This is a genomic window from Helicobacter mustelae, from assembly GCF_900476215.1.
GTDB classification, from domain to species: domain Bacteria; phylum Campylobacterota; class Campylobacteria; order Campylobacterales; family Helicobacteraceae; genus Helicobacter_H; species Helicobacter_H mustelae.
On sequence record NZ_LS483446.1, the window covers coordinates 288,358 to 346,028 of the forward strand.

General features: G+C 42.1%; 51 protein-coding genes, 2 tRNA genes and 2 pseudogenes (1 of these 55 running past the window's edge). 44 read left to right on the plus strand and 11 right to left on the minus strand.

The features are described from left to right. The 22 genes from DQN48_RS01340 to DQN48_RS01455 form a co-directional block, all read left to right on the plus strand. Window positions 1-70 (plus strand) — tRNA-Met (locus tag DQN48_RS01340); it begins 7 nt to the left of the window's first position. A gap of 317 nt (window positions 71-387) precedes the next feature. Next, a complete protein-coding gene (gene fliP, locus DQN48_RS01350) occupies window positions 388-1,116 on the plus strand; it encodes a flagellar type III secretion system pore protein FliP (RefSeq protein WP_231843997.1) in 729 nt (242 codons plus the stop codon). Then, entirely contained in the window at window positions 1,113-3,137 is a 2,025-nt protein-coding gene (ppk1, locus tag DQN48_RS01355) for a polyphosphate kinase 1 (protein WP_041913048.1), read from the plus strand. The genes fliP and ppk1 overlap by 4 nt, the downstream gene beginning before the upstream one ends. Before the next feature lie 10 nt (window positions 3,138-3,147). Continuing rightward, complete coding sequence (glmU, locus tag DQN48_RS01360) at window positions 3,148-4,461, plus strand: bifunctional UDP-N-acetylglucosamine diphosphorylase/glucosamine-1-phosphate N-acetyltransferase GlmU (protein WP_013022599.1); 1,314 nt, start codon at window positions 3,148-3,150, stop codon at window positions 4,459-4,461. A gap of 53 nt (window positions 4,462-4,514) precedes the next feature. After that, the gene (locus tag DQN48_RS01365) at window positions 4,515-4,751 is read left to right on the plus strand and encodes an HP0268 family nuclease (protein ID WP_013022600.1); all 237 of its coding nucleotides are present in this window, start codon (window positions 4,515-4,517) and stop codon (window positions 4,749-4,751) included. Between the two features lie 12 nt (window positions 4,752-4,763). Further along, window positions 4,764-6,074 carry a tRNA (N6-isopentenyl adenosine(37)-C2)-methylthiotransferase MiaB gene (miaB, locus tag DQN48_RS01370; RefSeq protein WP_049762172.1) on the plus strand — a complete coding sequence of 437 codons (1,311 nt, stop codon included), beginning with the start codon at window positions 4,764-4,766 and terminating at the stop codon, window positions 6,072-6,074. Then, window positions 6,055-6,693: a lysophospholipid acyltransferase family protein gene (locus DQN48_RS01375; RefSeq protein ID WP_013022602.1), complete on the plus strand. Its 639-nt coding sequence runs from the start codon at window positions 6,055-6,057 to the stop codon at window positions 6,691-6,693. Before miaB ends, DQN48_RS01375 begins: the two co-directional genes overlap by 20 nt. Window positions 6,694-6,733: 40 nt before the next feature. Next, window positions 6,734-7,693 (plus strand): hypothetical protein, encoded by a 960-nt coding sequence (locus DQN48_RS01380; protein WP_013022603.1) that lies wholly within the window; start codon window positions 6,734-6,736, stop codon window positions 7,691-7,693. A gap of 4 nt (window positions 7,694-7,697) precedes the next feature. Beyond that, complete coding sequence (locus DQN48_RS01385) at window positions 7,698-8,213, plus strand: membrane protein (RefSeq protein ID WP_013022604.1); 516 nt, start codon at window positions 7,698-7,700, stop codon at window positions 8,211-8,213. Window positions 8,214-8,242: 29 nt separating this feature from the next. Then, window positions 8,243-8,797 carry a hypothetical protein gene (locus tag DQN48_RS01390; protein WP_013022605.1) on the plus strand — a complete coding sequence of 185 codons (555 nt, stop codon included), beginning with the start codon at window positions 8,243-8,245 and terminating at the stop codon, window positions 8,795-8,797. A 279-nt stretch (window positions 8,798-9,076) separates the two neighbouring features. Next, window positions 9,077-10,486 carry an OprD family porin gene (locus DQN48_RS01395; protein ID WP_013022606.1) on the plus strand — a complete coding sequence of 470 codons (1,410 nt, stop codon included), beginning with the start codon at window positions 9,077-9,079 and terminating at the stop codon, window positions 10,484-10,486. Window positions 10,487-10,501: 15 nt separating this feature from the next. Beyond that, window positions 10,502-10,882, plus strand: coding sequence for a YkgJ family cysteine cluster protein (locus DQN48_RS01400; RefSeq protein ID WP_173051813.1), 381 nt, complete (start codon window positions 10,502-10,504; stop codon window positions 10,880-10,882). 25 nt (window positions 10,883-10,907) lie between these two features. After that, the gene (locus DQN48_RS01405) at window positions 10,908-12,125 is read left to right on the plus strand and encodes a tetratricopeptide repeat protein (RefSeq protein ID WP_145980424.1); all 1,218 of its coding nucleotides are present in this window, start codon (window positions 10,908-10,910) and stop codon (window positions 12,123-12,125) included. 75 nt (window positions 12,126-12,200) lie between these two features. Next, window positions 12,201-12,452, plus strand: a complete 252-nt coding sequence (locus tag DQN48_RS01410) for a YfhL family 4Fe-4S dicluster ferredoxin (protein WP_013022609.1) — start codon at window positions 12,201-12,203, stop codon at window positions 12,450-12,452. A gap of 8 nt (window positions 12,453-12,460) precedes the next feature. Next, window positions 12,461-13,915, plus strand: a complete 1,455-nt coding sequence (locus DQN48_RS01415; protein ID WP_013022610.1) for a Ppx/GppA phosphatase family protein — start codon at window positions 12,461-12,463, stop codon at window positions 13,913-13,915. Next, a complete protein-coding gene (waaC, locus tag DQN48_RS01420; protein WP_013022611.1) occupies window positions 13,915-14,925 on the plus strand; it encodes a lipopolysaccharide heptosyltransferase I in 1,011 nt (336 codons plus the stop codon). Before DQN48_RS01415 ends, waaC begins: the two co-directional genes overlap by 1 nt. Next, window positions 14,916-15,857, plus strand: coding sequence for a lipid A biosynthesis lauroyl acyltransferase (locus DQN48_RS01425; protein WP_013022612.1), 942 nt, complete (start codon window positions 14,916-14,918; stop codon window positions 15,855-15,857). The genes waaC and DQN48_RS01425 overlap by 10 nt, the downstream gene beginning before the upstream one ends. Window positions 15,858-16,232: 375 nt before the next feature. Beyond that, window positions 16,233-17,576, plus strand: coding sequence for a potassium transporter TrkG (locus DQN48_RS01435; RefSeq protein ID WP_013022614.1), 1,344 nt, complete (start codon window positions 16,233-16,235; stop codon window positions 17,574-17,576). A gap of 11 nt (window positions 17,577-17,587) precedes the next feature. Then, window positions 17,588-18,271, plus strand: coding sequence for a potassium channel family protein (locus DQN48_RS01440; RefSeq protein ID WP_013022615.1), 684 nt, complete (start codon window positions 17,588-17,590; stop codon window positions 18,269-18,271). 297 nt (window positions 18,272-18,568) lie between these two features. Further along, window positions 18,569-19,234: a response regulator transcription factor gene (locus DQN48_RS01445; protein ID WP_013022616.1), complete on the plus strand. Its 666-nt coding sequence runs from the start codon at window positions 18,569-18,571 to the stop codon at window positions 19,232-19,234. 71 nt (window positions 19,235-19,305) lie between these two features. Then, a complete protein-coding gene (locus tag DQN48_RS01450) occupies window positions 19,306-20,478 on the plus strand; it encodes a HAMP domain-containing sensor histidine kinase (protein ID WP_013022617.1) in 1,173 nt (390 codons plus the stop codon). Next, window positions 20,465-23,251 (plus strand): HD domain-containing phosphohydrolase, encoded by a 2,787-nt coding sequence (locus tag DQN48_RS01455; protein ID WP_170118050.1) that lies wholly within the window; start codon window positions 20,465-20,467, stop codon window positions 23,249-23,251. The genes DQN48_RS01450 and DQN48_RS01455 overlap by 14 nt, the downstream gene beginning before the upstream one ends. A 405-nt stretch (window positions 23,252-23,656) precedes the next feature. Here the strand turns inward: DQN48_RS01455 and DQN48_RS07895 are convergent. From DQN48_RS07895 to prfB, 4 genes and pseudogenes are all read right to left on the minus strand, one after another. Continuing rightward, a pseudogene (locus DQN48_RS07895) lies at window positions 23,657-24,115 on the minus strand (glycosyltransferase family 2 protein); the annotation flags it as partial. Further along, the gene (locus tag DQN48_RS01465) at window positions 24,108-25,433 is read right to left on the minus strand and encodes a peptidase U32 family protein (protein ID WP_013022620.1); all 1,326 of its coding nucleotides are present in this window, start codon (window positions 25,431-25,433) and stop codon (window positions 24,108-24,110) included. The pseudogene DQN48_RS07895 and the gene DQN48_RS01465, both read right to left, overlap by 8 nt. Further along, window positions 25,430-26,275, minus strand: coding sequence for a hypothetical protein (locus DQN48_RS01470; RefSeq protein ID WP_013022621.1), 846 nt, complete (start codon window positions 26,273-26,275; stop codon window positions 25,430-25,432). Before DQN48_RS01470 ends, DQN48_RS01465 begins: the two co-directional genes overlap by 4 nt. After that, on the minus strand, window positions 26,272-27,369 hold the full coding sequence (gene prfB / locus DQN48_RS01475; RefSeq protein WP_013022622.1) for a peptide chain release factor 2: 1,098 nt from the start codon (window positions 27,367-27,369) through the stop codon (window positions 26,272-26,274). Before prfB ends, DQN48_RS01470 begins: the two co-directional genes overlap by 4 nt. A gap of 97 nt (window positions 27,370-27,466) precedes the next feature. Here prfB and msrP point away from each other — a divergent pair, with 97 nt between their 5' ends. The 4 genes and pseudogenes from msrP to DQN48_RS07925 form a co-directional block, all read left to right on the plus strand. Then, window positions 27,467-28,456, plus strand: a complete 990-nt coding sequence (gene msrP / locus DQN48_RS01480; protein ID WP_013022623.1) for a protein-methionine-sulfoxide reductase catalytic subunit MsrP — start codon at window positions 27,467-27,469, stop codon at window positions 28,454-28,456. A 294-nt stretch (window positions 28,457-28,750) separates the two neighbouring features. Continuing rightward, the gene (locus DQN48_RS01490) at window positions 28,751-29,983 is read left to right on the plus strand and encodes an aromatic amino acid transport family protein (protein ID WP_013022624.1); all 1,233 of its coding nucleotides are present in this window, start codon (window positions 28,751-28,753) and stop codon (window positions 29,981-29,983) included. Window positions 29,984-29,993: 10 nt separating this feature from the next. Further along, window positions 29,994-31,361 (plus strand): L-serine ammonia-lyase, encoded by a 1,368-nt coding sequence (locus DQN48_RS01495; protein ID WP_013022625.1) that lies wholly within the window; start codon window positions 29,994-29,996, stop codon window positions 31,359-31,361. Window positions 31,362-31,595: 234 nt separating this feature from the next. After that, a pseudogene (locus DQN48_RS07925) lies at window positions 31,596-31,886 on the plus strand (serine--tRNA ligase); the annotation flags it as partial. A 33-nt stretch (window positions 31,887-31,919) separates the two neighbouring features. Here the strand turns inward: DQN48_RS07925 and DQN48_RS01505 are convergent. Both DQN48_RS01505 and glyQ read right to left on the minus strand, forming a co-directional pair. Then, window positions 31,920-32,552 carry a tetratricopeptide repeat protein gene (locus tag DQN48_RS01505; RefSeq protein ID WP_013022626.1) on the minus strand — a complete coding sequence of 211 codons (633 nt, stop codon included), beginning with the start codon at window positions 32,550-32,552 and terminating at the stop codon, window positions 31,920-31,922. Next, the gene (glyQ, locus tag DQN48_RS01510; RefSeq protein WP_013022627.1) at window positions 32,549-33,442 is read right to left on the minus strand and encodes a glycine--tRNA ligase subunit alpha; all 894 of its coding nucleotides are present in this window, start codon (window positions 33,440-33,442) and stop codon (window positions 32,549-32,551) included. Before glyQ ends, DQN48_RS01505 begins: the two co-directional genes overlap by 4 nt. Window positions 33,443-33,559: 117 nt before the next feature. Here glyQ and serS point away from each other — a divergent pair, with 117 nt between their 5' ends. The 13 genes from serS to DQN48_RS01575 are packed head-to-tail and all read left to right on the plus strand — an operon-like array spanning window position 33,560 to window position 47,297. Then, entirely contained in the window at window positions 33,560-34,858 is a 1,299-nt protein-coding gene (gene serS, locus DQN48_RS01515) for a serine--tRNA ligase (protein WP_013022628.1), read from the plus strand. Between the two features lie 7 nt (window positions 34,859-34,865). Further along, on the plus strand, window positions 34,866-37,286 hold the full coding sequence (locus DQN48_RS01520) for a tetratricopeptide repeat protein (protein ID WP_013022629.1): 2,421 nt from the start codon (window positions 34,866-34,868) through the stop codon (window positions 37,284-37,286). Continuing rightward, window positions 37,283-39,421, plus strand: coding sequence for an ATP-dependent helicase (locus DQN48_RS01525; protein WP_013022630.1), 2,139 nt, complete (start codon window positions 37,283-37,285; stop codon window positions 39,419-39,421). Before DQN48_RS01520 ends, DQN48_RS01525 begins: the two co-directional genes overlap by 4 nt. Beyond that, the gene (gene flgA / locus DQN48_RS01530) at window positions 39,418-40,083 is read left to right on the plus strand and encodes a flagellar basal body P-ring formation chaperone FlgA (RefSeq protein WP_013022631.1); all 666 of its coding nucleotides are present in this window, start codon (window positions 39,418-39,420) and stop codon (window positions 40,081-40,083) included. The genes DQN48_RS01525 and flgA overlap by 4 nt, the downstream gene beginning before the upstream one ends. A gap of 7 nt (window positions 40,084-40,090) precedes the next feature. Further along, complete coding sequence (locus DQN48_RS01535) at window positions 40,091-40,633, plus strand: UbiX family flavin prenyltransferase (RefSeq protein ID WP_041913257.1); 543 nt, start codon at window positions 40,091-40,093, stop codon at window positions 40,631-40,633. After that, window positions 40,630-41,118 carry a pantetheine-phosphate adenylyltransferase gene (gene coaD, locus DQN48_RS01540; protein WP_013022633.1) on the plus strand — a complete coding sequence of 163 codons (489 nt, stop codon included), beginning with the start codon at window positions 40,630-40,632 and terminating at the stop codon, window positions 41,116-41,118. The genes DQN48_RS01535 and coaD overlap by 4 nt, the downstream gene beginning before the upstream one ends. Then, window positions 41,109-41,690, plus strand: coding sequence for a dTMP kinase (gene tmk / locus DQN48_RS01545; protein WP_013022634.1), 582 nt, complete (start codon window positions 41,109-41,111; stop codon window positions 41,688-41,690). The genes coaD and tmk overlap by 10 nt, the downstream gene beginning before the upstream one ends. Next, window positions 41,678-42,250: a purine/pyrimidine phosphoribosyltransferase gene (locus DQN48_RS01550; protein WP_013022635.1), complete on the plus strand. Its 573-nt coding sequence runs from the start codon at window positions 41,678-41,680 to the stop codon at window positions 42,248-42,250. Before tmk ends, DQN48_RS01550 begins: the two co-directional genes overlap by 13 nt. Before the next feature lie 41 nt (window positions 42,251-42,291). Next, complete coding sequence (locus tag DQN48_RS01555; protein WP_111713496.1) at window positions 42,292-43,446, plus strand: peptidoglycan DD-metalloendopeptidase family protein; 1,155 nt, start codon at window positions 42,292-42,294, stop codon at window positions 43,444-43,446. Next, the gene (locus tag DQN48_RS01560) at window positions 43,443-44,051 is read left to right on the plus strand and encodes an NUDIX domain-containing protein (protein WP_013022636.1); all 609 of its coding nucleotides are present in this window, start codon (window positions 43,443-43,445) and stop codon (window positions 44,049-44,051) included. Before DQN48_RS01555 ends, DQN48_RS01560 begins: the two co-directional genes overlap by 4 nt. After that, complete coding sequence (locus DQN48_RS01565; protein ID WP_013022637.1) at window positions 44,048-44,995, plus strand: plasminogen-binding N-terminal domain-containing protein; 948 nt, start codon at window positions 44,048-44,050, stop codon at window positions 44,993-44,995. Before DQN48_RS01560 ends, DQN48_RS01565 begins: the two co-directional genes overlap by 4 nt. Next, entirely contained in the window at window positions 44,982-46,358 is a 1,377-nt protein-coding gene (locus DQN48_RS01570; protein WP_013022638.1) for an FAD-linked oxidase C-terminal domain-containing protein, read from the plus strand. Before DQN48_RS01565 ends, DQN48_RS01570 begins: the two co-directional genes overlap by 14 nt. Then, a complete protein-coding gene (locus DQN48_RS01575; RefSeq protein ID WP_013022639.1) occupies window positions 46,359-47,297 on the plus strand; it encodes an A/G-specific adenine glycosylase in 939 nt (312 codons plus the stop codon). A gap of 81 nt (window positions 47,298-47,378) precedes the next feature. Here DQN48_RS01575 and DQN48_RS01580 read toward each other — a convergent pair whose 3' ends face one another. After that, the gene (locus DQN48_RS01580) at window positions 47,379-47,804 is read right to left on the minus strand and encodes a hypothetical protein (RefSeq protein ID WP_013022640.1); all 426 of its coding nucleotides are present in this window, start codon (window positions 47,802-47,804) and stop codon (window positions 47,379-47,381) included. A gap of 305 nt (window positions 47,805-48,109) precedes the next feature. On the opposite strand from DQN48_RS01580, the gene DQN48_RS01585 reads away from it, so the two are divergent. Further along, window positions 48,110-48,185, plus strand: a tRNA-Val gene (locus tag DQN48_RS01585). 238 nt (window positions 48,186-48,423) lie between these two features. Here the strand turns inward: DQN48_RS01585 and DQN48_RS01590 are convergent. Next, entirely contained in the window at window positions 48,424-49,251 is an 828-nt protein-coding gene (locus tag DQN48_RS01590) for a prephenate dehydrogenase (RefSeq protein ID WP_013022641.1), read from the minus strand. Between the two features lie 215 nt (window positions 49,252-49,466). Here DQN48_RS01590 and bamA point away from each other — a divergent pair, with 215 nt between their 5' ends. The 4 genes from bamA to gatB are packed head-to-tail and all read left to right on the plus strand — an operon-like array spanning window position 49,467 to window position 55,642. Then, on the plus strand, window positions 49,467-51,848 hold the full coding sequence (gene bamA, locus DQN48_RS01595) for an outer membrane protein assembly factor BamA (protein WP_013022642.1): 2,382 nt from the start codon (window positions 49,467-49,469) through the stop codon (window positions 51,846-51,848). A gap of 10 nt (window positions 51,849-51,858) precedes the next feature. After that, window positions 51,859-52,905, plus strand: a complete 1,047-nt coding sequence (locus DQN48_RS01600; RefSeq protein ID WP_013022643.1) for a dehypoxanthine futalosine cyclase — start codon at window positions 51,859-51,861, stop codon at window positions 52,903-52,905. Continuing rightward, window positions 52,905-54,218: a M16 family metallopeptidase gene (locus DQN48_RS01605; protein WP_013022644.1), complete on the plus strand. Its 1,314-nt coding sequence runs from the start codon at window positions 52,905-52,907 to the stop codon at window positions 54,216-54,218. Before DQN48_RS01600 ends, DQN48_RS01605 begins: the two co-directional genes overlap by 1 nt. Then, window positions 54,215-55,642 carry an Asp-tRNA(Asn)/Glu-tRNA(Gln) amidotransferase subunit GatB gene (gene gatB, locus DQN48_RS01610; RefSeq protein ID WP_013022645.1) on the plus strand — a complete coding sequence of 476 codons (1,428 nt, stop codon included), beginning with the start codon at window positions 54,215-54,217 and terminating at the stop codon, window positions 55,640-55,642. The genes DQN48_RS01605 and gatB overlap by 4 nt, the downstream gene beginning before the upstream one ends. 410 nt (window positions 55,643-56,052) lie before the next feature. Here the strand turns inward: gatB and DQN48_RS01615 are convergent, their stop codons facing one another. The 3 genes from DQN48_RS01615 to exbB are packed head-to-tail and all read right to left on the minus strand — an operon-like array spanning window position 56,053 to window position 57,557. Then, on the minus strand, window positions 56,053-56,706 hold the full coding sequence (locus DQN48_RS01615) for an energy transducer TonB (RefSeq protein ID WP_148213326.1): 654 nt from the start codon (window positions 56,704-56,706) through the stop codon (window positions 56,053-56,055). 52 nt (window positions 56,707-56,758) lie between these two features. Then, window positions 56,759-57,139 carry a TonB system transport protein ExbD gene (exbD, locus tag DQN48_RS01620; protein ID WP_013022647.1) on the minus strand — a complete coding sequence of 127 codons (381 nt, stop codon included), beginning with the start codon at window positions 57,137-57,139 and terminating at the stop codon, window positions 56,759-56,761. Further along, window positions 57,129-57,557, minus strand: coding sequence for a TonB-system energizer ExbB (gene exbB, locus DQN48_RS01625; RefSeq protein WP_013022648.1), 429 nt, complete (start codon window positions 57,555-57,557; stop codon window positions 57,129-57,131). The genes exbD and exbB overlap by 11 nt, the downstream gene beginning before the upstream one ends. Between the last annotated feature and the right edge of the window lie 114 nt (window positions 57,558-57,671).

Consider the following 57,671-nt stretch of genomic DNA (forward strand, 5'->3'; position numbering starts at 1 on the left):
TAGCTCAGCTGGTTAGAGCGCTGGTCTCATAAGCCGGAGGTCGAGAGTTCAAGTCTCTCTCTTGACACCATTTCTTTTCTTCAAAAAACTCCATCGCCCTATGCCAAAGCCGCACGAAAATCAAATATTCGCGCCATCTTGCACAGAATCCCAAAACCCCAATCCCCATTCAAAAAATCTTAGCATCAAGTATCTTGCTCTAGAAAATTCCTCAAAAAATCGTGTTGCTGCGCATCAAAAAAGCAAAAAAATCCCAATTTCAAAGCCCTTCAAAGAGTCAAAAAGTGTTTGAAAAAAATCTAAAATTCCCCTGCTTTATGAAAATTTAACACAAAAAATTTTATACTTAACAAAAAATAAAAAGGAGTATTTTTGAAGTTAAGCAGGGTGATTGGGCTATTTTTTTGCATAGGTTTTGCGTATTCCATCGCTGCAGCGCCAACCATCCCCACGGTCAATCTATCCCTCACCGCCCCTGATACTCCCAAGCAGCTTGTCACCACGCTCAATGTCATCATCGTATTGACACTCTTAGTGCTTGCTCCCTCTCTGGTGCTTGTTATGACAAGTTTTACGCGGCTGGTTATTGTATTTTCTTTTTTGCGCACGGCCCTAGGCACGCAGCAATCCCCTCCTACTCAGATTTTGGTGTCTTTGGCTATGGTGTTGACTTTTTTTATTATGGAGCCTGTGGTGAGGGAATCTTATCAAAAAGCCATTGTGCCCTATTTGGATGCGAAAATCTCCTATGAAACTGCGTTTGATAGGGGTGTGCAGCCCTTTAAGGATTTCATGCTCAAAAACACAAGAGAGAAGGATTTAGCACTTTTTTATCGGATTCGCAAACTTGAAAATCCCAAAACCTCAGCAGATGTATCTCTCACCACGCTCATCCCTGCTTTTATGATTAGTGAGCTAAAGACAGCATTTCAGATTGGCTTTTTGCTCTACTTACCATTTTTGGTCATTGATATGGTCGTAAGCTCTATCTTAATGGCGATGGGGATGATGATGCTACCCCCAGTGATGATTTCTCTGCCCTTTAAGATCTTGATTTTTGTGCTTGTGGATGGATTTAATCTTTTAATTGGAAATTTAGTGGAGAGTTTTAAATGATAACTTTTTTCAATCGCGAATTATCCTGGCTGGAATTCAATACCCGAGTGCTTGATCAGGCAAAGGATCGTAGTTTGCCTCTTTTGGAGCGTTTAAAATTTTTGGCAATTTATGGGACGAATTTGGATGAGTTTTATATGATTCGCATTGCAGGCCTCAAGCATCTCTATACTGATGGGGTATTTAGGGTGGGGGATGATGGATTGAGTGTCAAGGAGCAGCTCCATACTATTAATCAATATTTGCGCGCTCAAAAAAAAGAGCTCGAAGAGCTTTATGAAGAGATTATTTTTGCACTCAGGGAAAAGGGTCTGCATATCTATAGCTTCCATGAGCTCTCTGATGATTTGCAAAAGACTGCAAGAGAGTATTTTCACAAATACCTCTATCCCATCGTGACTCCCATCGTGATGGATGCCAAAAATCCCCTGCCAAGCATCCATGGACTTAATGTCAATATCGCAGTGGAGCTCATCGACCAGAGGGATGATCAGACGGTATTTGGCATTGTGCGCATCCCGCAATCCTCAAAGCGTTTTATTTCTTTGGGAAAAGATATTTTTGTGAATATCGAAAGCATTATTGCTGCCTGTGCGCAGGAGCTTTTCAAGGGGTTCAAGGTGCAAAAAACACATTTTTTTCGCATCACTAGAAATGCAGACATAGAGATCCAAGAACAAGAGGCTGATGATTTTATCGCATTGATGAATGAGGGGTTAAAAGAGCGCAAGAAGGGCAAGGTAGTGCGGCTGGAGCTGGGGGGAGATCAAGAAGATCTCTTACTAAAGACCTTTATACAAAATCAGGTGGATTTGCAAGAAAGTGATACATTTTCCTACAAGATTTTGCTAAATGTCGGCGCTCTCTGGGAGATTGTGAATAAAAAAGAATTTGCCCATTTGCTGCTGCCCTCTTTTGCTCCAAAAGTTCTTGCTCCGCTTCATGCTAAGGAATGTATGTTCAAGCTCATCAATAAGCAGGATGTCATTCTCTTTCATCCTTATGAGAGCTTTGATCCTGTGGCTAATTTTATTCATCAAGCAAGCATTGATCCCAGTGTAGTTTCCATTCGCATGACGCTGTATCGTGTGGGCAAGGATTCTCCCATCGTGGAGGCCTTGATCCATGCTGCAGAAAGCAAGCAGGTGACGGTTTTGGTGGAATTAAAAGCAAGATTTGATGAGGAGAATAATTTGCACTGGGCTAGGGCATTGGAAAAAGCAGGGGCGCATGTGATGTATGGAGTCCCTCATCTCAAAGTGCATGCCAAGCTTGCTCTAGTCATTCGTCAGGAAGGAAATAAATTGAGGGGCTATGTGCATTTAAGCAGTGGGAATTACAACCCCATCACTGCAAAGATTTATTCAGACATCAGCTATTTTAGTGCCAACCCAAAGATCACAGAAGATGCAATAGCACTATTTCATTCCCTCTCTACTGGCACTGCACACAAAACTAGTCTAGAATATCTCAAAATCGCCCCCACCCAGATCAAAAATCAAATTCTTGCTTTGATCGAAAAAGAAATGAGCTACAAAAAAGAGGGAAAGATTATCCTAAAAGCCAATGCATTGGTGGATAGCGAGGTGATTGCTAAGCTTTATGAGGCTTCTAATGCTGGGGTGCAGATCTTTTTAATCATTCGGGGGATTTGCTGCCTGGTGCCCCATGTTCCCGGTATGAGTGAGAATATCAAGGTGATTTCTCTTGTGGGAAAATATCTAGAGCATGCAAGAATTTATTATTTTGCCCACGAGGAGCCTATTTATTTTTCTAGTGCGGATTTGATGCCGCGCAATCTGGAGCGTCGCATCGAGATCCTAGTCCCGATCTTTCAAAAATCTTTGTATCAAAAGATCCTAGATATCTTGCTCATTCAATTGCGTGATGATGTGAATACATATGAACTGCAGAGTTCTGGACATTATTTCTCCAGGGCCAAAAGCGAGGGAATTGATAGCCAGCTGCTTTATGAGGAATATGTCCAGAAATTGTTTTTGGATTATCACAATGCTTACTAAGGAGAGAGATATGAAGACATCCATCATTATTATGGCAGCAGGCAAGGGCACGCGCATGCACTCAGTCCTACCAAAGGTGTTGCACAAGATTTGTGGTAAGCCTATGATTTCTTATATCATCCAAGAGGCCCTGGCCTATAGCGATGATGTGCATGTAATTTTGGGACATGAGGCCCAGAGTATTCACGCATTTTTAAGAGAGCATTTTCCTTCAGTCAAAGAGCATCTCCAAGATCTTATACATTGCGCTGGGACTGGGGGAGCATTGATGCAGGGGGTAAGCAAAAAAGCCATTGCTGTGTGCTATGATCGTGTGTTGATTTTGAATGGGGATATGCCCTTAATTCATGGGGGGATGATAGAAAAGATTTTGGGGCAGAGGGAGGATGTGGTCATTGGTGCCATGGAGTTGGAAAATCCTAGTGGCTATGGCAGGATTGTCTTGAAGGATGATTGTGTGCAATCAATCATCGAAGAGAAAGACTGCAGCCAAGAAGAGAGAAAAATCAAAACTGTAAATGCTGGGATTTATGCGGTAAATCGGTTGTTGTTAGAGGAGTTCATCCCAAGACTCAATCAACAAAATGCACAAAAAGAATATTATCTCACAGACATTGTGCAAATGGCAGTGGAGCAGGGCGTGCGCATCGGGGTGGCCATGGGGGATGCAGAGAGCCTTATGGGTGTGAATAATAAGATTGAGCAGAGTAGGGCAGAGGAGATTTTGCTAGATCGTTTGCGCAAAAAAGCCATGCTAAATGGTGTGATCATGCATCTGCCTCATACAATTTATCTTGAAGAAGATGTAGAATTTGTCGGAGAATGCGAGATCTATGAGAGCGTGCGTCTTTGTGGCAAAACAAAGATTATTAATTCTGTCATATTCTCTCACAGCGTGATTGAATCTAGCGTGATTGAATCTAGTGATGTGGGGCCCTTGGCACACATCCGTCCAAAAAGCCAGATTAAAAACACACATATTGGGAATTTTGTGGAAGTCAAGGCTAGCAGCTTGGATGGGGTGAAGGCGGGGCATCTGAGCTATCTGGGAGATTGTGAGATCCATGAGGGAAGCAATGTGGGCGCAGGTGTGATTACTTGCAATTATGATGGCTTGAAAAAACATCCAACCAAAATTGGAAAAAATGTCTTCATCGGCAGTGATTGCCAGCTCATCGCGCCTCTAGTGGTGGAGTCAGAGGTGCTTATTGGTGCTGGGACTACGGTGAGCAAAAACTGCACAAAGGGCGATCTTGTGTTATCTCGCACTGCCCAAAAAAACATTCCCAATGGTTATTATAAATTTTTCAAAAAGCAAAACTAGGATTTTTCTTTTTGCATACATTAGGATATAATCACAGAATTTAAGGAGTTTTTATGGAGTTGAAATTAGCAAAAACAGATCAGGAAGTAGAGTCAAAGATAATCACGCTTCAAGAGATTTATGAGCAAGCAAGCCAAGAGAGGTTTTTTTATTTTTCTAGAGACAATAAAGAAAAAGATTTGCAAAAAGTATTGCAATCCTTTGTGGATAAAAAGCGCTCTGCAAAGCTTGATAAAATATCCTACGGGCTAGATGAAAAAGATTTTATCTATGAGTTGCACATCATTTAAGTATTAAAATCAATGAAACTTTATATTGAAACATTGGGCTGTGCAATGAATACGCGCGATAGCGAGCACATGATTTCTGAGTTGCAGAAAAAAGAAGGCTATGAATTGACTCAAGATGCCAAAGAGGCGGATTTGATTTTAATCAATACCTGCTCTGTGCGCGAGAAGCCTGAGCGCAAGCTTTTTTCTGAAATCGGGCAGTTTACTAAAATCAAAAAAAATGGCGCAAAGATTGGGGTGTGTGGCTGCACAGCAAGCCATATGGGAGAGCAAATTATCAAAAGAGCTCCAAGTGTGGATTTTGTATTGGGTGCGCGCAATGTTTCTAAGATTACTGAGGTGTTGCACAGGCCAAAGGCTGTGGAAGTGGCAGTGGATTATGATGATAGTACTTATGTATATGATATCCCCCATCAAGCAGGCATCAAGGCGTTGCTAAATATTTCTATTGGCTGTGATAAAAAATGTGCGTATTGCATCGTGCCTCATACTCGAGGAAAGGAGATTTCTATCCCTCTAGATCTTTTGCTCACAGAGGCTAATAAATTAGTATCTCGCGGCACCAAGGAAATTTTGCTGCTTGGACAAAATGTCAATAATTATGGAGCGCGGTTCTCTGTCCCTCACGCACCCATTAATTTCACGGGATTGCTCCACGAGCTTGGGAAGATTGATGGTTTGGAGCGCATCCGCTTCACCTCTCCTCATCCCCTGCATATGAATGATGAATTTTTAGAGGAGTTTGCACAGAATCCCAAAGTTTGCAAATCCATTCACATTCCACTGCAGAGTGGATCAAGTGCCATCCTCAAAGCCATGCGCCGTGGATATACCAAGGAATGGTATCTTAATCGCATAGAGAAACTTCGTGCATTGGTCCCAGAAGTGGGCATTAGTACCGATATCATCGTGGGGTTCCCAGGAGAGAGTGATGCGGATTTCCAAGACACTCTAGATGTACTCGAAGCAGTGCGTTTTGATACGATGTATAGCTTTGTGTATTCTCCGCGCCCATATACCGAATCTGCAAGTTGGGGAGCGGAGCGCGAAGTCCCCAAAGAAGTGGCGGCAAGACGTCTAGCGATGTTGCAAAATCGCCACAAAGAGATCTTGGTAGAAGATGCCAAGAAAGAAATTGGGAAAGTCTATACCATTCTTGTAGAAAACAACAAACAAAGCCCAGTAGAGACCTTTAGTGAGGGGCGAAGCGATAATGCCAAATTAATCAGAGTGTATGATTGCTTCCTTGATATGGGGAGTTTTGTTCCTGTGGAAGTGATTGCTAATGATGGAGGTAGTTTGATTGGAATATCTCTCCTTTAAGCGCAGGGTATTGTTATTGCTTTTGCCACGCCTGGTTTGGCTATTGATGTGGCTGCTCTATCTTACATGCAGGAATCGCTTTCATATCTCTGAGGAGCTCAAAAATACCAATTGCATCGCGACATTTTGGCATGGGGAGTTTTTGATGCTTCCTTTTGCTTATCTAAAACTACGAAAAAAACCTAAGGTTTTTGTCATCTCTAGTCGTCATTTTGATGGCGAGCTGATGGTGCGCCTTTATAGTTATTTTGGCTTTAAGACCATTCGAGGCTCTACAAACTACAATGGCATAGATCGCGGAGGAATCAAGGTATTGATGGAGTCTTTTCGCTATTTGAGAGAGGGATGGGATACGGGGATCACTCCTGATGGACCAAGAGGGCCTTATCATAGCATTGCAGACGGGGTGGTAGCTATGGGCCAAAAGACCAAAACCCCTTTGAGTGTTTTTCGCGTGAAACCCCAGTGCTATTGGGAGCTAAGGACTTGGGATAAATTTCAGATTCCTAAGCCATTTAGCAGGGTGGATTATTATTTGATGGATCCCTTTGTCTTGGAAAAAGACTGGGATGTGGATTTTGCTAAGGCAAGAATTTATGAAAAAATGCAGGCTTTATGATAGAATCTAGGGTTAGGAAGTTTGGAAAGAAGAGAGAGAGATGTTTGGACTAGACAAATCCCTGCGCCCATTATTTTCCAATGTTTTTATTTTGATTAATATTGATGCATTTATCTGTAGTGTAAAAGTCTTGCGCATCAAAGAAAATAAAACAGTGGAACATCTTGATAAAGAGTTTAAAATCCTAGAGGGGCAATTGCCCATGGATGTAATTAAATTTGTCAAGAATTACAAGCGGCGTTATCCCTTCTCTTATCTGGGCGTGATGGCAAAGACCTATAATCAGGGTGTCTATCATCCCAAAAAGCTAGAGATTTTGGAGAGCAGTGGGGTGGATATCAAAGACTGCCAAACCCTCAAGGTGGACACATGGGGGGTCTACATCAAAAAAAGTGAAATCCAAAGCATCCAGAAAGAATTTGAGCGTTTTGGCGGAGTGGATTATATTTTTTCTCCCTTTATTGTGTCTTGGCTCTTTCTCAAAAAAGAGCTAGATACCTCCTTGCGCCTGTATATTTTGTATGAAAAGAGCAATATTGCCATCATGATTGCTGATTGCAAAGAGGCCTATTTTGCAGGGTATTTTATGATTGGCAGTGAGATTTCCCAGGCCCAAGAGCATCTCAAATATGCTCACAATCCTCTAGAAAATACCTTTGATATGATGGAGGAATTGGAGGAGCTGGGGGATTTTGAAGATTTTCATTTTTTGGATGAGGAAAATGAAGAAGAAGAAAAAAAACATGTCGAGCAGACTATTTATGACATTACACAGGTCTCTGTGGTATCAGACATCATCAAAAATTCTTTGAATGAATTTTATTCTAATGATTTGTATGAGGAGAGATTTGTTGAGGAGATTGTGATTTTGGATAGCGTGGGCATCATGGAAGAAAATCTCAAAACCATTTCAGATGCCATCTTGCTAGATATCAAAAAAAAGCGTATTGACCTTAATGCAGAATTGCTTAATGTCATGCGCTTGGAATTTGGAGCATAGAGAAATGAAATATAGCTTTATTGAAGCCCAACCAAAGCGGATTTTTAGCAGGATTGTGGAGATTTGGTGGCTGTATATTTTTCTAGCCCTTGGTGTGATTGGAGTGTTTTATATCGTGCTTAATATCCAAGTAGAGATCGCAGATCATGAGATGGATGGCTATGGCAAGAGATTGAGTTTTTTTGAAGAAGAGATCCAAAAAATCACTGCCAAGCATAAGAGAGCGGAGCTTGAGCTCAATATCATCAAATCCGATGATATTGATAACTACATCATCAAAGATGGAATTATCAATTTTTTAAATCTCATTCCCGATCAAATCACCATCAACTACATCCAGATTGATAGCGATGCGTTGGTGATAAAGGGCATCACCCCCTCAAAAGAGGTTTTCAAATATCTTTTGCAAAACCCCCTCAAAGCAATCTTTGATCAGAGTGAAGTGACATTTTATATGCTCTCTAATGGCTGGTATAAATTCGTCTCAGAAAGCCACTCCCAAAATGCATTGCTGCAATGAGAAAAGAAACTGAGTAACTTAGGAGAGGTATGGAAGAAAAAGATCCCCAAAAAAACTGGCTTTCCAATCTGGACTCTGAGCTTGTCATTAAAAACATGCTGTTTTGTCTTCTGTTTTTGTGTTTAGTTGGCATGGGGGTGAGCTATCTGCTCTTTCCTATGATAAAAAAATACAAATTCACTGCGGAGAAGCAAAGCAGGAATCATGTCGTGCTAGAGGTGACAACAAAGAAATTCAATGATGTGCAGGGGGCCTACATGCTTTTCTCTCGTGAGAACAAAAGATTGCTAGATTCGCTGCATCGCGAGATTAGCACAAAGGATCTCAAGGATTTTTTGGAGCGTTTTTTCTCACAAGTGAGCATCTCCAAGGGCGAAGAGCGCAGCGATGAGAAGACAGGATTTTATGAGAGGGAGTTTCGCGCTGAGGTGGTGGCAAAAAATTTGCAGGCCATTCGGGATTTTTTTGATGGAGTCAAAAATGCTTCAATGAATTTACGCGTACTCGTTCCCTTTGTCATCAAAACTAAAGAGGATCAATTGTCTGTGCGTTTCATCATCCAAAGCAAACGCACTATTAGATAGGGCGCTAGATCCAAGTCTCTGGATAAAACCCTGATGCCAGCTAGGAAAATCTCCCTTGGGGTCAAAAACATTCGTATGCCAAGATTTTCAGGTATTTTGAAAGATGCAAGATCTGATGCAAACCTTTTTCTTTCTCTTGCAAGCCTCATTTCCTACATCAAAGAACAATAAACAAATAACAACAAAATAAAAAATAGGGATTTTTTTCAGTTGATTTTCATGAAAAATCATGATAATGGGGACGGGTAAGTCAGCTTATCAAAACAAAAAGGAAAGAGGATGAAAAAAGTATTGTTAATGATGGTTGGGCTTGGACTCATGGGAGTGCAGGCAGGTAAACTCAAAGATTTGGTAGAGAATGCAAGCATCGATGGTTATGCAAGGGTGAAATATACTGTGACTGGGGGGCCAGATGGTAGAGGCAGGGGTTATCAGATTTTCTTCAAGCCCAATTTTACTTCTGGTGAAGTTAATGGATATAGCTTCACGACTGGGATCTTCTTTGCCGCAGGTTCTTCGGCACCACAAAGCAATACCTCAGATGATTTCATCGGCTCTAGCAGATCGTTTCGTTACAATAACCAACTGGATTTTTTCAATATATCCAATCTCTTTGTAAACAAAAAATTTGACAAGGCAAAAACAGATGTCAGGCTGGGCGTCATGCAGATCAATTCTCCGCTAAACTTCACCACTATTTATGGCGATAGAGGGATAGGAGTGGCACTAGAAAACCGATCTATCCAGGCCATGGATTTTCGAATTGCTATTTATGATTCTTGGATGACAGATAATCTCATGCTACAAACTGCGACAAGAGCATTTGGCCTAGATACCAATCCCAATGGCAAAAATGACGGGTTCAAGGGAATTGGTAACAATCTCGTGATTGCAGGTTGGGCAGGGAGTTTTGATTCTGTGGGGGTCAGTAATTTGCGCGGGACATTTTATTATGCCTATGCAAATAAATTATTTGATGCCATGGTGTTTGCTGACGTGGGCTATACCTTTGATTTTGGTGATTTTAAACTGGATTTGATGGGGCAAATTGGCTATCTGCAGATGTATGAAAATCCTCATTTTTTCTCTAAAGCCGGCGCCCTCAAAGATTATTTCACCACAAAGATGAGTGCACTTGGGAAGGGTGTGACTTACGCTAGAGATAGAGGGGCATATAATCTCAGAATGGCCTTTAAATACAAGGGCTATCTAGGGGATATTGGATATATGGGTAGCTTTGGGCAGGGCTATGGCGTCATGCTAGATAACAAAGGGGGCTTCAAATATGGAGGACAGCTCTGGAACCAAATCATTGCCGGTGGAGTGCTAGGATTTGGTTGGACTGGTACGGGTGGCTTTAGGGATACAGATATCATTCTTGCCTATACCACCCACAGCTACCAAATCAACAAAGTGCGCGTAGGGATTGATTTCGCCTTTGTGGGAGGGCATAATAGAATGGCGTTCATGCTAAGCGCAAGCCCCAAGATTGCCGGGACACCTGGGGATAGGGGAGGGGCTGTAGTGGGTAAGCCAAACAATCTCACAAAAAATATCAATGTATATGAGATTTCCCCACAGATTCTTTACCAAGCGACCAAGGATTTTAGTGTAGGTTTTGTGCTCTCTCAATTGCTTGGAGGCATGGAAATTACAAGAGGTCAAGTCACTTTCTTGTATAATTTTTAGGAGGAGATGATGAGTTTGCAGGATTTTAAATTTAGCTTTGATGGATCTGCTTGTAATGCTTGTGGAGGGAAGTGCTGCGTGGGTGAGAGTGGTTATATCTTTTGCACGATCAAGGAAATGCAAGAGATCGCGCTGCACTTGGGGATTTTGTTTGATGAATTTACGAAAAAATATGTTAAAAAGGTAGGCTATAAGTTTTCCTTAATCGAAAGGGCATCCAGCCTGGGGCACGCGTGTGTGTTTTTTGATCCTGACTCCAAAAAATGTCAGATCTATGAAGTGCGTCCCAAGCAGTGTCGCACCTTTCCTTTTTGGGATATCTACAGAGATGGGAAACATCTTGATGAACTAAAAAAAGAATGCATGGGGATCGGTTTTGATAAGACGCATCACTAAAATATTTTTTCTATTACTGCTGCCATTGTTTGGCGATGCCAAAGAGGATTTGCAGATTTTTTTGGGTGTTGATGCCCTTGTTAACGGAGATTTCAAGCGGGCCAAAGAGATTTATACAAAACTCTATGAAGAGACCAAGCAGATTGCATATGCACGGCAGCTGAGCATCGTGTATGCCAGCAGCGGAGATCTTGGCGATGCGCTCAAATATGCCCTGCTCTATCAGAATGTCTCCAAAGATACAAAGGATCTGCCAACTAGCAAAATTATCGTGGATAGCTATATCAAAAAAGGCGAGCTCAAAAAGGCTATTGTGCTTCTTGAGGCCATCAAACAGCAAGAAGATACCCCCATGCTGGATAATATTTTGGGCACCCTCTATCTCAATCAAAAGCAATTCAACAAGGCTCTGCCACTGCTAGAGGAGTATTATCGAGTCTCCAAAGAAGAAGAGGCGCTAAAAAAAATCCTTGCAATTTATTTTGCTAAAAATGAAAACGAAAAGGCAGTGGAAAAGCTAGAGGATTTTTTGAAAAATAGTTGGTGTTCTGAGGATCTCTGCATCAAGGCCATTAGTGTATTTAATCAATTCAACAAAAACGCCATTGCGCTAAAAATCTTCAAAGAGCATTATGAACACCATCCCAACATCCAGAATGCTAGATATTATCTCCAAGTTCTCATCAACCAAAAGAAATTCGACAAGGCTGAAGAGATCGCCAAAGAATTCCCCTTTGATGATGCTCTGCTTTTGGATTTGCTTGTAGCCCAAAACAAATGGAAGGAGGCCTCCCTGCAGGCAAAAAAGATCTATGATAGCAAGAAGGAGGCAAAATACTTGGCTTGGAGTGCGATTTATTATTACCAATCTCAAAACAAAATCAAAAAACCGCAGCTAAAAAAAATCATCGCTGAATTGGAGCAGGCCATTGAATATCGCAATGTCCAACGCGAAGTCAACAAGGAAAATCCCAATAATGAAGATGCCTATTTTTATAACTTTTTGGGCTATATGTTAATCGAGCATGATCTTGGCATTCGCAAGGGGATTGCACTAATCAAAAAAGCTCTGCAGGTCGCACCTAACTCCATTGCCTATATTGATTCTTTGGCCTGGGGATATTATAAGCTGGGAGATTGTGCACAGGCACAGGGGATTTTTGCTAATATTCCGCGTCAGCAAGTCGAACAGGATGGGGAGTTAAAAAAACATTTCGATTTGATTAAGAAATGTGCGCATTAGTGATATTTTTTCAATTTTTAATTAGAATTAAATCTTTTTTGTTAGAAGTAGACAATTTAAATTTGGAGTTATGAGATGTCTTTGTTGATTGATGAAGAATGTATAGCCTGTGATGCGTGTAGAGAAGAGTGTCCCAATAGCGCCATTGAGGAGGGCGATCCCATCTACATGATAGATCCCGATCTTTGTACAGAGTGTGTTGGCTTTTATGATGAGCCAAGCTGTGTGGCAGTGTGCCCCGTGGATGCTATTATCCCAGATCCTGATAATGCAGAGAGCATGGAGGAGTTGCGCTATAAATTCGAACGATTGAGCCATGGTGAATAATAAAAAGAATGGCAAAAATCACCACCGTCATTGATATTGGCTCCAATTCCGTCAGAATGGCGGTTTTCCAAAAAACTAGTCGTTTTGGCTTTTCTCTAATCCGTGAGATCAAATCCAAGGTGCGAATCTCAGAGGGTAGCTATGAGATGGGCGGGATGCTTCAAGAAATCCCCATGCGATCGGCCATTAGTGTGCTTAGCGATTTTGCTAAGATTGCCAAACTTTATAAAAGTCGCAAGATTTTGTGTGTGGCTACGAGTGCGGTAAGAGATGCGCCAAATAGACAGGAATTCATCAAGCGTGTGTGGCAGCAGTGTGGCATCAAAGTCAAGGTCATTGATGGGAGCAAAGAGGCGTTTTTTGGAGCAGTGGCAAGTGCCAATCTCTCCCATAATCGCAGCGGAGTAATGATTGATATCGGAGGCGGGAGCACGGAATGTGCGCTCATTGAAAATGGAAAGATCAAGGGGTTGATGTCTTTAGATATTGGCACCATTCGTATTAAAGAGTTGTTTCTTGACAAGCAGCTTGATCTCAAAGAGGCGAGAGCCTTTATCCAAAAGCAGATAATCCATCTGCCTGCACATTTTGTGCATGAAAATATTTTTGGCATTGGAGGCACCATTCGTGCACTTGCCAAAATGATTTCCAAGCAGGATTCTCACTGTATCACCGCACTCCATGGATATGAGATTGATGTCAGAAAAAATCTCGATTTCTTTCATAAAATCATCAAGTCAAAGCAAGAAAAGTTATCAGATCTTGGCGTGAGTGAAGATCGTCAGGATAATATCCAGAGCGGGGTGCTAATCTTGTGCATGTTGTTAGAGCGCTTCAAAAGCAAGAGAATCACTACTTGTGGTGTGGGTGTGCGCGAGGGGGTGTTTTTGGCAGATTTACTACGCAGTCATCACCACACCTTCCCCAATGGCATCAACCCATCATTGCAGTATCTCAAAGATAAATTTGTCCCTCCAAATGGTGCAAAAATCAAAGAAATCAGCAATAAGCTTTTTGAACTTTTTAAGATTTCCTACAAACTCAAAGATTCCCATAAGTATCTATTAGGTATTGCTGCGCTTGCCTCAAGGATTGGGATGTTCGTGGATTTTTATCACATGCATCATCATGGTTCTTATATGGTTATGCAAATCTTAAGTTATGGATTTTCTTATAGAGAGCGGAGTATCATTTCTTTGCTTGTTGAATTCTCAGAGAAAAAAACCCCCAAGGATGTGGATTTATTGCGCTACAACATTGATCCTAAAGAGCTTCCAGCCATCCAGATTCTAAGCTACATTCTAAGTCTTGCTAAGATCTTGGAGGGCACCCTGCATGACAAGATAGATTTTGAGGCCAGTCAGGAAGTGCTCAAAATCTATGGGGCTAAAAATGACTTCTTGCTCAAAGAAAAGGTCAGCAAGCTTTCGCGTCCCAAAAACCTCTCTTTGCTATTTTTGTGATGAAGATAGCAATTATCCGACTTTCTGCACTGGGGGATGTGATTGTTAGCGCGGCCGTGCTTGGTGCGCTCTATGAGAGGCTTAGATGTGAGATCCATTGGTATGTGGATGAGCGCTTTGCTGAGATTTTGCAGCACTCCCCATGCCTGCAAGTCCATCCCATTGCCCTAAAGCGCCTAGTCAAAAGCCTTGCAATCAAAGAGCTCTATGCCCTTGCGCGCACTTTGCATGGCCAAGAATATGACTGTGTCATTGACATGCAAGGACTTTTTAAGTCTGCAATCATTGGCAAGCTTTTGCAAAGCAAAAAATTTGTGGGATTTGATAGAAATTCCATTCGTGAATCTTTGGCGAGTTATTTCTATGATCAAAAAGTCCAAATCCCCTATGATGCGCCAATTTTACAGCGCAATGCCAAAGTGATTTGTGATGCATTGGGACTAGATTTGCAATCCTTGTTAGAGCAGAATTTTGCTAAGCGCAGGCAAATTTTTGGCTTTGGCCAAAGTGCTCTTGCTTTTATCAAGGCCCATCTTTTTCCCAATAGAGCCAATATCTTGCTGCTTTTAGAGGCATCCATTCCCTCCAAGACTTATAGCACGCAGAATTTCTGTTTATTGGTGGAATTGCTGCAAAAAAGAGAGTTTGGGATTTTGCTATTGCGACATCAAGATGAGACAAAGGCCTATGAGATTTTTGCTCGTGCGCAAAACTATCCCTTTATCAAGATTTTGCCAAAGATGAATCTGGATTGCATCAAGGCACTAGTAGCAAGCGTGGATCTTGTCATCGGCGGGGATACGGGCATCACGCATCTATCCTGGGCGCTAGAAAATGCTAGCATCACCTTATATGGCAACACACCCATGCAGCGCTTTGCGCTTGGAGGTGTGCGAAATATCGCGCTAAGCGGCAATGTCTGTGCAAATTATGACAAAAAAGATTTTTCTATCAATAACATCCCTCCCCAAGAAATTTTTGAACAAGCAGAGAGGATCCTATGCCTTTAGTTTCTTTGATTTTCAAGGCCATGATTGCATTATTTGGATTTGTGCTAGCCAAGATCCCTCACTGCATGTTTTATGCCATGATTTGTGCGCTTGGCTTTTTGGCTAGGATGCTAGATAAAAGGCGCTACCAGGATGCTATGAAGAATCTAGATTTCATCTATGGAGAGGAATATAGCAGGGAGCAAAAGAGGGCAATCATCAAGCGATGTTATAGAAATTTTGTATTTGTATTGCTAGAGAGCATCCGTCTACCTTATTTGAATGTAGAGAAATATTTCGCGCGTTTTGAATTTCATGGCAAAGAAAATTTTTTCTCCCTCCTGCGCCAAAACAAAAATGTGGTGCTAATTTCTGCGCATTATGGCTATTGGGAATCCTTTGGTACCGCTGTGCCACTGGCAATCAACAAAGATGTGGAAAATCACAAAGACTATCAATTCTACTCGCTGGGGAGACTTACGGATTTTGCTTTTGTCAATGAGATGATCATAAAAAGGCGTGAGATTTTTGGGGTGAAGTTGATTGACAAAAAGGGCGCATTCAAGAAATTGCTAAAAATCTATCAGACCAAAAATATCGGCACAGGGATCTTGGTGGATCAAAATATCTCCATTAATGAGGGTGTGGAGGTGGAATTTATGGGGAAGAGGGCCACGCATACCACGATTGCCTCAGTGATTTCTCGGCGCTTTGGTGTGAATATGGTGCCCATTCTCATTGATTTCAATGAAGATTATTCCCATTTTGTAGTCCATGTTTTGCCCGCTTTTTGCTGCGAAAATACCCAGGATATGCAACAAGACATCCTCTCTTGCACCCAAAAACAAGCCCAAATCATCGAATCCATGATCCGCAAAAATCCCGCAAGTTGGTTTTGGTTTCACAAACGATGGAAGAGCTTTTATCCTGAGCTCTATGCGCGTGAATCTTGAGTTTTTGCTTGGATTTGTCTATGCGCGATTGCTTTGTAGCCCGTGGGATTTTTGGCATCCCAACTTCATTGGCATGCTGCTTGTGAGTTGGGATAAAACTACTTGCTTTCTTTGCGTGGTTCTCTCTTTTGTTTTCTGTGATTTTTGTAGAGATTCTTCTAGTGATTTTGCTAGCCTGCTTGTGGGATTTTCAAGCTCACAGCTCTGCTCTGTATTGCAGAGATTTTTTGTAGTACCCCAGTTTTTGGCCTGTTTGCGGCCTGCTTTTTATGGAATTTTCATATGTGAGATTTTTTCCTTTTTGCTAAATTTTATTTACTGCCATGTGTTTTGGGAAATAAAAAAATGTTATAATGCTCATTTTTTAAGGTATGCATGAATCTTAAAAGTATTAAATTTTTGTTATTGTCTTATTTTGGCATCGCATTAATTGGCTCATTCCTCCTCTCCCTGCCTTTTTCTCACAAGGGTCACATCAGCTTCATTGATGCATTTTTCACTGCCACAAGCGCGCTTACCTGCACAGGACTCATCATCAAAGACACAGCCCTAGATTTTACCTCCACAGGACATGTCATCATTTTGTTTTTGATTCAGCTTGGGGGATTTGGTTATATGACGATGCTAGGACTCATTTATCTGCTCTTTCGCAGACGCATGGGAAATGCTGAGAGAAACATCCTCAAAGAGGCGCTCAATCACGCAAATTACGACGATCTCACCGACTTCATCAAAAAGATTCTTATTTATGTATTTTTTGTAGAGCTCATTGGAGCCATTTTATTAAGCATTGATTTTAGCCTGCGCTTTGGTCTTGCTGATGGCATCTGGTATGGGGTTTTTCATGCCATCTCTGCTTTTAATAATGGTGGTTTTTCTGTCTTTCCCAATAGTCTGATTGATTTTCGTACCGATGTGTTGGTCAACACTGTGATTTGCGTGCTGATTTTTTTGGGTGGAATTGGCTATATTTGCCTAGTAGAGCTGCGTTTTTTTCTGCTTAACAGAGTCACAAAACAAAGAAAACATCGCTTCTCTTTGCATTTTAAAATTGTCTTTAGCGTGAGTATTTTGCTCATTGTGCTCTGTGCGATGATGTTGCTTGTTTTAGAATGGGATAATCCTGAGACCTTTGGGAGTTTTGGATTTTTTGAGAGGATTATTGCTGCGGTTTTTAGCTCTGTGAATTATCGCACCGCTGGCTTTGTGTCCTATGATATGTCTGGCTTGAGGGATTCCTCGCTGTTTTTTTCCATCATTTTCATGCTCATTGGTGGCGCTCCTGGTGGGACTGCCACAGGCATCAAGGTCACTACCATTGCCGTGCTCTATGCTTTTGCTCGCAGTGTATTTACCCGCAGTGAAGTGAGGCTTTTTAATCGTGCAGTCAGTGAGGAGAGCATCCAGCGGGCATTGATGGTGTTTATCATTTCTGGTGTTTATTTTCTGGGGCTTTCTTTGCTATTGACGCTCATTGAGCCTAAGACGAATTTTTTTGCCCTGGTGTATGAGGTCAATGCAGCTTTTTCCAATGTAGGGATCTCTACTGGCGATGGTGGAATCTTGTCTTTGAGTGCGAGCTTTCATGATGCGGGAAAATCCTTGATTATTTTGTCCATGATCCTTGGCAAGGCTGGGGTGATGATCTTTACCTTGGCGTTGTTTGGGAGTGCTCAAGAAAGTCGTATCAAATACCAAAAAGAAAAAATTATTTTATAAAAGAGGATGGAATGAAGAAAACCTATGCAGTGATTGGGCTTGGGAAATTTGGTGCTTATATCGCAAGAGGATTGGTGGAGCAGGGGGAGAGTTTGATTATTTGCGATAATTCTCAAGAAAATTTCAGGGATTTTCGCGAGGATGTGGAGGATTTGTATGTGCTGGATTCTACAGATGCCAGCGCGCTCAAAGAAGCGGGCGTGAGTGAGCTTGACATCACCATCGTTTCCATCGGTGAGATTGAGGCCTCTATCCTCACGGTGATGGCGCTAAGGGAGCTTAGCAATCGCAAGATCATTGCCATGGCTACCAACAAAACCCATGGGCACATCCTAAGCAAAATTGGCGCAGATCAGGTCATTTATCCTGAGCGAGAATCTGCTAGCCGCCTGCTTACAGAATTGCTCACTTCAAAAGCGGATGTTTCGCTCATTAGCGGAAATTTCAAAATGTGCAAAGTCCTTGCAAGCGATATTTTTGGCAAAAGAAAAATCAAAGAGATTGAGGAATCTAGCATCAAAAAAGATGAGAGTGGCAAGGTAATCCAAGAAATCAAGATTATTGCCATCAAGCGCAGGGATTATTGGGACATGCACCTCGATCCCAATTATGAAGTTTCTAATGAGGATTTTGTGGTATTTGTAGGAAATGATAGGGCTATTGATTTTTATGTCGCCAAATTTGAAAAATTATAACCCATTGCATCCGTATTTGATTGAGTTTTAGCGCGAGTTTTCACAGGGTTTGTTAGCTTTTTGGCTAGTGTCTGGCTGGTTTTTATGTGTGAGATACTGCGCCACTCCTGAGCATCAAGGGTTTTGGCGGCATTGATAGGGAATTGGAGAATTTTGTAAAGAGAGTTTGGGATTTCCTTCTTTTTTGTAGCAAAAATGAGGATGAGATTTTGTAAAAATTCACAGGTTTGGCCTTTTTGAAAAACTCTTTGGTATAATGGCGAAAAATTGAGAATTTTTTTCCAGAAGGGGTGAAATATGGGTAATTTGCTTCTTGTAGAAGATGATTTAGAAATTCAGAGGTTGATTGTCACTTATCTTAAGCAAGCCAATTTTGAGGTCATTGCCACTGCTTCTTCCTCAGAGGCGTTGGAGATTTTGGAAAAGCAGAAAAACATTGATTTATTGATCTTGGATTTGACTCTGCCAGAGATGAATGGCCTTGAGTTGTGTAAAAAAATACGAACTTTTTCTAGCATCCCCATCATCATTTCCAGTGCGCACGCAGATCTTTACAACAAAATCCAAGGATTTGAGAGGGGGGCAGATGATTATCTCTCCAAGCCCTATGAGCCTGCAGAGTTGATTGCTAGGATTCATGCGCTCTTGCGTCGTTTCAAGCCCAAGGAGTTAGAATTTGACAATCTTAGCATTAATATCCAAAAGCGCGAGGCTTTGCTTGATGGCAAGAGAGTTAATCTCACCAACATCGAGTTTGAAATTTTGATTCTTCTCATTGAAAATCGGCTCTATCCTGTCTCTAGAGAAGCCATCGTTAGTGCCATTAGTGCTATTCGTGAGGAAAGTTCTTTGCGCAGCATTGACACTCATGTGCGCAACCTTCGCACCAAGCTTGGCGATTCTGCCAAGGTGCCTAAATTCATCCAATCTGTATGGGCGATCGGATATAAGTTTTGTCTCTGAGAAGCTTACGCCTTAATTTTGTTTTTTTTTTTTTGGTGGCCTGCCTTTTTATCTTCATTCTCTGGTTTGAGATGGGGAAGTTTGTCGAGAATCATCAAAATGAACGACTAAAAAACGATACCTTTCTCTTCATCCATAGCATCACATTTCTCCATGGCAAAAGAGATTTCACAGGCATGGATGATGTGATTAGAGAGTTTGACTACAGGCTTATTTCAGAGGTCCCAGATGATGTCGCCACCCTTTTTTTCAACGAAAATGCAAATCCTAGGGTTACGATTTTTAAAAATGCTAGTTATGTAGGATTTTTGCTGGAGTATCCCAATAGGAATTTTGTAGCCATCAAACAAATCAATCGGATGTTTTGGGAGGAGTATTTCCTGCAGATATTGTTGCTTCCCATAGCACTTATACTCATCATCTTTCTTGTTATGTTTTATGCGACCCTAAATCCCATAGAGCGCTTGATTCAGGCGCTCAAGGCTTCTAGGGATGGAAATTTTAATTTTCCCATCTCCGCTAAACCAAAAGGTGAGATTGGTAATCTCATCCAGCTATTTTCAGAAGAGCAGCGCACAGTCTCTAGGATTCTCAAGACTCGAGAACTAATGCTCTATGGCATCGGGCATGAATTGCGCACCCCCCTTGCAAAAATGAAGCTTTTACTTGGGATTAAGTCTCATTTGGATGGCAATGACAAAAAATTGCAAAAATACATCATGGATCTGCAAAAAATTTGTGACAATCTTTTGGAATTTGAAAGCATCCACAGCGGCAATCTCACGGTGAATAAAAAAGATTTTTGTTGCACGGATTTGTTGCTAGAGGCGCTTAGTGGTTTTGAAGAGGAGGAGAGCAAAATCTCTGTGGATATAAAAGAGAGATTCCCTATAAGGAGTGATTTGCACCTACTTTCTATAGTGGTCAAAAATCTCGTTGAAAATGCGCTAAAATACTCCAGCGATGGGAAGATTGCCATTGGTGTGCAGGATTTCAAAATCCGTGTTAGCAACAAAGGCTCGCCCCTAGAGCATGAAATTGAATATTATCTCAAGCCCTTTTATCGCGATGTCAAATATGACCAAATCGATGGATATGGTTTAGGGCTTTCTATTGTTAGTGAAATTGTTGAGGTTTTGGGGATTGAATTTGAATATTTTTATGCTGATGGGATGCATCACTTTCAATTAAATTTTAATAAAAATATGGATGGAGATAAGAAGAAGCTTAATGCGGGTATGTAATATTATTTTCAAAGATTTTGATCAATTGCGTAGAGAGTTGATTGCACATAATGTGCAGAAAGTTAGCAAGGAGCAGTTTTTTGTGCAGATTTTCATGGGGGTTGCAGACAAAAACATCGCTAAAGAACTCCTAGATTTTTTTGATACTGCGCTAGATTGTAGGGTTTTGCTCGTCCAGAGTGGGAGGGAAACCATCGTATCTGGTAATATTTTCTCATCACAAATCCTCATTAGCATCAGCTGCTTTTCGCATTCTACCTTGAAGCGGGCTTATTATCCCGCAGATAGGGATATTGATGAGATTGCTAGAGACATCCGAGAAAATCTTGCGAGTGAGAAAACAAAGCTTTTAGTGGTATTTATTGCCTGTGGGAGTTTTTATCATCAGGATTTGCTAGGGGCGATCAAAAAAGAACTCCCTAGTTTACTGCTTTGTGGAGGGAGATCCCACCCCTATGACATGGGCACTATGCAGGGTCTTATCGGGGATAATGATGGGATTTATGATCATGGCATGATTTGCCTTAGCATTGATTCTGAGATTCTTTCTGTGCAAAGTGATTTTGTTTTTGGCTGGGAAGACATCGGCCTTCCGCTAAAAATCACCAAAAGCCAGCACAACATCGTTTATGAAATCAATCACAAAAAAGCTATCGAGGTTTTTGAACATTATCTGGGCAAAACCGCATTGGAGAATCTGCATGCTACCACCTACATTTTTCCGCTCATTTATAGGGTCAATGGCGTTCCCATTGCGCGTGTAGCCATGAAAATTTGCCAGGATGGCTCTGTGGTATTTAATGACAATATCCCTGAAGGAACTGAGGTAAAATTTGGCTTTGGATTGATGGAGAATATCTCGCGCAATACCGAGCTTGCCTATGCCAAGATCCCCAAAAATGTCGAGGGCATTTATATGTATTCTTGCATTGGTCACTTGATGTTTTCTGGCAAGGAGGGTATGGAGAGTATTTTAAAAATCTTTCGTGACGAGCCCGCACTCTGTGGATTTTTTACATTTGGTGAGATTTATTCTTGCAGAGATCAAAATGTATTTTTGGGCTTGACTAACACCTTTTATTGTTTGTGTGAGGGGGATTTTGAAGAGAGTCAAAAGCCCTCTCTCCAAAAAGCTAGAGCAAATCTAGATAAGGGTACTCTTGTGATGAGCACATTGGCCAATCTCATGCATAGGGTCAATCAGGAAGTGATGGAGGTGACGAAAAATTTTGAGACCTATTATGAATTTGTGGATGAATTGATGTTTCATATCATCGCAGATGCGGAATTAAACATCCTTTATAGCAACAAAAGGATTAGCCAGGTTTCCCTTTATGACTTCAGTCAGGTGCAGGGCAAAAACTGCCTGGAATTTGTCGATGCACAGACGCGTGAAGAAATCACTCATCGCATTCTTCCTATCTTGGCAGAGAAGGGGCAGTGGAGTGGGAAGATTTACCAATATCGCAAAGACGGCACGCCCTATTATGTCAAAATGATCATCAAAGCCATCAAGGATAGAGAGGGAAATGTGATGCGCTACATCATCGGGCAGATGGATGACACTGCTGATGAGCTCAAGCGCATGGCATTGGAGAGTGAATCGATATTTCTCAAGCGCAGTGATGAGGAGCGCCGATATTTGCTCGATCAATATCAAAGCATTCTTGATAAAAATCAAAGCTTTTTTCGATTGGATCTCAATCGTAATTTTATTTATGGCAATGAGATTTTTTTAAAAATCACGGGATTGAAGTTAGAAGAGATTTTGGGAAAGAATATTTATGATTTTATTCCCGTGAATGAGCAAAGGCAATTTGATAAAATCAGCAAAGATCTGGTAGAGAAGGGGTATTATGAAGGAGTGTTGGAGTATACACGTAAGGATGGTAAGAAAGTTTATATACAAAGCGCGGCTTATTTTATCAAGGACTTAAATGATATTCCCTTTGAGATTATCGCTGTAGGCGTGGAGATTACGCAAATTATTGAGGGTGTGAAGGAAATTGAATCCATCCAAAAAGATGTGATTTATTCGATGGGGGCAATTTGTGAGGGGAAAAGCCGCGAGACAGGAAATCACATTATCCGAGTAGCAGAGTATTCTGCCCTGCTAGCAGAGCTATGTGGCTGCTCTAAAGAAGATCAAGAACTCCTGCGCATTGCCTCTCCCATGCATGACATCGGAAAGGTGGGGATCTCTGATGCCATTCTCAATAAATCTGGGAAGCTCACCCCTGAGGAATTTGAGATTATGAAAACCCATACTACAATTGGAGAGGAAATTTTCAAAAATTCCAATCGCCTGATCTTAAGGGCTGCAGGGGAGATTGCGGGAAGCCATCATGAATGGTGGAATGGGGAGGGGTATCCTAGAGGGATCCAAGGAGAGGAAATCCCATTATTTGGCCGCATCACTGCACTTGCTGATGTTTTTGATGCGCTAAGTAATGATCGCTGCTACAAAAAAGCCTGGCCGCTGCCAAAGGTGTTAGAGTATGTAAAATCCCTGCGGGGCAAGCAATTCCAGCCAGAACTCTTAGATTTGTTTTTGGAAAATCTTGATCGTTTCTTAGAAATTGGCAAGAAATACCAGGACAAAAATTCATCCTCCCTTTTTGCTCAAAAAGAAGAGAGTTGCGGGGGGGGGGGCACTAAACACTCTAGTCGCTCTAACCACCGCCTCTCTAACTCTGCTATAAAAAATCAGCTACAACCCCTTTGTGGGATGGTTTCTATCAGTGATTGGCAGAGAATATCAGTGGAAGAATAGCCAAAATAAATCGCCTATAGAATGGCTATTATTTGCGAGGCCTGTAGGCAGTCAAACTCATTTACAAAATCAGGGGGTGTTTTGTTAAGCATCTAAGCTTGCTTTAGGATTTTTGGCATTTTTGTTTTTTTCATAAATTTTTGCATATTTAGTAAAAGAACCCAGCGCATGGAACCACGCGATTACAAAGCCCTTGTAGCCATATTTCCACCCAAAACGCAAAAAATAATCCTTGAAAAATACCCAGAAAAATCGAAAAACCGCCTTTTGCATGGAGGAATTTTTGCTGCTTTCCTGTGCGCCAAGATCGGTGTAGTTTTGGAGTTTAGAGATGAGGTCAGAGATGTTCTGTGCTGTGTAGTGTTTGAGATGGATGGGGAGTTTTTCACGCTTGGTGTTTTCTTTTATTACGAGGCTCTCATGCACGAGATTGTTGCTAAATCCTGTGTGATGCTTGCAAAAAAGTCTCCATACAAAATCTGGATACCACCCACAAGCTTTGATCCACTCGCCATCGTAGTGATTTTTGCGATTGATGGCATAGATGCAGTGCGGATCCAAAGAAAGCCTAGCAATCAAAGCACAACCTTCTTCTTCTAAAATTTCATCCGCATCAATGCTCAAAATCCAGTCATGTTTTGCATGGCTAATAGCAAGGTTTTTTAGCGCTCCAAATCCAAGGAAGGGACTGGTGAAAATGTGCACATTGGGGAATTTTTGTGCGATTTCTAGCGTGGCATCGCTGCTTTCATTATCCAGTAAAATGACTTCATCAAAATTTATAAGTGCCTGCAGGCATTCTTTTAGGGTCCTTTCTGCATTTTTTGCGATGATGCAGACGCTGATGTTTTTGAGATTACTCATTGCTTTGGGGCATGGGCACTCGCAAAAAGCTATGAGCAGGGAGTTTGGCAGGAAGCTTGATGCTATGGAGATTGCCGCTATGAATGACATCTAGCTCCTTTTCTCCTGCTAGGATCTTATAAAGCACCAAAAAAAACCTCCCCCCATCTTCATAGATTCTTCCAATTTCATTTTCTATCAAGGGGAGCTTGCAATCTAGTGGTGCAACGATTTCTAAAATATCATAGGGGCGCGTGGTAAATTTGCACATAAAGCCTTCCCCATTTTCTAGCACCTCGCCGCAAACCTGATAATTTCCCCCGCTAATGGCGGTGCGGTGGTTTTGGGTGTTTAGGCGCTCAAAGGGGCGGCGAATGATGTAGCCATCAGTAAATCCGCGGTTTTTGAGTGTGTTTAACTCGCTTTGATAGAGTTCTTTGCGATTGTTTTGCGCATAATAATCTTCTATTGCCATTCTATAGGTGCGCGCAGTGATGCCTGCATAATAGGTGGATTTGGTGCGCCCTTCAATTTTTAGTGCATCAATTGCCCCAGAATCTAAAATTTCTTTGAGGTGAGAGGCGAGATTGAGATCTTTGGAATTAAAAATATGCGATCCGATGCCCTCCTCTTCTTCGATCTTAATCATCACATCATTATCTGGTGCCTTGATGAATAGCTCATTTTTAAAAGGTATGAGTTTATCACTTTCAGGATCCCTTACAAAATATTCATAATCAAATCTGCAATCATTGGCACAACTCCCACGATTGGGCACACGCCCATTTTGCAAAGAAGAAATTAAGCAGCGCCCAGAAAATGCAAAGCACATACTTCCATGTACAAAAATTTCTATCTCAAGATTAGGTAGCTGTTTTTTGATTTCTATGGCATCTTTAAGGCTCATTTCTCTAGCAGCCACGATTCTGCGTACACCCATTTCATAGAAGACCTCCGCGTCTAAAACATTTAGCACATTGGCTTGGGTGGAGAGATGGATGGGGATTTGAGGGGCTAATTTTTTTGCCAGGCGCACCACGCCAGGAGCAGCGATAATGAAGGCATCAGGCCCTAGCTCTGCCATTTGAGAGATGTGGCGCTCTAAGAGCTTGATTTGATGATTGAAGGGGAAGCCATTGACTGCAGCAAAGACCTTTTTGCCATGGCTGTGCGCATAATCAATGCCTTGAGCGAAGGTATCAAGGTCGAAATTTTTCCCCGCGCGATTTCGCAGGGAAAAATGGCTCACACTTCCATACACCGCATCTGCGCCAAAATCTAGCGCGATTTTAAGCTTAGTGAGATCGCCTGCAGGAGAGAGGAGCTGTACTTTTTTCATGGATTTTTCCCAAAGGAATTAATGAGCTTTTCGATTTCATCTTGGGAGAAGGTGTCTTTTGTGTCATCGCCGACAATATGTCGTGCTGGGGCAGATCTGCCAACTTCCTTGCTTTCAAAGAGGCTATTGACATATTGTACGAGGGATTGGATGATGTGGATGATGCGATTGATTTTTTGCTGATAGATGTCTTGGAATTGCATTGCATTCATAGCATTATTGATGCTCATGTCACAATCATTGATTTTGTCCTCCAGGCTTTTGATGAGCGCTAGATTTTGTTGGGTTTCTTCTAGTGCGCTGCTAAAGATCTGGATATTGGGAAATTTGCTGGATAATTTTTCAAAGATTTCTTTTTGGGAGTTAGCGTATTGGGAGATGCTCTTTAGCCCATCAAGCAGCGCCATGTTGGATTCTTGGATCCCTTCTAGCTCCGTGAATACTTCATTGGCATGGATTTCTGAATCCTTTGCCACTTCATCAAGCTGAAAAATCACCTTGTGTTGATTGTCCACAGGCAAATTCAAAGATACCTCCTTATCTTTGGATTTTGAAGATTCCTTGCTTTCTTCTTCTTTTTCTTTTATCTCCTCTTCTGCCTCCTTGGCATCTTTTAGCTCTTCTTTGATTTCCTCTGGGAGTTCTTCTATCTCTTCTAGTGCTTGCTCTGTGTTTTCTATCTCTTCTAGTGCTTGCTCTGTGCCCTCACTCCCTTCTCCTAGATCCTCTGATAGCTCTTCTACCCCTTCTTCTTTCTTGCTCTTCTTTGATTTTTTTGATTTTTTTGCATTTCCTTCCCCTAGCTCTGCTTTGAGAAGCGCATCCAATTCTTCTTGATTCATCTTTTCTCCTTTGTTTTAGAAATCAATACTCCCTCAATAATACTATCAATATCCCCATCCAAAATCGCTTCGACATTGCTATAGGCAATATTGCTGCGATTGTCTTTGACTTGTTGGTAGGGGCTTAGTACATAGCTGCGGATCTGATGCCCCCAGCCGATCTCGCTTTTTTCCTGCGTGGCCACGGAGCTATTTTGCTTTTCGCGCTCAAGCTCATAGAGTTTGCTCTGCAGCATTTTGAGCGCACTGGCTTTATTTTTGTGTTGCGAGCGATCATTTTGACATTGCACGACGATGCCTGTGGGAAGGTGGGTGATGCGAATGGCAGATTCTGTTTTGTTGATATGTTGTCCGCCTGCACCACTTGCGCGATAGGTGTCAATCCTTAGATCCTTCTCTTCAATGTCAATTTCTATATTGTCATCTAGCTCTGGGCTTACTTGCACGCTTGCAAAGCTGGTGTGGCGCTTGGTGTTGGCATCAAAAGGACTGTTTCGCACCAGACGATGCACTCCACTTTCTGTTTTCATATAGCCATAGGCATTCTCCCCCTTGACTAAAAAAGCCACACCCTTAATCCCAGCCTCCTCGCCATCTTGATAATCCAAAATCTCAGCCTTAAATCCCCTGCGCTCACACCATCGCAAATACATGCGATACAAAATACTCCCCCAATCCTGGCTCTCCGTGCCTCCAGCACCTGGCTGGATGGTCACAATGGCATTTGCCCCATCATGCTCTCCGCTTAGCATCACCTCAATCTCGACTTTTTTAATCTCTTGTTCTAGGTTTTGGGATTCTGCAAACAAAAGCTCTAGTGTATCAGTGTCATTTGCAGAGATCTCAAAAAGTTCCCTAGCATCATCGATGGAATTTTTGGCATTTTGGTAGGTGGCAAGCATCCTCTCTATTTTTGATTTTTCTTTTCCTATTTCCCCGGCTCTTTTTGCATCATTCCAAAAATTTGGATCTTGCTGTAGTTTTTCAATTTCACAAAGCCTTTCTTTCAGGGTATCGGGTTTGATGATTTTATGAATGCTATCCACCTTTGTTTTGAGGGTTTTGAGTAGCTCGCTATACTCATAAGAATCCATATTACTCCTAACTTTTTATTGAAAAAAATTTGGCAAGATTCTACCAAAAAACTCTGATTTTATCATCAATGATTGTTGGGAATGAGAAAGGGAAAACATGTGGATTGGCAGGAAAAAATCTTGGGAAATTGGTGAGAATGAGGTCAGTGATGAGGGGGTGTATCAGGCCCGCCGTAAGATCTTGAGAGATGCTGCATTATTGGGATTGGGTAATGTGATGTTTGGGGGAGGATTATTTGGGCAAGAAGCTCCCGTTCTACAAGGCCTCAAAGGAGATGCGCAAATCCACTACAAACAAAATAAAAATTATGTTTTAGAGAACATCACTCCCTATGAGAAGGCCAGCACGTACAATAACTTTTATGAATTTGGAATGCAAAAAGATGATCCCGCCCGTTATGCCAGTGTTTTGCAAACTTCTCCTTGGGATGTGGTGATAGATGGAGAAGTACAAAATCCTATGAAGATTTCGATAGAAAAGATTCTGCGGACAATGCCCCTAGAGGAGAGGATTTATCGTTTTCGCTGTGTGGAGGCTTGGAGTATGAATATCCCTTGGGTGGGATTTGAATTAAGGCATTTGCTCTCTCTTGCCAAGCCTATGATGCAGGCAAAATATGTGGTCTTTGAAAGTGCCAAACAAGAAAGCATGCCAGCGGTGAAAAATCCACGCCTTGTGTCTTTCATGCAATTTCCCTATATTGAGGGATTGAGGATTGATGAGGCGATGCATCCATTGACTCTGCTTTCTGTGGGAATGTATGGGCGTAAGCTCCCCAATCAAAACGGTGCCCCCCTAAGGCTTGTGGTGCCCTGGAAATATGGATTTAAAAATATTAAGTCGATTGTGCGCATCACCCTTACCAAAGACCAGCCCACCAGCACCTGGGAAAAGCTCGCAGCAAATGAATATGGATTTTATGCAAATGTCAATCCCGATGTCCCTCATCCTAGGTGGTCGCAGGCAAGCGAGCGCTTCATTGGAGAGGGATTTTCTCTAAGACGGCAGAGGACACAGATGTTTAATGGTTATGGGGAGGAGGTGGCTAGATTGTATGCAAATCTTAACTTGGAGAAAAATTACTAAATTTTTTGAATCCCAAGGGATTTTTATCATGGTCTCTTGTTTCTACTTGCAAACAGAGCCCAGAGGGGTTTTTTGGGTTTTGTTCCTGAGATTTCATAACCGCACAGAAATAACGAGTTTTGTAAACAAGAGATAAATCAATAGAAATATTTTTACTAATCAGAAAATTTTTATGCCTCAAGCATACAAATGGTAACATTTTAGAATTTCCTCAAAAAATCCACGAGTTTTTCATTTTTTTGCCAGAAAAGTAGATTATCATATACAGCGACAAACAACAACAAAGGAGAGATAATGATAAAGTGGAATAAAGCCGACGTGATGTGGATGTTAAGTCTTTATGGGACTGCGATTGGTGCGGGCGTATTGTTTTTGCCTATTAATGCGGGGATGGGGGGATTGATCCCTTTGATTGTGATGCTAGTGCTTGCATTTCCTTTGACTTTTTTGACACATCGCGGACTGTGTCGCTTTGTATTGGGGGGATCAGATAAAAACGAGGATATTACAGTGGTGGGGGAGAATTACTTTGGCAAATTTGGAGGGGTTGTGCTTACATTCCTTTATTTCTTTGCTATTTTTCCCATTTTGCTTGTGTATAGTGTGGGAATCACCAATAATATCAGCAGTTTTTTTGTGCATCAATTAGAACTAGAGGAGCCCAATCGCCTACTGCTTTCTTTCTTGGTGGTGAGTGTTTTGATGCTGGTGGTGAGCTTTGGGGAGGAATTTGTGATTAAAATCATGTCTGTGATCGTATTTCCCTTCATTGCCGTGCTTGTTTGCATTGCATTGTGGCTCATTCCCAAATGGAATACAGCCCTTTTTGAAAATATTAGCTTTAATGGCGTGAATGGAGAGAGTTTGTGGATTGTGATGCTTTTAATTTTGCCCACAATGGTTTTTGCCTTCAATCATTCTCCTATTATTTCCTCGCTCGCTGTGCATTGCAAGCAAAGCTATGGATCTGATGCAGACAAAAAGGCTTCTAGCATCATTGCAGGGAGCAATGTTTTGATGGTGATTACGGTGATGTTTTTTGTATTTTCTTGTGCAATGTGTTTGAGTCCCATGGATTTCAAAGAAGCAAAAGAGCAAAATCTCCCCATTCTTTCTTATCTGGCTAATCATTTTGAAGACATGAAAACTTTTGCCATGGTCGCTCCAGTCATTGCATTTGTTGCAATGGGAAAATCATTTTTTGGACATTATTTGGGCGCGCGTGAGGGACTTAATCACATCTTGCTTTCTCTCACAAATCACAAGATCTCTCTATCCAGCGCGAATAAAATTACGGTGTTGATTACATTTTTTGTTGCCTGGTTTGTTGCATACAAAAATCCCAGTGTCCTGGATATCATCGAGAGCATTGGTGGGCCCATTTTGGCCATCATTCTTTATTTGATGCCGCTTTATGCCATCTACAAATTCCCGCAATTGCGCCAATATAAAAATTTGTGGCAGAACCTGCTTGTTTTATTCTTTGGTTTGATTACAATTTCAACTGCAATCTATAAATTATTTTAAAGGAATCTTTGTGATTAGCATTTTGGAAATTTATAAAATCGGGATAGGGCCATCTAGCTCCCATACCATGGGTCCTATGAAAATTGCCAAAAATTTTGTGGATGCCCTGATTGGTGCGGGATTGTTGGAAAAAGCCACGCGCATCATCGCAGATGTCTATGGCTCACTGTCTTTGACAGGTAGGGGGCATCAGACAGATATTGCCATCATTTTGGGTTTAGCGGGTAATACTGCAGACAACGTAGATATTGATGCCACGCAAGAGTTTTTGAAAAACCTGCGCGAGACAAAGACTCTGCAAATCTATGGCGAGAAATTCAGCCTAGATTTTGAAGAGGAGAGGGACATCCTCTTTCATAAAGAATTTTTGAAGCTTCATGAAAATGGGCTGAGGCTGAGCGCATTTGCAGGAGAGAGGGAATTGCTTAGTAAGACGTATTATTCTGTGGGCGGAGGGAGAATTGTGGAGGAAAGGGATTTTGGCCAGGAAAATGTCAATAGGATTAGTGTACCCTATCCCTTTTCTTCTGCAAAGGAGCTGCTAGAGCATTGTGATGAGACCTCACTTTCTATTTCTAGTATTGTGCTAGAAAATGAATTGGTCTCTCACAGCATGGAGGAGATCCAGCAATATTTTGATAGGATTTATTCCACGATGAAAGCTTGCATGCACCGAGGATTTGAAAAAGAGGGATTATTGCCTGGCTGTTTGAAGGTACCCCGTCGCGCGGCATTTTTACATCGCGAACTCATCGCCAATAAAGCCAACCAAGAAGATCCCATGAGAATCTTTGACTGGGTGAATTTATTTGCACTGGCAATCTCTGAGGAAAATGCCAGCGGAGGGAGGATTGTCACTGCGCCCACAAATGGGGCTTGTGGCATTGTCCCAGCGGTGTTGTTTTATTATGATCACTTTATAGAAAAGCTTACCCAAGATGTGTATTTGCGCTATTTTGCCACGAGTGCGGCAATTGGTCTGCTTTATGAGATGAATGCCTCTATTAGCGGTGCAGAAGTGGGCTGTCAGGGAGAGGTCGGGGTGGCCTGCAGCATGGCAGCAGCTGGGCTTGCAGAGCTTTTGGGGGGTAATGCCAGACAGGTTTGTATGGCCGCAGAAATCGGAATGGAGCATAACTTGGGACTGACTTGTGATCCTGTGGCGGGTCTTGTTCAGATTCCTTGCATCGAACGCAATGCTATCGCCTCCATCAAGGCAATCAATGCTGCAAGAATGGCAATCTTGCGCAAAAATAGTGCTAGGGTGAGCCTAGATGAGGTCATTGCTACGATGTATCGCACAGGTAGGGACTTGAACTCCAAATACAAAGAAACTTCACAAGGAGGTCTGGCATTTACGCTCAATAACTGTGGCTAACCCTCCAAGCTCTGTGTATATTTAGCGCACTGTCGGTGCTGCAGTAGTCTAAAAGAACGCACGATATTTTGCATCAAAGAAGGGCTCTGCTCCTTTTAAGATTCTCGCAAAAATCCAAAAAATCCTGCACAAACCCCCAATTCCAGCGAAGTAGAAAATCTCAAAGCAAGGCTAAACCAGCAAAAAAAAGAGATTTCTCAAGCTATGGAAGTTATGAGAATGAAGCAAGAGGCATTAGAAGAGCTGCTTTATGTCATTCCCAACATCCCTGATGAAAAAACCCCAAGAGGAGAGGATGAGAGGGAGAATCTTGAGCTTAGCAAAATCCTTGAGCCAAGAGCCTTTGATTTTATCCCCAAGGAGCATTGGGAATTAGCCCAACAAAATGGCTGGATTGATTTTGAGCGGGGCGTAAAGCTTGCTAAGAGTCGCTTTTCTGTGTTGCGTGGCATGGGTGCAAGACTCAATCGCGCACTCATTAATTTCATGCTGGATTGCAATCAAAAAGCAGGATTTGAGCTGGTTTGGCTGGGGTTAGTTTTGTGCGAGATTCATGAGCTAGTCTTGCACCATGTTGATACTGTGCAGGATTTTGCAGGAGCTCTCCTGCCCCTCTTGGCATTCCTTCTCAAAATAATTGCGCGCCAAATAAAAATATGCCAGCGCAATTTCTAGATTTTTTTTGAGTTTTCCCTGACCTCTCTCATACATGATGGCTAGATTGAAGCAGGCTTCAGGGACGAGTAGCGCGCAGGCTCTCTGGTAATAAAATGCGGCATTTTGGAGATTTTTGTTTACACCAAGCTCTTTGTAATAGAGATCTGCAAGCCTCTGACAGCCTATGCCATCTTCATCTTCATCGCATAATGCCTGATAATATTTCTCTGCTTTGGGACCAATTTCTAGCAGCCTTGTTTGGAAGCAGCCAAAGCTATCATGATTTTTGCAGGCAAAGTCAAAATATTGTTTGGCTTTTTTGTAGTCTCTTTCCACACCAAAGCCATTTTCATACAGCATCCCAATACCACTGCAGCCAAGCATATTTCCCATATCACAGGCCTTCTGGTAATAGGACTTGGCCTCATCATAGTCCTTTGTCTCATAAAATCTCTGCCCTTGCTTGACAAAAGCATCGCCAGGGGCTCCAAGCCCAAGGGAAAAGCTGAGCAAAAAAAAGGCAAGGATTTTCATGAGATGTTTTGCAATCGCTCCTCTCGCATCCCCTCTTGTTCTTTGTATAGCAGCGCGCACTTCTTAGAGAGTTCGCGGATCTTGAGGATGAATTCCTGGCGCTGGGAGACAGAGATGGCCTTTCTTGCATCCAGGATGTTGAAGAAATGCGAACTCATCATGACAAGATCATATGCAGGAAGGGGCAATTCTGCATCCAGGCAGCGCCTTGCTTCATTTTGTACGCTAGAAAATAATTCCCAAAGCATTTTTGTATCTGCGATTTCAAAATGATATTTGCTAAATTGATATTCACTTTCCAAATGCACATCAGCATAATTCACCTTCTCTTGGAGTGTATTCTCCCCCCATTCTATCTCTAGGAGCGATTCTACTTGCTGAATATAGGTGACTAGGCGCTCCACTCCATAGGTGATCTCAATGGCCACGGGATCGCATGCCACTCCTCCTACTTGCTGAAAATAAGTAAATTGCGTGATTTCCATCCCATCTAGCCACACTTCCCATCCCAAGCCCCAAGCCCCAAGTGTTGGGGATTCCCAATTATCTTCTACAAAGCGAATGTCATGCTTTTTGAGATCTAGACCCAGTACCTCTAGGCTTTTGAGGTAGATCTCTTGGATGTTGTCTGGGCTTGGCTTGATGAGCACTTGGAATTGATAGTAACTCCCTAGGCGATTGGGGTTTTCTCCATATCTGCCATCTGTGGGGCGACGTGAGGGGGCCACATATGCAACCGACCATGGCTTAGTATCTAGGCTCCTTAGCAAGGTGGCTGGATGAAATGTCCCAGCGCCCGCTGGGATGTCATAGGGCTGCACAATGATGCATCCTTGCTCCTTCCAGAATTCTTGAAGTTTGAGCAAAATATTTGAAAAAGTGGGCCGCATAAAATACCTTTGAGAATTGGGATAAACATGGGAAATTATAGCAGGCAAATCGTCAAAAAAGCCATGGATTTTTATGCTAGAATTTTACAGCGAAATTTTCACAAAAAGGCCTAGGCAATGATTGATGTGAGGTTGTTGGTAAGTGATTTTGATGCAGTGAGTCAGAAATTGCAGAAGAAAAAAGTAGGGGCTGTTTTGCTACAGGATTTAAAGGCGCGTGCGCAGGAATACAAAAGCGCCAAACAAGGGCTAGAAACCCTGCAAGCAGAGCAGAATAAGAACTCCAAGATTTTTGGCTCTTTGATGGCACAAAAAGATTCCCAAAATTCCAGCGAAGTAGAAAATCTCAAAGCAAGGCTAAACCAGCAAAAAAAAGAGATTTCTCAAGCTATGGAAGTTATGAGAATGAAGCAAGAGGCATTAGAAGAGCTGCTTTATGTCATTCCCAACATCCCTGATGAAAAAACCCCAAGAGGAGAGGATGAGAGGGAGAATCTTGAGCTTAGCAAAATCCTTGAGCCAAGAGCCTTTGATTTTATCCCCAAGGAGCATTGGGAATTAGCCCAACAAAATGGCTGGATTGATTTTGAGCGGGGCGTAAAGCTTGCTAAGAGTCGCTTTTCTGTGTTGCGTGGCATGGGTGCAAGACTCAATCGCGCACTCATTAATTTCATGCTGGATTGCAATCAAAAAGCAGGATTTGAGCTGGTTTCAGCCCCTGTGATTGTCAATGAAAAGATGCTTTTTGGCACCGGACAGTTGCCAAAATTTGCAGAAGATATGTTTCGCATCGATGGCAATATGGATCCGCTTCATGTCGGAGAGGAAGAAGAAAAACAAGATCTCTATCTCATCTCCACGTCAGAGATCACGCTTACAAATCTCTATTATGATGAGATTCTCCAAGCAGAGGATTTGCCTCTTTTGCTCACTACACAAACTCCTTGCTTTCGCAAAGAAGCAGGGAGTGCAGGGAGGGATACCAGAGGCATGATCCGCCAGCACCAATTTGATAAGGTAGAATTGGTTGCCATCACAAAGCCTGAGCAAAGTGATGCAATCCAGCAGAAAATGATAGATACAGCAAGCGGGATTTTGCGTACACTGGGGCTTCCTCATCGCCTAGTCCAGCTTTGTGGCGGGGATTTGGGATTTTGTGCGAGCAATACTGTAGATCTTGAAGTATGGCTGCCAGGGCAGAATTGCTATCGAGAAATCAGCTCCATTAGCAACACCAGGGATTTTCAGGCGCGCAGAGCAAAAATCCGATACAAAGAGGACAAAAAAAATCACCTTGTACACACGCTCAATGGCTCCTCTCTGGCTGTGGGGCGCACGCTCATTGCCATTATGGAGAATTATCAAAACAAAGATGGCAGCATCACCATCCCAGAGGCACTCAAGCCTTATTTGTGATTGATTCATGGCAAATACTGAGGAACAAGGCAAAAAGAAGATTCTGGTTTTTTTTGAGAGCATTTCTAGCAAGTGCAAAGATGCCCTTAAGTCGCTAAAAAAACTTCCCAAAAAGCAGAAAATCCTCTATTCTGGCACTGCGAGCGGGGTTGTTTTGCTTTTGATTACATTGGTGATTTTGTGGCTGATTTTTGGCCACAAAAATGCAAAAAAAAAGCAAACCCTCCCCATTCAGACAAAGATTGAGATAGCCAATCAAGAAAAGAGCAATCAAGAAGAAGATATTCCCCAAGAGTTGCTTGCCTCTCTGCCCAAACCAGATAGCATACTCGCTTCCATCAATAATCATGAGCTCAATAGTATGATTCAAAAAGCAGATGTCCTCTACACCAATGGAGATGTAACAGAGGCGCTGAATGTTTTTGAGAAGATTGCAAATTTTTCGCAGTCACTTGCTAGCTACAATCTTGGGGTGGTGCGCATGCGCCAAAAGGAATATGGGCTAGCAATAAAGTCCTTTGATGAGGCAATCAGTACGGGTGAGGATGTGAGTCTAGCAGCCCTTGATGCTGGGGTTGCAGCGCGCCATTTGGGGAATCAAAAGGCATATCGCTATTATCTCAACCTTGCAGCAAAGGAGCTAAGCAAAGAGTCCAAAGAAAAGTTTTATAGCTATTTGTATGCACTCATTCAGTTTTATCAGCAAAATTATTTTGCCGCATTAAGTGCGCTCACCCATCCTAATTCTCCCTCTTTTGTGAGCAAGAGCGATGATTTGCTTATGCGCACTTTTTTGACCCTGGATGATAGTAGCAATGCCATCAAGGTCCTAGAAAAATCCCAAGACAAAGACAAAAAGATGCTTGGCTTACTGTATGGGCGGGTTGGGGATTATAAAAAGGCACGGGAATATCTGCTTTCTTATACCAACAAGAATCATGGGGATGTGGGTGCACAAATGGCGTTGCAGATCGTGTTTTTGAAAATGCACGACTTTGCCAATGCAGCAAGGATGCTAGATACCATCAATGCTTCTGATGCGGCAAAAAAACAGGCTTTTGAGGCCTATCCCATCAAAATCACCCTAGCCCCCAAGCTTTTTGATGTGAATTTGGCACAAGAAATTTTTGTAAAAAAATTCCTAGATCCCAAGGACCCCGCTTCGTATAAACTGCTCTTTTATTATGCACCCTTCAAGGTTTTCAACATCAAAGATGCGCTTGAGCTCACGCAAGAAGGCGGGGCGCTTTCTCTGCAAAATATCCAAGCCTCTGAGGAGAAAATGATCCAAAGCCAGACCATTGCACAAATTGATAAAAGCATCACGGAGTCTTTGAGTTTTGTTGATAAAAAGCATCTGCGCAAGGCCATTGGCGTACTAAAGAAAGTGCTAGAGAAAAATCCCAATCACTCGATCTTGCATTATGATGCGGGATTATTGTATGCGCAGATGGAGGATTATGGGCGTGCGTATAAGCATTTCATCAAGGCATATTATCTTGATAGCAAGGAATTGGATGCAGGAATGTTTGCCATCCTCACTTCTTATTTTTTGAACAAAGATACCTCAAGAATCCAAAACGAAATCACTAAGAATTTCGAAAATCTCGCGCCAAAAAATCCTGAGCAGCGCAAATTTTTGTTGGCATTTTTGGGCTATCTCAATAACAACATCGGGGATGAGATGGCTTGGGTGGATGATGTCAAAGAAAAAAAATCCATCTATTATGCACTTAAGGCTGCCTATGCGATTCGTCAAAAAGATCATAAGGCCATCATCTCTGCCTTTGGCTCTTTAAGAGACATGTACAAAAATGATTTTATTACCAATGTTTTCTATGCTGTGGCAGAGAATTTCAATACCAATTTCAAAGAAATTGCACTCAAGCTGCATAATATTTTTGTGGATAATCGCTATAACCTTGATAGCGTCTATTATGGCCCCGCACTTGCTAGGGAATTTTATGCTCATATTGGATTTATTACAGGCTCGCTTCAGAGCCAAGAAAATCTTTTGCAACAAAAGCTCACCTCCTCCCTTGGCAACAATAATGGCATCTTGCAGGCCCTGGGGCTTGTGAATATCTATCAGCACAAATTTGAGCAGGCCTATGATACCTACAATCTCTTGATTAACCAGCTTGGCGAGGATGATGCGCGCACGCAGTTTCTTGCAGCAGTCGCAGCGGTTGGCATGAATGACAAGGACAATGCCAGCTTGCTCTTGCAGCTCTCCAAAATGAATGCGGATTCAGAATTTGAGACGCGTTTTGCCCTGGGCATTCTCTATCAGCAGGCTGGGAATTTCAGGGCTGCTATCGCACACTACAATATGATTATTGGCAGGAGCTTTGATCTGGGTTTTTTTGATTTTGAGATTGATGTGCCAAAGATCCTAGCCCTCCAAAAAGCAGCCAAAAAATTATGACAAAAGCCTACCAAGACCTAAACCCCGCTCAAAGAGAGGCTATAGAGCACATTGATGGCCCCATTCTTGTGCTCGCAGGGGCTGGTAGTGGCAAAACCAAGACCCTCACTACGCGCCTGGCCTATCTCATCGATGAAGTGGGTATCCCGGCGCATCAGACCTTGATGCTGACCTTTACCAACAAGGCGAGCAAAGAAATGCGAGAGCGCGCACTCTCTTTGATGTCAAACCCCATTCACCCCCCACTTCTTTGCACATTCCACCGTTTTGGTTTGATGTTTTTGAAATTCTATATTAGAGAGTTGGGGCGCGGAGAGAATTTTGTGCTGCTTGATAGTGATGATAAAAAAAAGCTAATCAAGCAAGTAAGCACAGAGATTCTAAGAGGCTCAAAGGAACTTATGCCAAAAAACCTCATCCAAAAGACCAAAAATGAAGATGAGGATTCTGCTCCCACCAAGCTTAGCCCTGGTTATCTAGAATACATCATCTCCCAGCTCAAAAATTCCCTCATCCTGCCTGAGGGATTTTTTGCTAGTGCATCAAATCCCACGCAGATGAGCATCGCAAAGATTTATCAAGGATACCAACAAGCACTCATTGAGCAAAATCTCATAGATTTTGATGATTTAATCTTGCTGCCCTATCAGATCTTGGAGCAAAATCAAAATCTTGCCATGGAAGTCTCTAGGCGCTATGCTTACATTATGGTGGATGAATATCAGGATACAAATTTTTTGCAATTCAAGCTTTTAGAAAAGCTTTGCAGCGCGCATCAAAATCTTTGTGTGGTGGGCGATGATGATCAGAGCATTTATGGATGGAGGGGGGCAGAAATTGGGAATATCTTGAATTTTCATAAATTTTTCCCCGATACAAAAACCATCAGACTAGAGGAGAATTATCGCTCTAGTCAAGAGATTTTGGAGGCTAGCAATCAGCTCATCGCCCACAATAAGCAGCGCTTAGGCAAGGTGCTATATAGTCATAAGGGCAGGGGAGAGAATGTGGAACTGCTCCACAATCCAGATGAAAATCTTGAATCTCAGGTGCTAGCAAAAAAAATCCAAAGCCTTTTGAGAGAGGGGGCAAGGGTGGATGAGATTGCTATTTTGTTCCGACTCAATGCACTCTCCCGCGCGCTAGAAGATGGGCTAAACAAGGCAAAAATCCCCTATTGTCTCATTGGCACGATTCGATTTTATGAGCGTGCAGAGATTAAGGATATCTTGGCATATCTGCGCTATCTCATCAATGATAGGGATGATTTTTCGCTAGAGCGCATCATCAATCAGCCAAAAAGAGGGATTGGAAAAACCACAAAAGAGGCGATTTTCTCCCTTGCAAAAGAGAGAAGAATCAGCGTGGCAGAGGCATTTTCCCTAGGGCTTTATGAGGGGGTTTTGAGCCAAAAGATCCTCAAAAATCTCAAAGGTTTTTTTGGCACCTTAGAGGAGCTGCGAGGACTAGAGATGCAGCCAGAGAGGATTATTGGAGTATTTTTGGATCGCTTTGAGCTCCGCAATTGCTATGAGGATGAGTTTGGGGGGAATGATAGATTGGCAAATATTCAGGAATTCCAGGGTTTATTGAAGGATTATTTCCATCACAATCCCACTCATATCCTGCAGGATTTTCTCAATGATATCCCGCTAGAGAGCGAGCTTGACATGCAAAATGATCATGGGGTCAAGTGCATGAGTATCCATACTGCGAAGGGATTAGAGTTTGATTATGTTTTTGTCATTGGGTTAGAAGAGGGATTTACTCCCTTGTTGCGTGAGGGGGTGGATATGGAAGAAGAGCGCAGGCTCACTTATGTGGCTTTTACACGCGCTAGAAAAAAGCTTTTTGTAAGCTATGTGGATTCGCGTTATCATCAAGGGATACGCAAACCAATCAGCCCATCAAGATTTTTGCTCGAATCCCAAATCCTAAAATCTCATACATCCCAAAATATAGCCCAGAAGAAAATGGGTACCATCAGCAAGGGGGATTTGGTATTGCATAAGGTTTTTGGCACTGGGCGCGTGGAGGAAGTGCGAAAGAGTGGAGAGGATGAGATTTACTCCATTAATTTTGGAGGATTGATTAAACCTATACTTTCTCGATTTGTCACAAAGGTAGAGTCATGAAAAAATGGTTTTTCTTCCTGGCATTTTTGCATGTTTTGTGGAGTGATAATATCACGAGCATCGAGAAAAAAATCAAGCAGGATTATGAGGCCTATTACAAAAATAATGCCCTTGTAATCAAGGGGATAAAATTATTGCTCGATGCCTCTAGTCAGATTAATGAGGTAAGACTAGAGCATATTGCACTAGAGGATGAGAAATTTGGAGGGGATGGAAGGGTGCGCATTATCTTTGTCTTTGAAAACAAAAAATACACCCATAGCATTGCTTATAAAATCCATGGCGATCTCAAAGTGGTTTTTGCCAAAATTGGAATCAAAAAATCCCAAGACATCACCAAGGAAAATACTTTGATCAAAACCATTCCCTTGGGGGCTTTGCAAAATAGCCCCATTGGCCTTTCTGATATTGATAATATCAGCGCCAAGATCTTCATCCCTAGCGGTGGGATGATTGTAAATTCTCTTGTGGCAAATAAGATTTTGATTCGCAAAAATGATAGTTTTCTTGCCATCTATAAAGAGGGAAATATGCAAATCCAGCTTACATTGATTGCAAAGCAAGATGGCGCAAAGGATGCGATTATTGAGGCCTATAATCCCGAGAGCAAAAAAACCCTGCGCGTGAGGGTTTTGAGCAATGCTATGGGAGAGATTTTGTGAGGGAAATATGAAATTTACTTTGGCAATCAGTGGGGCAAGTGGGGTGCATTTGGGTCTTAGATTTCTCTCCAATCTCCCCAAGGAATGGGAGTTGTTTTTGGTGCTTAGCAGGGGAGCAAAGGAAGTGATTACACAGGAAAAAACTCCTTTGGAATTTTCTCAAAAACTAGAGATTTTGGATTGTCAAGATCTTGGAGCCTGCATTGCTTCAGGGAGTTTTGGAGTAGAAAAGATGGCAATCATCCCCACCTCTATGAATAAGCTTGCCAAAATTTCTCATGGCATCGCAGATGATCTTATCACTCGTGCAGCCTCTGTGATGATTAAAGAGCGCAAGACTTTATTGCTAGCTCCGCGTGAGATGCCTCTTTCTCCCATTGCACTAGAAAATATGCTGCGCCTCTCGCAAACTGGAGTCATCATCGCTCCGCCGATTTTGGGATATTATGCAGGGATTGAGGATTTGGAGGGGATGGAGGATTTTTTGATTGGGAAATGGCTAGATAGCTTGCAAATCCCACACAATCTGTATCGAAGGTGGAAGGCATGAGAAGGCTCGCAATTTATCCAGGGACTTTTGATCCATTGACTAATGGGCATTTGGATGTCATCAAACGCAGCGCAGAGCTTTTTGATAATCTCATCGTCGCAGTAGCCAAGAATAGCGCTAAATCTCCTCTTTTTAGCCTAGAGGATCGCATTGAGATGCTAGGGCTAGCAACTAGGGATTTTAGCAATGTTTCTTGCGTGGGATTTGATAATTTGCTTGCAGATTTTGCCAAGCAAAATGGTGCGCGTGTGCTCATTCGAGGCTTGCGCGTGATGAGTGATTTTGAATATGAATTGCAGATGGGCTATGCCAATGCTTCGCTAAATACAGAGCTAGAGACGATTTATTTTATGCCCAGTCTTAAAAATGCCTTTATTAGCTCCTCAATCGTGCGCAATATCTTGGAGTATGGAGGGAAAATTTCTCATATTGTGCCCCATGCGGTGTTTGAATATATTTTATCTAAGGGCAAGCCATGTATATAGTATTTGAGGGCATTGATACCAGTGGCAAAACTACGCAAATTGAGTTATTAAAGCCCCTTTTTCCCCATGCAATCTTTACTAGAGAGCCAGGAGGTAGCAGGATCGGAGAAAAGATACGAAAAATGATTTTGGAGCAAGAGGGATTAAATCCTACTGCAGAATTCTTCTTATTTCTAGCCGATCGTGCCCAGCATATAAGTGAAGTGATCTTGCCACACAAAAAGGATCTCATCATCGCAGATCGCAGCTTTGTTTCAGGAATTGCTTATGCAGAGGATCTCTTTCCAGAAGCCTATGAGCTGAATTTATTTGCCATGCAGGGCCTCTTGCCAGATAAAGTCATTGTGTTTAAGATAGATCAAGAAGACTTGTGCAAGCGACTCAAAAATAAGCATAATGACGTGATTGAAAAGCGTGGAATGGATTATTTGCTAAGGGTTCAAGAGAATTTATTGAGCATCACCAAGCGTCTAGAAAAAGAAAGGGGGGTGGAGAGATTGGTGCTTGATGCAGGGAAAAATCCAAGAGATTTGCATCAAGAAATCTTAAAAGCCCTGCCATGCGATGCATAGTTTGTGCCAGATTTAGTCTTTGTGTTCTTTGTAAATCCTGCCAAGAGCAACATCTCATCCTCAAACCCAAAATTCGCATTATAGGTGATTTCAAGGTTTATAGTTTTTATGATTACCAAGATGTTTCTTTTTTGCTTGCTACAAAATACTATGCCATTGGCACACGTGTTTTTGCATTGCTTGCAGGGCATGCAGCGCGATATTTTTTCACTCAGCAAAAAAGCACACTCCTCTCTCAGAATGTCTATGGCATTGCCATTGATGATCATCCCAAAAAATCCTATTCTCACTCTGGTGTGATTCTACGCGCTTTTAGGCATTGTGTGAGGCCTATTTATGGAGAGTTGTATGCGCGAAATGCTGTGCAATATGCAGGCAAGAACCTAGAATTCCGCAAAAATCACCCCAAGGATTTTTTTTATAAAAGCGGCGCGCGGGATGTGGTGATTTTTGATGACATCATCACTACGGGTACGAGTATGCTAGAAGCATCTTCTTGTGTGCAAAAAGCGGGTGGACAAGCGCTCTTTGGGATTGTGCTAGCAGATGCGAGATATTAAAAAAAAAGGATTATAATCTTGGCTTGTGAAAAGGGAGAGCAATGAAAAAAATCCTGTGTATTTTTTTGTTTTTGATTCCGCTTTTTGGTGCCACTGGAGAGCGTTTGGAGTGGAGTAGTGGGTTGTCATTGTTGGCATTCTTAGAAAAAAATCAACTCCCCTCAAAGCTTTATTATAATCTCTCAGCCAGTGACAAAGAATTAGCAAGCGAGGTGGCTGTGGGGTCTAGCTACTATATCTTGCGGGATCACAAGCGCGTTTTGCAGGTGCTCATTCCTATTAGCGAAGATGTGCAGATGCATATTTATTGGAAAAATGGGCAGTATTTCTTAGACTTCATCCCTGTCATTTACACCACACACCAAAAATCCCTTGTTTTGGCATTGCAAAAGTCTCCTTATCAAGATATTTTGGAATACACCAAGGACCGCGTGCTGGCCAATGAATTCGTAAACATCTATCGCAAAAGCATTGATTTTAAAAATTTCATGTTCAAAGATGACAAAATCGCTATGATTTATACGCGAAAATACCGCCTAGGTAGGACCTATTCGACTCCAGATATCAGGGCGGCTGTGGTAGAAACTCATAAAAAATCCCATTATCTTTTCAACTATAAAAACAATTTCTATGATCTCTCTGGCAGGGAAGTCGTGGGATTTTTGCTGGAAATGCCTGTGAAATATCATCGCATCTCTTCGAGATTTTCTTATGGGAGATTTCATCCCATACTCAAGAAAGTCCGCCCACACTATGGGGTGGATCTTGCTGCATCTCATGGTACGCCCATCCATGCAGCAGCTTCGGGGAGGGTGGTGTATGCTGGCCATCGTGGTGGATATGGCAATGTGGTGGAGATCTCTCATGGAGATGGCATCCGCACGCTCTATGCGCATATGAGTAAGAGGGATCCCAAAGTCCGTGTAGGGACCTTTATCAAAAAGGGTCAGATTGTTGGCAGAGTAGGTAGCACAGGGATCTCCACAGGGCCGCATTTGCATTTTGGCGTGTACAAGAACAATCGTCCCCTCGACCCTATGAGGATCGTGCAAACTACCAGGAGCGAGCTCAAGGGCGCCAAAAAAAGGGAATTTCTAGCAGTGGCGAAGAAATATCAAGAGGATCTTGATGCTCTTTGCCAAAAATATGATTTCCAGATCAAAAAAGCCTATCTCATCAAGGTGGCAAGCCAGTGAAATACTTTCCCCCCACACAAAAAAATGTGGATTACCAAAGCATAGAGATTGAAAGAATGCAAAACTCCCCTTACATAAAGACATTTTCTGTCTATTACAAAGAGGCGGGAAGGGCCAAAAAATGGGACATTATACGTTCGATGGATGGTGTGGCGGTTGTGATTTTTGATAAGGATAAAAACTCCTTTGTGCTGGTGCGTCAATTTCGTCCTGCAGTATTTTGTAACAATAAAGGTCTGGATGGCTACACTTATGAATTATGCGCAGGGCTTGTGGACAAGGAGGGTAAGAGCTTGGAGGAGGTTGCAAGCGAGGAGGTTTTGGAGGAATGTGGTTATCAAGTAAGCCCAAAGTCTTTGCACAAAATCGGGGCATTTTTCCACAGCACGGGAAATAATGGCAGCATCCAGCATCTGTATTTTGCCTCTGTCTGCGCAAAAGACCGTGTGAGAAGTGGTGGGGGGATTGATGAGGAATGTTTGGAGGTGCTGTATTTGCCTTTGGGGGATTCCCTAACTTTTATTTTTGATGATACAATTCCAAAAACCTCTTCTCTCTTCCTAGGAATCCAATGGTATCACTTCAATAAGGACAAAAAAATATGAGAATTTTCACATTCCTTTGCTTTTTGCTCGGAGTTTTGCAAGCCAGCCTCCAAGATGAGGTTCGCACCAAGGTCATCAAGGTCAATCCTGCTGCAGATGAAGTTGTATTCCAAGCTCAGGGTTTGCAGGTAGGAGAGAGTGGATGGGTGAAGATCCAAGTCAAGAATTTTGCAGCTATCATCAAAGGTCTCACCATCACTGCAGTCAAAGGCGATCAGGTAACTGCAAAATACCATGTCTTTGAGGTCTTAAAGCAAAAATATCTCCCCGATTTTACAAGCATCCCTAAGGTGGGGGATGAGGTGGTCTTCCACAATCTCAATGGCAAGGCATTTTTGGTGACTCCTACGCTGGAGACCTATGAAGCAATCAAGGATGCACACCAAGAAGTGAAGTTTTTGAGTCCAGATTTGCTCACGGGGTATCTCTTGGCATATGGCGGTCATGATCCTACCAAAAAATTTTTCCATCAAGCTTGCGACACCTATGCAGTGGGGCTTTTGTACATCGTTAATGAAAATGCCCTAGATGTGTTAGATTGTCAGAGTTTTGCGATTTTGCAATCAGAAAAAATGGACACCTCTTCCATCAAAGAGACTAAATTCCCCTTTTATTCTCGGATTGACGAGATTAAAACCGGCACGTTTGCCAATCTTTTTGGTTCCAAAAAATCCAAGTATTATTTCCCCTATTTCACCAATCTCGTCCATCCAGAGCGCGATTATCAGACCATGATGGTGGCAGTGCGCAAGGAAATGGAAGCAAAAGAAAAGATTAAACAAGAAGAAGAAAAAAAGAAGCGTGCTCAAGAAGAGTGGCAAGAAAAAGAGGAAAAAGAGCGTAAAAAACAACAGGAAAAAGAAGAAAAAGAGCGTAAAAAACAAGAAGAGAGGCTCAAAAAAGAGCAGAGAGAAGGGCCCAAGAGCAGAGATGCTGCCTCCTAAACATCGAGATTTTTTTAAAAAACTCCTCGCGCAGGATTTTGAGGATGATTCTGCTTATTTGCGTGCCTATGCCTATGATGCCACGCGTCAAAAATTCTTGCCTGATTGTGTGATCTATCCTCGCAATGAAGAGGAGATTGCAAAGATTTTGCTTTATTGCAGCGCGCATAAGATTCCTGTGGTGCCTCGTGGGGCGGGTAGTGGGATGAGTGGGGGAGCGCTCTGTGTGAGCGGTGGCGTGGTATTGGCTATGGAGAAGTATTTTCATCAGATTTTAGAGATTGATACAAAAAATATGCTTGCGCGCGTGCAGCCTGGGGTCATCAATAAGGATTTTCAAAAGGCTGTGCAAGAGCTGGGATTATTCTATCCTCCCGATCCTGCATCTCAGGATTTTAGTACCTTGGGAGGCAATGTGAGCGAAAATGCTGGGGGCATGCGTGCGGTGAAATATGGCATCACCAAGGATTATGTTTTGGCATTGCGCGCAGTACTGCCAAATGGAGAGATTATCCGTGCTGGAAAAAAGACCATCAAGGATGTCGCAGGATTCAATCTTGTGGGGTTGTTGTGTGGGAGTGAGGGGAGCCTAGCTGTCATCACTGAGATTACATTAAAGCTTCTAGCCCGCCCAAAATATGAGCAGGTTGCAATGGGGGTATTTGCTAGGATGCAAGATGCTATGAATGCAGTATATGATACGCTAAATTCTGGAATCATCCCTGTGGCATTGGAATTTTTAGACATGCTGACCATTCAAGCCCTCAATCAAAAATTCAACAAAAACTTCCCTCATGATGCAGCAGCGATTTTGATTGTGCAAGTAGATAGTGATTTAAAGGTGCACTTAGAGCATCAAATCCACTCTTTGCGCACTGTGTTTTTGAGGCATCACTGCATGGAGTTTGAGAGCGAGGATGAAAAAGAAAAAAGCCAAGAGATTTGGTTTTTGCGTCGCAATGCTTCTCAAAGCCTTAGCATTTATGGCAAAAAGCTCAACGAAGATATCACTGTGCCGCGCGGGAATCTTATAGGTCTTCTTGCAGGAATTGAGAAGATCTCTGCAAAATATGGCTTTAAGATTGCTTGCTTTGGACATGCAGGCGATGGAAATGTGCATGTCAATATCATGATAGATAATCCCACAGAGGAAAATCTAGCATTGGGATATCAAGCAGTAGAGGAGTTATTTGAGCTAGTGATTGCATTAGAGGGAACGCTAAGCGGTGAGCATGGCATAGGGATTTCTAAGGCTCCTTTTATGCACCTAGCTTTTAGCGAGCAAGAGATGGAATTGATGCGTGCGATCAAAAAAGCCTTTGATCCTCATAATATTTTAAATCCAAGTAAAATGGGATTATGATTGAATGAGCAAGAGCTGCTATTAGAGTGGTATGAGCGCTGTGGGCGCAAGGAGCTTCCCTGGCGCAATCTCATGGGAGATCAGGCAAGTTATGGGGTCTATGTCAGTGAGGTTATGTTGCAGCAAACAAGGGTAAGCGCTGTATTGGAGTATTTTGATGCATTTATGCGCGCCTATCCTACTCTACATTCTCTTTCTCTTGCTAGTCAAGATGCTGTATTGCTGCTCTGGCAGGGGCTTGGATATTATTCTCGAGCTAAAAATCTTTTAAAAACTGCAAGGATGACTGGCACAAAGCTGCCCAGTGATTTGGACTCTCTTTTGGCATTGCCTGGGATTGGGGATTATACAGCAAGGGCGATTTTATGTTTTGGCTTTGGCCAGGCAGTGGGGTTTTATGACACAAATATCAAGCGATTTTTCTGTCGTTATTTTGCGCTCACTGCGCCCAGTCACAAAACATTGCACCGCATCGCACAAGATTTTTTAAATCTTAAAAACCCCTTTGATCACAATCAGGCATTGCTAGATCTTGGTGCTTTGGTTTGTCTTCCTAAAAATCCTCATTGTAAGATTTGCCCACTGCATCTCACCTGCAAGGGTAGACATCATCCCTCTCTTTATAGCGCAGGCAAAAAAGTGATGTATACACCCCTCACTCTGCATCTAGGTGTCTATGAAGAGGGGGGTTGCGTCGCGATGTTTCGAGATCAAAAATGGAATGGCCTTTATAGTTTCCCTGAGATTTTGCCAGAGAGCGGGAGATGGATTGGGGAAGTGAAGCATACGCGGACGCACTATAAAATTACTGCAAAAATTTATCGCCTCTATAGTCTGCCAAAGCAGGCGGGCATCGAGTTATTAGAGGATAGAGAGAGGTTCCCTATGAGTAGCCTTAGTAGGAAGATTTTAGAAAAACTCAAGCAATGTCCATCCTGAGGCTTTGAGAAGTGGGATGAGAAGATGATAGAGATTTAGCAAGTATGCTGCTAAATCTCTGAGACATTCCAGGAAAGCAATTTATGCAAAGAACATCCATTTTGCTAGAAAAACAATACATATGCAGAGGCTAAAAATAATATGATGGACATATTTTCCCATAGGATTTCTGCATTTGAAGATAAAGTGACAGCTTAGAGAAAAGACCACAAGTAGAAAAATGCAACTTGCCAAAATTACCTTGATGAGCAAGAGTTTTTGCAAAATCGTATCAATGGGGGTGGAGAAGTATCTACCCACCATCATCCCGCCAGTGAGAAAGAGGATGAGGATCACAAATGGCATGAAGGATGTAGTAACTTCAGAAATACTGCCAATGAGTTTATTGCCGCCTTTTATTCTAGATTTTGCAATGGGTATTACAACCACATCAAAAAACAAATAACCTACAAAAACAATTGCACAAAAGAGGTGGATGATGAGGGCAAAGGGGTAGATTTTTTCCATGTTTACTCCTTAAAACTGTGTGTCAAATAAAATGCGCCGCATTATAGTACAAATTTTGACAAAATGCCTCAAAGTTGTATTTTTGGAAGTGGGATTTGACTCTTTTAGAGCTATTGGCTTTAGGGGTGTGAGATTTGACTTTTTTATGTTGTGAGGGTTTTGTTTGAATTTCTTGAGTTGCCCCAGAGATTCTCCAAAAACTGCAGTGAGGCTCAAAATTGCAGGATTTTTGTCATTGTGAGCATTTTTACAAAATTTTTAGCAAAATAAAAACCTTTTCCTGGTATGATTGGGCTTCCAAAAAGGATCGCGTAGCTCAGTTGGTAGAGCACTACCTTGACATGGTAGTGGTCGCTGGTTCAAGTCCAGTCGTGATCACCATCTTTTTTTTCTCTATTTTTTCTAAATTTTTCACAATCTCTGGATGCTTGGAATCTTCCAAATACTTTTTCAAAATTTTTGAAATCCCCTCTTTTTCAACTCCGCTAAAAAAATTGTTCGAGATTTTTCAAAACCTTAAAATTTTTTAAGATCATCCTTCTTCATACGCTGCCAATTTCAGCAAAACTCCTCAAAAATCCTACTCAAAAAACTCCCCTAGGCCCTTCCAAAATCTCGCTTAGATGAAATTTTTCAAGCTGTTTGCATTGCTCATCCATTTTTCTAGTCCCTGATAGTCTTCTTTTTCTAGCATTTGCTGCGCTGCCTGTATCTGTTTTTCAAAAAGCCCTAGGGACTCTAGGACATTTTTTCGGTTTTGCTTGAAAATATCTCTCCACATAATGGGAGAGCTTTTGGAGATCCTGCTCATATCCCTAAATCCTCCTCCAATGAGAGTTAGGATAAATTCCTTTTTTTCTTGCTCTAGGACTGTGTTGGCTAATGCATAGCTGATGAGATGAGGGAGGTGAGAGATGAGGGCGATGTGCTCATCATGTTCCTTGGCTTGCATTTTTACGATCTGCATTCCTATTGCGATGAAAATCTCTTTGCAAAACGCTACTTGGAATTCCCCACTTTGCTCAATGCTTGTTAGGATGACGATTTTTTTGTCAAAAAGCCCCTTGATAGCGGCCTTTGGGCCATTATTTTCAGTGCCACACATAGGGTGGGCGCCAATATAGTTTTTGCGCAAGTTTTGAGGGATCTCACGCAGGATCTGCTCCTTTGCACTACCTAGATCGATGATGGTGCTATGTGGTGACAGAGAACCAAAATTTTTTAGCGTCTTTGTGATGGCATCTAGCGGAATGGCCAAAAAAATCACATCGCATTGCTTGATTTCATGAAGCTCTATGCACTCATCAATAAGTCCTAAAGAGAGGGCTTGTTGCATGTGCAAGGAATTGCAATCATAGCCCAGAATCATTTTAAACATCTTGGTTTCTTTGAGTGCCAGCCCCAAAGATCCGCCAATAAGCCCTAGCCCGATAATCCCTGCCTGCATGTATGTTCCTCATTTTATTTTTTGGATTTTAGCATAACTGTATTTTTTGCACAGATAGCTTTTGGGATTGGTAGAAATTAAGGATTTCTGAAGAAAAAATCATCCTTTTGAGATATAATACTCAAATATTTTTCCTATGCATTTTGGCATGATCTTTGAGGCTACAATTTGAAGGTTATAATTTGAAAATTAAACAGTTATTTCTATTTTTCTGCATGTTTTTATGTTTTAGTTTTGCAGAGGAGATGATTAAGGAAGTACGTTATGATGGGCTTGTGTACATGTCGGATTTGCTTGCTCAAGAAGTCACTGGCATCCAGAAAAACCAACCCCTAGATGACAAAAAACTCGATAAGGCGATTTTAGAGCTTTATTCCCAGGGCTATTTTAGAGATGTATATGCGACTTTTGATGATGGGATTTTGACCTTTCATTTTGTGGAAAAGCCACGGGTGGCAAGCATTGAGATCAAGGGCTATGGAACAGAGCAAGAGCGGGAGGGGCTGTATAAGCAGATTGGCGTAAAGAAGGGCGATGTTTTTGATGATCAAAAGCTAGAAAAAGCCAAAGAGATTCTGCAAACAGTGCTTGAGGTGCATGGATATTATGGCACCACCATCCAATTAATTAAAACTGAGCTCAGCGAGAATGTGTATGCCATTATTTTTGATGTCAATCGTGGGGATAATATCTATATCACCAAGGCCATTTATGATGGACGCAAGGCCCTTTCTGTGAGTGATGTGGAATCCCTCTCTGCCAACAAAGAAAGACAGTTCATGGGCTGGATGTGGGGGCGCAACAACGGAAAGCTGCATTTACAAGAGCTAGAATATGATAGCATGAGAATCCAGGATGTCTATATGCGTCATGGATTCTTGGATGCCAAGGTTTCTGCACCATTCCTAGACGCCAATTTTTCCAATTTCACTGCGCATCTTTATTATAAAATCGATGAGGGGAGGCAGTACACCGTCTCTGACGTGGAAGTTGATATTGATGATGAGGTAGAATCTGTCTCCAAGCTCAAAAAAATCTCTCGTGTAAAGGTTGGCAAGATTTTCAATATTGAAGATCTGCGCATGGATGCCCAGCTGCTAAAACAAGCCATCGCTGATTATGGCCATGCCTTTGCAGTGGTATCTCCTGACCTTGACAAAAATGAAAAAGAGGGTACAGTCAAGGTCATCTATCGCATCCAAGTGGGCCAAAAGGTGCATATTGGAGATGTCATCGTCACAGGTAATACACGAACCGGAGATAGGATCATCCGCCGTGAGATTTTGCTAGGCCCAGGGGATACCTATTCGCTCACCAAGATCCTTGCCTCAGAAAATGCGCTGCGCAGACTGGGCTTTTTTGAAAATGTCAAAATTGATCAAAAGCGTACCAGCGAGCATTCCATGGACTTGATTGTGAATGTGTCTGAGGGCAGGACTGGGGAACTGCAGTTTGGTATGGGTTATGGGAGCTATGGGGGTTTGATGATCAATGGAACCGTGAGTGAGCGCAACCTCTTTGGAACTGGGCATAATGCGAGTATTTATGCCAATATCTCCACAGGTTCTGGGCTCTCTTATTTGGGGATTAAAAATGCAGGTCGATCTTTCTCGGGAAATATTACACTAAGCAATCCAAGATTATTTGATAGCTATTATAGTGCTTCTGTTAATATCTATGCTACCTATTCTATCAACTATCAGTATGTCCAGCAAAATGGTGGTTTTGGGGTGAGTATTGGTAAGTTGCTTACAAATACCTTGCGCGTAGGCTTAGGTTATGATTTAAATATCCTTAAAACTTCTCATTTCACCTCACCCCTCTATGAGCGCTATTATGCCTCCAGCAATCGTATTGTTGGCTCCTTTGATGTGGGTGGTAGACCCATCGAGGTGCGTGGGCTTTGGAAAAAAGACTATACTCTACCAATTACTAGCTCCATTACTCCAAGTCTTAGCTTTGATAATACCGATGACTATTATTTCCCCAAAAATGGCTTTATTGCATCCACTTATCTCCAATTCAATGGGCTTGGTGGAGATGTTTACAATACCAAGGTTTATGCAAAGTTTGCAGCGTATTATCATTTCAAAAGAATGATTGGACTGGATTTGATTGGACGTTACAAAGTGCAGGGAGGATATTTGTTCCGCTATAATCCAGAGGGATTCTTACCAATCAACACCACTTTTTATCTCGGTGGGGTGACCACGGTGCGTGGATTTAGAAGTGGTTCGATTACCCCAAAAGATCAGTTTGGTCTATGGGTAGGAGGAGATGGAATCTTTACCAATGCAGTAGAACTTAGTTATGGTTTGCTAGAGAAAGCAAAATTGAGAATTTCTGCTTGGTTTGATTATGGTTTGCTGAGCTATCGTGTATATGAAGGAAAGAGTAAAAATTTGGCAAACTATAAAAATTATGGTATTTTGGGAACAGGAGAAAGTGCGATAACATGGAGGGCAGCTGTTGGTTTGGCACTAGAGTGGGTTTCTCCCATGGGTCCTATAGTACTTGTATTCCCGATAAAAAGATTCAATCAGCAGCCAGGGGATTTGATTTCAAACTTTGAATTCACCATGGGAACGAGATTTTAAAAGGCAGACAATGAAAAGAGCAAGCAATCAAGAAATATTGCACCTCATGCAAAATGCCTCTCTAAGGGAACTGGGGGTCATGGCAAATGAGATAAAAATAAAGTTGCATCCAGAAAGAATCACCACCTTCATCGTGGATAGAAATATCAATTACACCAATATTTGTTGGGTGGACTGCGAGTTTTGCGCATTTAAGAGAAGGATCAATGAAGATGGGGGCTATATTCTTAGTTTTGAAGAGATTGATAGGAAAATTGATGAATTATTAGAGATTGGCGGCACACAGATTCTGTTTCAGGGTGGCGTGCATCCTAAGCTAAAGATTGATTATTATGAGAATCTTGTGGAGCATATTCATCAAAAATATCCCCAAATCACCATTCATGGATTCTCTGCAATTGAGATTTATTACATTGCCAAGGTTTCCAAACTCAGCATCCCTGATGTCTTGCAGCGCCTAAAAGCCAAGGGCCTCTCCTCCATTCCTGGGGCGGGTGCAGAGATCTTGAGTGATCGTGTGCGCGATATCATCGCACCAAAAAAGATTGATTCTGATGAATGGATTGATGTGCATAGACAGGCTCATAGACTTGGTATCAAAAGTACGGCTACAATGATGTTTGGCAGCGTGGATAGGGATGAGGATATTATTGAGCATTGGGAGAGGATACGCGATCTCCAAGATGAGACAGGGGGATTTCGGGCATTTATTTTGTGGAGTTTCCAACCCCAAAACACGCCTCTGCAATCCAAAATGCCACATTTGCAAAAGGCATCTCCCAATCGTTATTTGCGCCTGCTTGCCTGCAGTAGGATTTATCTGGATAATTTTAAAAATATCCAAAGCTCTTGGGTGACGCAGGGCTCTTATGTAGGGCAGTTGGCATTGCTTTTTGGGGCTAATGATCTAGGAAGTACAATGATGGAGGAAAATGTCGTCTCTGCTGCTGGTGCGCGCAATTCTATGAATCAGCAGGAAATGATTGAATTAATCAGGGACATAGGAGAGCATCCTGCCAAGCGCAACACTGCTTATGAAATTTTGGAAAGATATTGATGATGAAGAAGATAATTTTAATTTTTGGGTTTATTTTAGGAGTGGCAATGCAAGCAAATGAAGTAACTTATATAAAAATTAATGAGCAAAAGGTCCCTGTAATTTTTGAGGAATCCCATCTCATTCCTACGGGCTTTTTGCGACTGAGTTTTTTGGGTGGCGGAAGCATCAATGATAGAAATCTCTCAGGCCTCAGTGCCTTAAGTGCAGCGTTGCTCAATGAGGGTACAAAAACATTGGGTGTGATTGGATTTTCCAAAGAGCTGGATAAGCGCGCAATTACCCTGCAGGCAAGTTCTGGGATTGAGACCATCAATCTTGAGATGCAATTTCTCACAGAAATGCAAGAAGATGCTTTGAAGCTTTTGAAAGATTTGATTTTTGATCCCAATTTCACCCCTCAGACTTTGGAGAAAATCCGCAATAATGCGATTAGTCGTCTATCAGCAAAGGAAAATGATTTTGACTACATCGCCAATAGAAATCTCTCCAAAATCCTTTTTGAGGGAAGTCCTTTGGCAAATAGCCCCACTGCTCTCACGCTCAAAAAAATCCAATTAGAAGATATCAGGGTGCTAATCCATCAGAATTTTGTCCTCTCTAGATTGGTGATTACTATGGGTGGGGACATGAAAAAAGAACAAGCCCTACAAAAGTTAAGTGCCATCCTCTCTGGTCTCCCTCAGGGCGTGCCTGCAAGTCGTCCCTTTTATCATGTGAGTGCCAAGACTCAAGAAAAGATTGTATACAAGCAAACAGAGCAGGCCTATATTTATTTTGGCTCACCCTTTAATCTCAGTGACATGAGAAATGAGGGCTATAAAGCAAAGATTTTGGGATTTGTTCTGGGATCTAGCGGCTTTGGATCAAGGCTGATGGAGGAGATTCGCGTAAAGCGCGGACTAGCATATTCTGCGTATTTGCGTATCAATACAGGCAAGGTTGTCAATTATGCCTCTGGCTATCTACAAACAAAGCCAGAAAATCAAGATGAGGCCATCAAGTTGGTCAAGGAGATTGTGGCTCGATTTGTCAAAGAGGGGATCACTAAAGAAGAGTTAGAGGGCGCTAAGCAATTCTTATTAGGCAGTCAGCCACTAAGAGAAGAAACGCTCTCTCAGCGCCTAGATGCACAATTTTTGAATTTTTATTTGGGATTACCCTTAGATTTCAACAAGATCCAATTAGAGCAAATCAAAAATGTGAGTCTGCAAGAAATGAATGCCTATATCAAGGGGCACACAGAATTGAATAATCTAAGCTTTAGCATCGTAACAGTGCGGCAAAAATCTAGCAAAGAGGAGAAAAAATGAGTGCATTTGAGACTGTCATTGGCCTAGAGGTTCATGTCCAATTAAACACAAATACGAAAATTTTTTGTTCTTGTGCAACGAGCTTTGGAGAAGATCCCAATAAAAATGTCTGTCCCACTTGTTTGGGATTACCAGGTGCATTGCCAGTGCTCAATCGCGAAGTGGTAAAAAAGGCAATTTCCTTTGGCACTGCCATCGGTGCGCAGATCCATCAAAATTCTATTTTTGCAAGAAAAAATTATTTTTACCCCGATCTTCCTAAGGCTTATCAAATTAGTCAATTTGAGATCCCCATCGTTGGGCGTGGCAGCATCCAGATAGAGCTTAATGGAGAAAAAAAGACCATAGGCGTGACGCGTGCACATATGGAGGAGGATGCGGGCAAAAATATTCATGAGGGCAATTGCAGCAAAGTAGATCTCAATCGTGCTTGTACTCCATTGCTAGAAATCGTGAGCGAACCTGATATGCGAAGCAGCGATGAGGCTGTAGCCTATCTCAAAAAATTGCATTCCATTGTGAGGTTTTTGGGCATCAGTGATGCGAATATGCAAGAAGGGAGCTTTCGCTGTGATGCAAATGTTTCTATTCGTCCTAGGGGTGAGGAAAAATTTTATACGCGTGTAGAAATTAAAAATCTTAACTCTTTTAAGTTTATTCAAAAGGCGATCGAGTATGAAGTAGAGCGTCAAATTGATGCGTGGGAAAGTGGAAATTATGCTAGGGAAGTTGTGCAGGAAACAAGGCTTTTTGATACTGCTAGTGGCATCACAAGATCGATGAGAGGCAAGGAAGAGGCAGCAGATTATCGCTATTTTCCAGATCCAGATCTTTTGCCAGTGTTGATTGATGAGGATTTGATGAGAGAGGGCAGAAATATACCAGAGATGCCTGATGAAAAGCGATCGCGCTATGTTGTAGAATTTGGCATCAAAGATGCTGATGCAAGCATTTTGACCAGTCATTTGGAGGGTGCGTTGTATTTTGAGGAGATGATTGCTGAGGGAGCAAATCCTAAAAATGCGGTGAATTGGCTAAATACAGAGCTTACAGGGCGCTTAAAGGGTGAGAATAATTTAGAGAATTGCGGCATTTGTGCAAAAACTCTAGCAGCCCTTGTGAAGCGCATTGATGAGGGCAAGATTAGTGGGAAGAGCGCCAAAGACATTTTGGATGTCCTTGTGGAGCACAGAGGTGGAGATGTAGATCATCTGATTGATGCTATGGGATTGGCACAGGTCAATGATGATGATACGATTTTGAGCGCAATAGAGTCTGTATTAAGTGCCAATGGTGATAAGGTCGCAGAATATAAGAGTGGAAAGGAAAAGCTCTTTGGTTTTTTTGTGGGTCAGGTAATGAAGAATTCCAAGGGCGCAAATCCTACAAGAGTCAATGAATTATTGAAAGAAAGGCTACAGTAGCTTTGTGCTTTTAAATCCGAATTTTTTCTCGCTCTAGCCAAAGAACTTTGACCCATTTCATAGGGGAACTTTGATAGAGGGATTTGCTAGTGCTTTGGCGAGTTATTTTTTGCTTTTTGGATCCCTTTTGCTTGGAGCAGAGTTGAGTCTAGCAGGGTGAATGGGGGTTTGCAGGGAAAAGAGTTGGTGGCATGAAAATTTAAGATTTTTAAATTTTCAATAGCAGCGCATATCCATGAGTGCAAGAATCATGAAAATCTACAGAAGTAGCTAGGGATTTAGGGAGTCAGAACATTGTATAGTCGATGAGCTCGCGGTTGCAAAGATTGTAAAAATTCATAGCAGCAAAAGTCGCAGTAACAATGTCTTTTCCCATGACTTTAGTCATGGGGGATTTGTGCGATGGGGTATCATTGTGTGGAGAGATTGTAGACGATGGGGACTTTGATGCGCACTCTTTGCTTGGGTAGGGGGAATTCCTTGGCAGCATCATTGACTGCCTGAAGCGCACTTTTGTTCAGGACATTTCCTGCATTGCTATCTAAGATCTTTAGTCCATCGATACTGCCATCAACATTCAAGATGAATTCCACAGTCACCTGCCCTTCTAGCCCCCGGACTCTTGCAATCCTGGGATAGGGATTGTTTTGCGCGATAGCAGTGCGGATCTTGGAGAGGAACTCATCGCTAATGCCCTCGTTATAAGCAAGTGCTTCTGCAGTTTGCCCCTCTTGGTCTAGGTTGGAGGATTTTTGTTTCTCATCGGTTTCCTGCTTGGTTTGTGTGGTTTGCTCCTTTGTCTCCTCTTTTGGTTCAGGTTCTGGGGTTGGTTCAGGTTCTGGGGTTGGTTCAGGTTCTGGTTGTGGCTGCGGCTTTGGTTTTGGTTTGGGCTTTTTTGGCTCAGGCTTTTTCTTGGGCTTTTTTTTTGGTGGTGGTGGAGCTTTTGAAAAATTCGTCTGTTCGCCGCCATTATTCACACTGGCAATTTTCATGGCGATCATTTTGTCTCCATTTTCTTTGACTTTGATGGACTTGGATTTGACAAAATCGATGAATGGAATCAATACGGATAGATAGAGAAAAGTTGCGCAGAGAAAGCCAATTACACTTGGTTGTTTAATTCTTTCTCGTAGAAATCGCAAAATTTTCATGATTTTTTTCCTTTAGGGCATCCAGAATCTTTACAAAAACCTCAAATTTTGATTGCTTGTCGCTTTTGAGTTCAATAAGTGTTTTATTGTCAATGGGAGCGATAATCTCTTTTATTTTTTCTAGATCAATGGGTTTGTCATCCAGATATACAACATTGTTTGCGTCCACTGTGATAACGACAGTCTTTTCTTGCTTGGGCTGTTGTGCTGAGTTTGCCTCTGGAACATCGACCTTGATCTTTCCTTGCGCTACAAAAGTAGAAATGGTCAAAACAATCGCCAGCAAAACTAGCATAATATCGATAAATGGGACGATATTGAGTCCCTCTCCTCTTTTAATTTTCATTTTTCATCGCTTTGTATCGGTTGCTGATGATTTCAATTTTTCGCAGGAGTGCATTATAAATCATCAAAACAGGGATGGCTACGCACAATCCCACACCAGTGGCCTGCAGCGCCAAAGAAAGATCTCTCATAATCCTCTTTGCATCAATGTCGCTGCCCTGACTCATTCCATAAAATGTGATGATAATCCCGCCAACTGTGCCAAGTAGACCGATGTAGGGTGCATTGGAATAGATGATATAGAGCGCAGTCATGTTTTTTGTCAGAGATTCTTCTAGCATATCTGCAGTTTTGAAGTCTCCAAAATTCACGCGGCTAAAAAAAACCAGGCGCTCAATTGTAAACCAAATGGCAATAAATCCCATAAAACCAAGTATTGAAAAAATGATGATGTCAAGATAGAGTTCTAAAAAATGCATGGGTACCCTCGAATTTTTTCTTGGGATTATAACACGATAATAACAATATTCATATTTAATGTAGCAAAATTATGGATAAATTAATAATATTTTGCAGAAATAGGCTGTTATTAT

What these genes read in the sequence shown, in the direction of transcription:
- ppk1 (WP_041913048.1), top strand. Translation starts at nt 1,113, where the DNA reads ATGATAACTTTTTTCAATCGCGAATTATCCTGGCTGGAATTCAATACC.
- glmU (WP_013022599.1), top strand. Translation starts at nt 3,148, where the DNA reads ATGAAGACATCCATCATTATTATGGCAGCAGGCAAGGGCACGCGCATG.
- DQN48_RS01365 (WP_013022600.1), top strand. Translation starts at nt 4,515, where the DNA reads ATGGAGTTGAAATTAGCAAAAACAGATCAGGAAGTAGAGTCAAAGATA.
- miaB (WP_049762172.1), top strand. Translation starts at nt 4,764, where the DNA reads ATGAAACTTTATATTGAAACATTGGGCTGTGCAATGAATACGCGCGAT.
- DQN48_RS01380 (WP_013022603.1), top strand. Translation starts at nt 6,734, where the DNA reads ATGTTTGGACTAGACAAATCCCTGCGCCCATTATTTTCCAATGTTTTT.
- DQN48_RS01385 (WP_013022604.1), top strand. Translation starts at nt 7,698, where the DNA reads ATGAAATATAGCTTTATTGAAGCCCAACCAAAGCGGATTTTTAGCAGG.
- DQN48_RS01390 (WP_013022605.1), top strand. Translation starts at nt 8,243, where the DNA reads ATGGAAGAAAAAGATCCCCAAAAAAACTGGCTTTCCAATCTGGACTCT.
- DQN48_RS01395 (WP_013022606.1), top strand. Translation starts at nt 9,077, where the DNA reads ATGAAAAAAGTATTGTTAATGATGGTTGGGCTTGGACTCATGGGAGTG.
- DQN48_RS01410 (WP_013022609.1), top strand. Translation starts at nt 12,201, where the DNA reads ATGTCTTTGTTGATTGATGAAGAATGTATAGCCTGTGATGCGTGTAGA.
- DQN48_RS01415 (WP_013022610.1), top strand. Translation starts at nt 12,461, where the DNA reads ATGGCAAAAATCACCACCGTCATTGATATTGGCTCCAATTCCGTCAGA.
- waaC (WP_013022611.1), top strand. Translation starts at nt 13,915, where the DNA reads ATGAAGATAGCAATTATCCGACTTTCTGCACTGGGGGATGTGATTGTT.
- DQN48_RS01425 (WP_013022612.1), top strand. Translation starts at nt 14,916, where the DNA reads ATGCCTTTAGTTTCTTTGATTTTCAAGGCCATGATTGCATTATTTGGA.
- DQN48_RS01435 (WP_013022614.1), top strand. Translation starts at nt 16,233, where the DNA reads ATGAATCTTAAAAGTATTAAATTTTTGTTATTGTCTTATTTTGGCATC.
- DQN48_RS01440 (WP_013022615.1), top strand. Translation starts at nt 17,588, where the DNA reads ATGAAGAAAACCTATGCAGTGATTGGGCTTGGGAAATTTGGTGCTTAT.
- DQN48_RS01445 (WP_013022616.1), top strand. Translation starts at nt 18,569, where the DNA reads ATGGGTAATTTGCTTCTTGTAGAAGATGATTTAGAAATTCAGAGGTTG.
- DQN48_RS01450 (WP_013022617.1), top strand. Translation starts at nt 19,306, where the DNA reads ATGGGGAAGTTTGTCGAGAATCATCAAAATGAACGACTAAAAAACGAT.
- DQN48_RS01455 (WP_170118050.1), top strand. Translation starts at nt 20,465, where the DNA reads ATGCGGGTATGTAATATTATTTTCAAAGATTTTGATCAATTGCGTAGA.
- DQN48_RS01465 (WP_013022620.1), bottom strand. Translation starts at nt 25,433, where the DNA reads ATGAAAAAAGTACAGCTCCTCTCTCCTGCAGGCGATCTCACTAAGCTT.
- DQN48_RS01470 (WP_013022621.1), bottom strand. Translation starts at nt 26,275, where the DNA reads ATGAATCAAGAAGAATTGGATGCGCTTCTCAAAGCAGAGCTAGGGGAA.
- prfB (WP_013022622.1), bottom strand. Translation starts at nt 27,369, where the DNA reads ATGGATTCTTATGAGTATAGCGAGCTACTCAAAACCCTCAAAACAAAG.
- msrP (WP_013022623.1), top strand. Translation starts at nt 27,467, where the DNA reads ATGTGGATTGGCAGGAAAAAATCTTGGGAAATTGGTGAGAATGAGGTC.
- DQN48_RS01490 (WP_013022624.1), top strand. Translation starts at nt 28,751, where the DNA reads ATGATAAAGTGGAATAAAGCCGACGTGATGTGGATGTTAAGTCTTTAT.
- DQN48_RS01505 (WP_013022626.1), bottom strand. Translation starts at nt 32,552, where the DNA reads ATGAAAATCCTTGCCTTTTTTTTGCTCAGCTTTTCCCTTGGGCTTGGA.
- glyQ (WP_013022627.1), bottom strand. Translation starts at nt 33,442, where the DNA reads ATGCGGCCCACTTTTTCAAATATTTTGCTCAAACTTCAAGAATTCTGG.
- serS (WP_013022628.1), top strand. Translation starts at nt 33,560, where the DNA reads ATGATTGATGTGAGGTTGTTGGTAAGTGATTTTGATGCAGTGAGTCAG.
- DQN48_RS01520 (WP_013022629.1), top strand. Translation starts at nt 34,866, where the DNA reads ATGGCAAATACTGAGGAACAAGGCAAAAAGAAGATTCTGGTTTTTTTT.
- DQN48_RS01525 (WP_013022630.1), top strand. Translation starts at nt 37,283, where the DNA reads ATGACAAAAGCCTACCAAGACCTAAACCCCGCTCAAAGAGAGGCTATA.
- flgA (WP_013022631.1), top strand. Translation starts at nt 39,418, where the DNA reads ATGAAAAAATGGTTTTTCTTCCTGGCATTTTTGCATGTTTTGTGGAGT.
- DQN48_RS01535 (WP_041913257.1), top strand. Translation starts at nt 40,091, where the DNA reads ATGAAATTTACTTTGGCAATCAGTGGGGCAAGTGGGGTGCATTTGGGT.
- coaD (WP_013022633.1), top strand. Translation starts at nt 40,630, where the DNA reads ATGAGAAGGCTCGCAATTTATCCAGGGACTTTTGATCCATTGACTAAT.
- tmk (WP_013022634.1), top strand. Translation starts at nt 41,109, where the DNA reads ATGTATATAGTATTTGAGGGCATTGATACCAGTGGCAAAACTACGCAA.
- DQN48_RS01550 (WP_013022635.1), top strand. Translation starts at nt 41,678, where the DNA reads ATGCGATGCATAGTTTGTGCCAGATTTAGTCTTTGTGTTCTTTGTAAA.
- DQN48_RS01555 (WP_111713496.1), top strand. Translation starts at nt 42,292, where the DNA reads ATGAAAAAAATCCTGTGTATTTTTTTGTTTTTGATTCCGCTTTTTGGT.
- DQN48_RS01565 (WP_013022637.1), top strand. Translation starts at nt 44,048, where the DNA reads ATGAGAATTTTCACATTCCTTTGCTTTTTGCTCGGAGTTTTGCAAGCC.
- DQN48_RS01570 (WP_013022638.1), top strand. Translation starts at nt 44,982, where the DNA reads ATGCTGCCTCCTAAACATCGAGATTTTTTTAAAAAACTCCTCGCGCAG.
- DQN48_RS01580 (WP_013022640.1), bottom strand. Translation starts at nt 47,804, where the DNA reads ATGGAAAAAATCTACCCCTTTGCCCTCATCATCCACCTCTTTTGTGCA.
- DQN48_RS01590 (WP_013022641.1), bottom strand. Translation starts at nt 49,251, where the DNA reads ATGCAGGCAGGGATTATCGGGCTAGGGCTTATTGGCGGATCTTTGGGG.
- bamA (WP_013022642.1), top strand. Translation starts at nt 49,467, where the DNA reads ATGTTTTTATGTTTTAGTTTTGCAGAGGAGATGATTAAGGAAGTACGT.
- DQN48_RS01600 (WP_013022643.1), top strand. Translation starts at nt 51,859, where the DNA reads ATGAAAAGAGCAAGCAATCAAGAAATATTGCACCTCATGCAAAATGCC.
- DQN48_RS01605 (WP_013022644.1), top strand. Translation starts at nt 52,905, where the DNA reads ATGATGAAGAAGATAATTTTAATTTTTGGGTTTATTTTAGGAGTGGCA.
- gatB (WP_013022645.1), top strand. Translation starts at nt 54,215, where the DNA reads ATGAGTGCATTTGAGACTGTCATTGGCCTAGAGGTTCATGTCCAATTA.
- exbD (WP_013022647.1), bottom strand. Translation starts at nt 57,139, where the DNA reads ATGAAAATTAAAAGAGGAGAGGGACTCAATATCGTCCCATTTATCGAT.
- exbB (WP_013022648.1), bottom strand. Translation starts at nt 57,557, where the DNA reads ATGCATTTTTTAGAACTCTATCTTGACATCATCATTTTTTCAATACTT.